40 protein-coding genes, 1 tRNA gene and 1 pseudogene are annotated in these 48,289 nt (G+C 70.7%); 8 read left to right on the plus strand and 34 right to left on the minus strand.

The window, feature by feature from the left end; all coding sequences use genetic code 11:
- Window positions 1–172: 172 nt before the first annotated feature.
- A complete protein-coding gene (gene menD, locus FWJ67_RS07915; RefSeq protein WP_369686589.1) occupies window positions 173–1,945 on the minus strand; it encodes a 2-succinyl-5-enolpyruvyl-6-hydroxy-3-cyclohexene-1-carboxylic-acid synthase in 1,773 nt (590 codons plus the stop codon).
- Window positions 1,946–2,013: 68 nt separating this feature from the next.
- On the minus strand, window positions 2,014–3,597 hold the full coding sequence (locus FWJ67_RS07920; protein WP_414482279.1) for an isochorismate synthase: 1,584 nt from the start codon (window positions 3,595–3,597) through the stop codon (window positions 2,014–2,016).
- A 270-nt stretch (window positions 3,598–3,867) separates the two neighbouring features.
- Here FWJ67_RS07920 and FWJ67_RS07925 point away from each other — a divergent pair, with 270 nt between their 5' ends.
- Window positions 3,868–4,875: a BamA/TamA family outer membrane protein gene (locus FWJ67_RS07925; protein WP_304174271.1), complete on the plus strand. Its 1,008-nt coding sequence runs from the start codon at window positions 3,868–3,870 to the stop codon at window positions 4,873–4,875.
- Here FWJ67_RS07925 and FWJ67_RS07930 read toward each other — a convergent pair.
- On the minus strand, window positions 4,872–5,969 hold the full coding sequence (locus FWJ67_RS07930; protein ID WP_414482280.1) for a serine hydrolase domain-containing protein: 1,098 nt from the start codon (window positions 5,967–5,969) through the stop codon (window positions 4,872–4,874). The genes FWJ67_RS07925 and FWJ67_RS07930 overlap by 4 nt on opposite strands.
- Window positions 5,970–6,004: 35 nt before the next feature.
- Window positions 6,005–7,249: an anhydro-N-acetylmuramic acid kinase gene (locus FWJ67_RS07935; protein WP_414482682.1), complete on the minus strand. Its 1,245-nt coding sequence runs from the start codon at window positions 7,247–7,249 to the stop codon at window positions 6,005–6,007.
- A 196-nt stretch (window positions 7,250–7,445) separates the two neighbouring features.
- Between FWJ67_RS07935 and FWJ67_RS07940 the strand changes: the two genes are divergently transcribed.
- The gene (locus FWJ67_RS07940; RefSeq protein WP_414482683.1) at window positions 7,446–8,957 is read left to right on the plus strand and encodes an MFS transporter; all 1,512 of its coding nucleotides are present in this window, start codon (window positions 7,446–7,448) and stop codon (window positions 8,955–8,957) included.
- Between the two features lie 30 nt (window positions 8,958–8,987).
- Here FWJ67_RS07940 and FWJ67_RS07945 read toward each other — a convergent pair whose 3' ends face one another.
- Together FWJ67_RS07945 and FWJ67_RS07950 are read right to left on the minus strand one after the other, a co-directional pair.
- Complete coding sequence (locus tag FWJ67_RS07945) at window positions 8,988–9,659, minus strand: YkoP family protein (RefSeq protein ID WP_414482684.1); 672 nt, start codon at window positions 9,657–9,659, stop codon at window positions 8,988–8,990.
- Between the two features lie 23 nt (window positions 9,660–9,682).
- Window positions 9,683–11,116, minus strand: coding sequence for an MFS transporter (locus tag FWJ67_RS07950; protein ID WP_414482283.1), 1,434 nt, complete (start codon window positions 11,114–11,116; stop codon window positions 9,683–9,685).
- Window positions 11,117–11,290: 174 nt separating this feature from the next.
- Between FWJ67_RS07950 and FWJ67_RS07955 the strand changes: the two genes are divergently transcribed.
- Window positions 11,291–12,061: a hypothetical protein gene (locus tag FWJ67_RS07955; RefSeq protein ID WP_414482685.1), complete on the plus strand. Its 771-nt coding sequence runs from the start codon at window positions 11,291–11,293 to the stop codon at window positions 12,059–12,061.
- Window positions 12,062–12,151: 90 nt separating this feature from the next.
- Here the strand turns inward: FWJ67_RS07955 and FWJ67_RS07960 are convergent, their stop codons facing one another.
- Together FWJ67_RS07960 and FWJ67_RS07965 are read right to left on the minus strand one after the other, a co-directional pair.
- Window positions 12,152–13,036: a MurR/RpiR family transcriptional regulator gene (locus FWJ67_RS07960; protein ID WP_414482381.1), complete on the minus strand. Its 885-nt coding sequence runs from the start codon at window positions 13,034–13,036 to the stop codon at window positions 12,152–12,154.
- Window positions 13,037–13,180: 144 nt separating this feature from the next.
- Window positions 13,181–14,380, minus strand: coding sequence for a GNAT family N-acetyltransferase (locus FWJ67_RS07965; protein WP_414482686.1), 1,200 nt, complete (start codon window positions 14,378–14,380; stop codon window positions 13,181–13,183).
- 82 nt (window positions 14,381–14,462) lie between these two features.
- Between FWJ67_RS07965 and FWJ67_RS07970 the strand changes: the two genes are divergently transcribed.
- Window positions 14,463–15,893 (plus strand): protein O-GlcNAcase, encoded by a 1,431-nt coding sequence (locus FWJ67_RS07970; RefSeq protein WP_414482687.1) that lies wholly within the window; start codon window positions 14,463–14,465, stop codon window positions 15,891–15,893.
- Window positions 15,894–15,930: 37 nt separating this feature from the next.
- On the opposite strand, the gene FWJ67_RS07975 is transcribed toward FWJ67_RS07970, so the two are convergent.
- From FWJ67_RS07975 to murQ, 6 genes are all read right to left on the minus strand, one after another.
- Entirely contained in the window at window positions 15,931–17,052 is a 1,122-nt protein-coding gene (locus tag FWJ67_RS07975) for a BadF/BadG/BcrA/BcrD ATPase family protein (RefSeq protein WP_414482688.1), read from the minus strand.
- A gap of 5 nt (window positions 17,053–17,057) precedes the next feature.
- Window positions 17,058–18,260, minus strand: coding sequence for an exo-beta-N-acetylmuramidase NamZ domain-containing protein (locus FWJ67_RS07980; protein WP_414482690.1), 1,203 nt, complete (start codon window positions 18,258–18,260; stop codon window positions 17,058–17,060).
- Window positions 18,261–18,355: 95 nt separating this feature from the next.
- Window positions 18,356–19,237 (minus strand): carbohydrate ABC transporter permease, encoded by an 882-nt coding sequence (locus FWJ67_RS07985; RefSeq protein ID WP_304174251.1) that lies wholly within the window; start codon window positions 19,235–19,237, stop codon window positions 18,356–18,358.
- Window positions 19,237–20,157 carry a carbohydrate ABC transporter permease gene (locus FWJ67_RS07990; protein ID WP_304174249.1) on the minus strand — a complete coding sequence of 307 codons (921 nt, stop codon included), beginning with the start codon at window positions 20,155–20,157 and terminating at the stop codon, window positions 19,237–19,239. The genes FWJ67_RS07985 and FWJ67_RS07990 overlap by 1 nt, the downstream gene beginning before the upstream one ends.
- A gap of 140 nt (window positions 20,158–20,297) precedes the next feature.
- Window positions 20,298–21,554: an ABC transporter substrate-binding protein gene (locus tag FWJ67_RS07995; RefSeq protein WP_304174247.1), complete on the minus strand. Its 1,257-nt coding sequence runs from the start codon at window positions 21,552–21,554 to the stop codon at window positions 20,298–20,300.
- Window positions 21,555–21,625: 71 nt separating this feature from the next.
- Entirely contained in the window at window positions 21,626–22,522 is an 897-nt protein-coding gene (murQ, locus tag FWJ67_RS08000) for an N-acetylmuramic acid 6-phosphate etherase (protein WP_304174245.1), read from the minus strand.
- A 214-nt stretch (window positions 22,523–22,736) separates the two neighbouring features.
- On the opposite strand from murQ, the gene kduD reads away from it, so the two are divergent.
- The gene (gene kduD / locus FWJ67_RS08005) at window positions 22,737–23,492 is read left to right on the plus strand and encodes a 2-dehydro-3-deoxy-D-gluconate 5-dehydrogenase KduD (RefSeq protein ID WP_304174243.1); all 756 of its coding nucleotides are present in this window, start codon (window positions 22,737–22,739) and stop codon (window positions 23,490–23,492) included.
- 67 nt (window positions 23,493–23,559) lie between these two features.
- Here the strand turns inward: kduD and FWJ67_RS08010 are convergent, their stop codons facing one another.
- The 6 genes from FWJ67_RS08010 to FWJ67_RS08035 form a co-directional block, all read right to left on the minus strand.
- Window positions 23,560–24,696, minus strand: a complete 1,137-nt coding sequence (locus tag FWJ67_RS08010; protein ID WP_304174241.1) for an ABC transporter permease — start codon at window positions 24,694–24,696, stop codon at window positions 23,560–23,562.
- A 27-nt stretch (window positions 24,697–24,723) separates the two neighbouring features.
- Entirely contained in the window at window positions 24,724–25,695 is a 972-nt protein-coding gene (locus FWJ67_RS08015; RefSeq protein WP_414482689.1) for an ABC transporter permease, read from the minus strand.
- Between the two features lie 91 nt (window positions 25,696–25,786).
- Window positions 25,787–27,580: an ABC transporter substrate-binding protein gene (locus tag FWJ67_RS08020; protein WP_304174237.1), complete on the minus strand. Its 1,794-nt coding sequence runs from the start codon at window positions 27,578–27,580 to the stop codon at window positions 25,787–25,789.
- 178 nt (window positions 27,581–27,758) lie between these two features.
- The gene (locus FWJ67_RS08025; RefSeq protein WP_304174235.1) at window positions 27,759–28,625 is read right to left on the minus strand and encodes a carbohydrate ABC transporter permease; all 867 of its coding nucleotides are present in this window, start codon (window positions 28,623–28,625) and stop codon (window positions 27,759–27,761) included.
- Window positions 28,622–29,569: a carbohydrate ABC transporter permease gene (locus FWJ67_RS08030; protein ID WP_304174233.1), complete on the minus strand. Its 948-nt coding sequence runs from the start codon at window positions 29,567–29,569 to the stop codon at window positions 28,622–28,624. The genes FWJ67_RS08025 and FWJ67_RS08030 overlap by 4 nt, the downstream gene beginning before the upstream one ends.
- Before the next feature lie 72 nt (window positions 29,570–29,641).
- On the minus strand, window positions 29,642–30,835 hold the full coding sequence (locus FWJ67_RS08035) for an extracellular solute-binding protein (protein WP_304174231.1): 1,194 nt from the start codon (window positions 30,833–30,835) through the stop codon (window positions 29,642–29,644).
- Window positions 30,836–31,066: 231 nt separating this feature from the next.
- On the opposite strand from FWJ67_RS08035, the gene FWJ67_RS08040 reads away from it, so the two are divergent.
- Window positions 31,067–31,141 (plus strand) — tRNA-Ile (locus FWJ67_RS08040).
- Window positions 31,142–31,358: 217 nt separating this feature from the next.
- Here FWJ67_RS08040 and rpoD read toward each other — a convergent pair.
- From rpoD to FWJ67_RS08110, 14 genes are all read right to left on the minus strand, one after another.
- Complete coding sequence (rpoD, locus tag FWJ67_RS08045) at window positions 31,359–32,471, minus strand: RNA polymerase sigma factor RpoD (RefSeq protein ID WP_304174229.1); 1,113 nt, start codon at window positions 32,469–32,471, stop codon at window positions 31,359–31,361.
- A gap of 68 nt (window positions 32,472–32,539) precedes the next feature.
- On the minus strand, window positions 32,540–34,426 hold the full coding sequence (gene dnaG / locus FWJ67_RS08050; RefSeq protein ID WP_304174227.1) for a DNA primase: 1,887 nt from the start codon (window positions 34,424–34,426) through the stop codon (window positions 32,540–32,542).
- A 77-nt stretch (window positions 34,427–34,503) separates the two neighbouring features.
- Window positions 34,504–37,140 (minus strand): pyruvate, phosphate dikinase, encoded by a 2,637-nt coding sequence (gene ppdK, locus FWJ67_RS08055; RefSeq protein WP_414482250.1) that lies wholly within the window; start codon window positions 37,138–37,140, stop codon window positions 34,504–34,506.
- Window positions 37,141–37,402: 262 nt separating this feature from the next.
- Window positions 37,403–39,493, minus strand: a complete 2,091-nt coding sequence (gene glyS, locus FWJ67_RS08060; RefSeq protein ID WP_304174223.1) for a glycine--tRNA ligase subunit beta — start codon at window positions 39,491–39,493, stop codon at window positions 37,403–37,405.
- A complete protein-coding gene (gene glyQ / locus FWJ67_RS08065; RefSeq protein WP_304174221.1) occupies window positions 39,493–40,428 on the minus strand; it encodes a glycine--tRNA ligase subunit alpha in 936 nt (311 codons plus the stop codon). Before glyQ ends, glyS begins: the two co-directional genes overlap by 1 nt.
- A gap of 341 nt (window positions 40,429–40,769) precedes the next feature.
- Window positions 40,770–41,180 (minus strand): DUF4342 domain-containing protein, encoded by a 411-nt coding sequence (locus FWJ67_RS08070; RefSeq protein WP_304174219.1) that lies wholly within the window; start codon window positions 41,178–41,180, stop codon window positions 40,770–40,772.
- Window positions 41,158–41,946, minus strand: coding sequence for a DNA repair protein RecO (gene recO / locus FWJ67_RS08075; protein ID WP_304174217.1), 789 nt, complete (start codon window positions 41,944–41,946; stop codon window positions 41,158–41,160). Before recO ends, FWJ67_RS08070 begins: the two co-directional genes overlap by 23 nt.
- 82 nt (window positions 41,947–42,028) lie before the next feature.
- Complete coding sequence (locus FWJ67_RS08080) at window positions 42,029–42,253, minus strand: DUF2905 domain-containing protein (RefSeq protein WP_304174215.1); 225 nt, start codon at window positions 42,251–42,253, stop codon at window positions 42,029–42,031.
- A 42-nt stretch (window positions 42,254–42,295) separates the two neighbouring features.
- Entirely contained in the window at window positions 42,296–43,372 is a 1,077-nt protein-coding gene (ruvB, locus tag FWJ67_RS08085; RefSeq protein WP_304174212.1) for a Holliday junction branch migration DNA helicase RuvB, read from the minus strand.
- Window positions 43,362–43,985: a Holliday junction branch migration protein RuvA gene (gene ruvA, locus FWJ67_RS08090; RefSeq protein ID WP_304174209.1), complete on the minus strand. Its 624-nt coding sequence runs from the start codon at window positions 43,983–43,985 to the stop codon at window positions 43,362–43,364. Before ruvA ends, ruvB begins: the two co-directional genes overlap by 11 nt.
- A complete protein-coding gene (gene ruvC / locus FWJ67_RS08095) occupies window positions 43,982–44,482 on the minus strand; it encodes a crossover junction endodeoxyribonuclease RuvC (protein ID WP_304174207.1) in 501 nt (166 codons plus the stop codon). Before ruvC ends, ruvA begins: the two co-directional genes overlap by 4 nt.
- A 100-nt stretch (window positions 44,483–44,582) precedes the next feature.
- Window positions 44,583–45,338, minus strand: a complete 756-nt coding sequence (locus FWJ67_RS08100) for a YebC/PmpR family DNA-binding transcriptional regulator (RefSeq protein ID WP_369686588.1) — start codon at window positions 45,336–45,338, stop codon at window positions 44,583–44,585.
- Window positions 45,339–45,429: 91 nt separating this feature from the next.
- Window positions 45,430–46,110: a PrsW family intramembrane metalloprotease gene (locus FWJ67_RS08105; protein WP_304174203.1), complete on the minus strand. Its 681-nt coding sequence runs from the start codon at window positions 46,108–46,110 to the stop codon at window positions 45,430–45,432.
- Window positions 46,111–46,152: 42 nt separating this feature from the next.
- Window positions 46,153–46,683, minus strand: coding sequence for a CDP-alcohol phosphatidyltransferase family protein (locus FWJ67_RS08110; protein WP_304174201.1), 531 nt, complete (start codon window positions 46,681–46,683; stop codon window positions 46,153–46,155).
- A 150-nt stretch (window positions 46,684–46,833) separates the two neighbouring features.
- Here FWJ67_RS08110 and FWJ67_RS08115 point away from each other — a divergent pair, with 150 nt between their 5' ends.
- Both FWJ67_RS08115 and FWJ67_RS08120 read left to right on the plus strand, forming a co-directional pair.
- Complete coding sequence (locus tag FWJ67_RS08115) at window positions 46,834–48,009, plus strand: quaternary amine ABC transporter ATP-binding protein (RefSeq protein WP_414482249.1); 1,176 nt, start codon at window positions 46,834–46,836, stop codon at window positions 48,007–48,009.
- Window positions 47,996–48,289, plus strand: a pseudogene (locus FWJ67_RS08120) (proline/glycine betaine ABC transporter permease ProW); the annotation flags it as partial. The gene FWJ67_RS08115 and the pseudogene FWJ67_RS08120, both read left to right, overlap by 14 nt.

Consider the following 48,289-nt stretch of genomic DNA (forward strand, 5'->3'; position numbering starts at 1 on the left):
AGGGGGCGCGGGCCTCCCGGCTTCCCACCTTGATCCCCCGCCCCGCCCGAGCCCGCCGGCCCCAGGGCCGGGGCGCTCCCCTCCAGGGGCCCGGCCACCTCCCAGTGGAGCCGGACACCCTTCCGGGTGAGGAACCGGTGGCGGAGGGGCACGGTCTGGGAGCCTCCGGCGCTCATGGCTCTTCCGCCACCACGGGGCGGACCGCCCGGGCCACCCGGTCCCAGAGGGCTCGGTGGAGGGCCGCGTTCTGGGCCCGGTCGCTCCGCACCTCCACCACCGTCAGGCCGTCGCCTGCCAGCCCCTGGGCCACGGCCTGCCGGAACCCCGCCCAATCCCGGGCCGCCACCCAGCGGCCGCCGTACATGGCCACTGCCGGAGCGAAGTCCAGGCCCGTGGGCGTCCCCCAGTAGGGCTCGAAAAGGGGTCCCAGCTCTGCCTGGGGCAGGAAGGAGAAGATGCCGCCGCCGTCGTTGTGGATCAGGACCACGGTGAGGCGCAGGCCGTGGAGCTTGGCGGCCAGGAGGCCGTTCAGGTCGTGGTAGAAGGAGAGGTCGCCCACCACCAGCGCCACCGGCCCCGGCCAGGCCGCGGCCGCCCCCAGGGCCGTCGAGACCAGGCCGTCGATGCCGCTCGCCCCCCGGTTGCCCAGCACCCGCACGCCCTTCCCGCCCCGGTAGAAGGTGTCCAGATCCCGGACGGGCATGCTGTTCCCCACCACCAGGAGCCCGTCGTCGGGCATCAGGGGCAAGAGCTCAGGGAAGACCCGGCCCTCGAAGAGGGTTCCCTCGCCCTCCCCCTCACCCGACTGGGCCAGGACCGCAGCGGTGGTCGCCTCCAGGCGGCGCCAGAGCTCCGCCCACCCAGGGTCGGCGGGGCTCCCGTCCTCGAGGGCTTGAGCCAAGGCCTCCACCAGCCGCCGGGGCTCGGCCCAGAGGACGTGGCTCGCCACCTGGGCCGGGTCCCGCCAGCCGGGCGCCTGGTCCACCACCCACTGGGGCGCTCCCAGGTGCCGTTCCAGGTAGAGGTTGAGGGCCTTGGAGACGGGGGCCGCGCCCAGCCGGAGGATCCCGCCCGGCGCCAGCCGCTTTGCCACCTCCGGCACCCGCAAGAAGGCGTCGTAGGTGGTGATCAGGGGCACTGATTCGAACCCCTCGGGCCGGGGCCGGCGGAGCTGGCTCAAGGGGTCGGCCAGGATGGGCCAGCCCAGGGCGCCTGCCAGCCGCAGGAGAGGCTTAAAGAGGGCCCCATCCTCTTGGGGGCCCACCACCACCACGCCCCGCTCCACCTGGCGAAGCTCCTGAGCCAGGGCGGCCACCGTTTCCTCATCTAGCACCGGCTGGCCCGTGCGTACCTGAACGGCCCCCGGGCCCGTACCCTCCCCGTCCCCTGCCCGCCCAGCGCCCTGGAGCCCACGCTCCACCCTGCCCCCGGCTTCCAGGAGCTCCCGCGGGATGAGCGGCTCCCGCAAGGGCAGGTTGAGGTGGACCGGCCCCGGGGGCCCCTCCCGGGCCAGGGCGGCGGCCCGGCACCCCGTCGCCAGGGCGTGGCGGAGGAGCCGCGGGGAGGCCTCGGGCAGCGGCAGATCCACCGCCCACTTGACGTGGGAGCCGTACAGGTTCACCTGGTCGATGGTCTGGGCCGCCCCAACGTCCCGGAGCTCCCGGGGCCGGTCGGCGGTGAGGAGGATCAGGGGCGCCCGGCTGTACCGGGCCTCCACCACCGCCGGGAGGAAGTTGGCCGCGGCCGTCCCGCTGGTGGCCAGCACCGCCACCGGCTCGGCCAGCACCTTGGCCATCCCCAAGGCGAAGAAGGCCGCGGAGCGCTCGTCCACGTGCTGCCAGAGGCGGAGGCCGCCGTGCCGGTGGGCCGCCAGCAGGACCGGCGTGGACCGGGAGCCGGGGCAGAAGACCAGGTGCCGGAGGCCGCCCCCCGCCAGGCCGTCCATGAGGGCGCCCAGGTACTGGGCCGTCGCGTCCGGGCTTCCCGCCGGGGGATGGGAAGGTTCCAGCTGGATCACCGGCTCGCCTCCTCCAGGGCGGCCAGCATGGGCCGCAGTTTCACCTGCCACTCCCGGTACTCCTCTTCGGGCTGGGAGGCGCCCATGATGCCGCAGCCGGCAAAAAGGGCGGCCTGCCCGCCCCGCAGGAGGCCGGAACGCAAGGCCACGGCGAACGCGCCGTTTCCCGCCCCATCCAGCCAGCCGATGGGGCCCGCATACCAGCCCCGGTCCCACCCCTCCAGGCGCCGGATCAGCGCCAAGGCCGCCTCCTTCGGCGAGCCCCCCACCGCCGGGGTGGGGTGCATCCGCGCCACCACGTCCAGCAGGGTGGCCCCTGGGGCCAGCCGCCCCCGCACCGGGGTGAAGAGGTGCTGGATGGTGGGCAGCTTCAGCAGCCGGGGCTCGGGCGCCACCTCCAGATGGACGGTGAGCGGCGCCAGGGCGGCCCGGACCGCCTCCACCACCACCTGGTGCTCCTCCCGGTTCTTGGGGCTGGCCAAGAGCTCCTCGCCCAGGCGCTCATCCGCCTCGGGCGTCCCGCCCCGGGGGGCCGAGCCGGCCAGGGCCATGCTCTCCACCCAGCCCTCGGAGACCTGGGCGATGTGCTCGGGTGTAGCGCCCAGAAAGACCGCCGGCCCCAGGTCCAGGGCGAAGAGGGTGGCCTGGGGGTGCTCCTCGCGCAAGGCGGCCAGGACCCGCTCGGCCGTCACCCGATCGGGCAGCCGGACCCCTTGGGGCCGGGCCAGGACCACCTTGGCCACCTGGCCCTCCCGGACGGCCCGGGCCGCCTGGGCGACGGCCTCCATCCAGGGCCCGGGGTCCTGAGGGAGGATCTGCATCTCGTGGGAGGGGGCGGGCGGGGCCGCCTGAGCCGGCGCCGCCCCGTCCCCCAAGAGCCCGTCCACCTGCCGGGCCAAGCCTTCGGCCAGGGGCTGGATCTCCGCCTGGGGCGCCACCCAGGTGTTCACCGAAAGCCAGAACCGCTCCCCCCACCCGGTCACCAGGAGCTGGGGCACCACCATCAAGGCGGGGGGAAAGCCTTCCCAGAGGGCCGGGTCCCAGGGGCCCAGGGGGCGCGGGGCGCTCCCCGCCCGTGCCCCCTCGTCCACTCCGGGCCGGGGCCCGGGGACCGCGGGGGGATCGAAGGCGAAGCCCCCGAAGAGAAGAGGCCCCGTGGCCGGGACCTGGGGGCCCGCCACCCAGGCCTGCTGGGCCACCTCCCGCCAGGCCGCGGCCACGGCACGGAAACGGCCGTCCCCCTCGCCGTCCACCCGCTGGACCACCCCGCCGCCCACCAGAGTCAGCCGGGTCTCGCCCTCAGGGCCCCACCGCTCCCGCCACAAGAAGCGGAACCCCAAGGGCCGGGCCCGCTGGAAGAGAACCAGAGGCTCCTGGGGCGGGAGGGGCGTCACCCAGCTGGCCAGCAGGGGCCGGCCCCTCCGGGCGGCCTCGTCCCCCGCCGCGGCCAGCCACCGGGCGAGCTCCTCCACCGACGACTCGCCGGGCGGGCCAGGCCGGCCCGAGGCGTCCGCTTCCAGGGCCCCCGCCCCCCGCCAGCAGGGCGGACCCGCCTGCCCCGACCTCTGCGGCTCGACCATTGAAGCCGCTCCTTTCCCGAATCACGGGTCACCAATCGCGCTCAAAGTTATAGACCGACGGGTCGGTCTGTCATCGACAGTATAGGGTGGGGCCCGGGAAGGGTCAACGGGGATGGGGTTGTCCGGACCTTGGCCAGCCAACGGGTGCACGCCCAGGGGTGAGCCGGAGCCCCCACCCGCGAGCCCACTGGGGCCAACCCCCGCCCCGTCCCACCAGGGAAGGGACGCCCGGCGGCGAAGGGACGGAACAGGTCATGGGAGGTGGGCATCATGGTTGGGACGGAGCGTCAGCGCCACAGGCGGCCGGCCAGGCGGCGGCCGAGGACGGGGCTGGCTTCGGGGTGGCTTCCCTGGGGGATGATCCTCCTCCTGGGGCTCCTGATCCTTGCGCTCTCAGGCCCCGCGGCCGCCCAGGGCCTTCCGGTGCGGCCCGTGCTCGATGCGGACAACGGGGTGGTGGGCCTGGAGCTCTACACCGGGGCGGGCCCCTGGGAGGTCTTCACCGGCGGCGGGTACGGCCTCTTCTCCGGCCGGGGCCACTACGGGGTGGGGGTCAGCCACACCGGTCCCGGCCAGCAGCTCACCCTCCTCTACCGGGACTGGCCGGGAAGCCTCGTGGAGGGCCGGGACGGCCAGACGGGGACGGGCCTCCGCTGGACCTGGTCCCCCGCCTGGGGTCCCACGGTGCATCTCAACGCCTTCCAGGGCGCCTTGTGGACCCATGACGACCGCCTCAATCCCGAGCGGGTCTGGTTGGTCACCGGCGAGGCGAGCTACGCCTTCCGCCTGGGGAACCAATGGCTCCTCACCCCCCGCCTCACCTCGGTCTACGGCCGGTCCTTGGAGACGGAGAGCCCCTTCACCAGCCACCTGCTCACGGCCCGGCTCCGGCGGGGCTGGACGGGCCTCCAGCTCGCGGCAGGCCACCTGTGGACCCACGAGCTGGCCGGCTTCCGCTGGGAGCTGGGCGGGGGTGGCAAGGTGCCCTTGCGGGGGTACGAGCCGGGGTTCAAGGCAGGCGAGTGGCTGGTGGGCGCGAGCCTGGAGCACCGGGTGCCCCTCCCCTGGGAGACGCCCCTGGCCCAGCTCCAGGTGGCCTTCTTCATCGACACCGCGGACGCGCTGGCGGCCCACGAGAGCCTCCGGGAGCTGGATCTGGCCACAGGGTACGGGCTGGGCTTGGTCATCGCCACGCCCCTGGGCGAGCTCCACGGGGACCTGGGCTGGAACCCCGAGGGCAAGATGGTCCCCTCCGTCTGGCTGAGCGCCGCCTTCTAGGCGAGCACCGCTGCGGCCACCCCGTTGTGGAAGAGGGGCCGGAGGCGGAGATGGGCCTGGTTCTCCCGGCTGGGGTGGACCCGGTTGGTGAGAAGGATGGCGTACAGCTCCCGGTCGGGGTCGATCCAGAGGGAGGTGCCGGTGAAGCCCGTGTGGCCGAAGCTGCGGGGGCTGAAGAGATCCCCGGCCGGCGAGAAGGGCCGCCCGCCCGAGAGCTGCCAGCCCAGCCCCCGCTCCTCCTCCATCCCCGGCGTGAGGCTCCGGGTGGCCAGGGCCATCACCGCCGGGCTCCAGAGGGCCTCCTCCCCCCGGAGGGCCTTCAGCACCTCCTGGGCGAAGCGGGCCAGATCCGCGGCGGTGCCGAAGAGGCCCGCATTCCCCGCCACCCCGCCCAGGGCCCGGGCGTTCTCATCGTGGACGATCCCCTCCAGAATCCGGCCCAGGTCCGGGGCGTGCTCGGTGGCCGCGGTCCGGGCCCGCACCGCTTCCGGCGGGCAGAAGCCCGTCGCCTGCATCCCCAACGGCTCAAAGATCAGCTCCCGGGCCAGCTGGTCCAGAGGCTGGCCCGTCACCACCGTCAGGATCCGGCCCAGCAGGATGTACCCCAGGCACGAGTAGACCACCCGGGTGCCGGGCCGGTGCTGCAGGGGGTAGGTGAGGAGGCGCCGGAACCGCTCCTCCGGCGTGCCGGGCACGGCCGCCAGGGGCTCCCAGGCCGCGAGGCCGGAGGTGTGGGTGAGGAGGTGCCGGAGGGTGACCTCGCCCTTCCAGGCCCCGCTCGCCCCCCGCTCCCCCGCGCCGTATCCGGGGAGGAAGGCGCAGGCCCGATCGTCCAGGCGGATCACCCCCTCATCCAGCAGCCGCCAGGCGATGGCCGCGGTGGCCACCACCTTGGTGAGGGAGGCCAGATCGAAGAGGGTCTCCACCTCCATGGGCCGCCGCTTGGGTTCCAGGGCGGCCCACCCGTAAGCCCGGGGGCCGTACACCTGCTCCCCCAGCCCCACCAGGGCCACCGCGCCCGGGATCTGCCCCTCCCCGACGAAGCGCTCCACCACACCAAAGGCCCGCTCCAGCCGCTTGGGATCCACCCGCACCTGTCTCGCCCCCCTTCCCTCGCCACCGCGGCCCGTCAGGCCAGCTTGCCCGGGGTCGGCGGCGGCCAAGCCACCTGGCCCAGGCGGGCGCGGTGCCGGGCCCCCGTCACCGACGGCAGGTTGGCCGGCCGGCCGTGGATCCCCTCGTCGGCCAGGATGGCCCACGTGATCGCCTCCCGCCCCTCGTCGGGCAGGCCGTGGTCCGCATGCCGTTCCACCACCGGCGCCGGCTGGCCGTGCTGGGCCGCCTCCCGGGCCAGCGCGGCGGTCAGCATGGCCACCAGGGTGCTGTTCCGCACCCCGCCCCCGCCCAGGATCACCCGGTGGATGGGCCCTCGGGGGAAGACGAAGCGCCCGTACGCCTGGGCGATGCTCTCGGCCGTCAGGGCCGTTGCGGTGGCCACCAGGTCGTCGTCGCCCAGGCCCCGGGCCCGGCCCTCCGCCACCAGCCGCTGGGCGTAGGGCATCCCGAAGTCCTCCCGGCCCGTGGTTTTGGGCGGGGCTTGGCGGAAGTAGGGGTGCTCAAGGAGCTCTTCCAGGAAGGCCTGATCCACCCGGCCCTGGGCCGCCCGCCGGCCGTCCCGGTCGAAGGTCTCCCGCCCGTCGGTCAGGAGGCTCACCACCCCGTCGATCACCATGTTGGCCGGCCCTGTGTCGAAGGCGGTCACCTGGTCCTGGGAGAGGCCGGCCCAGAGGGGCGTCACGTTGGCGATGCCCCCCAGGTTCTGGACGGCCCGCCCTTCCGTCGGGTGGCGGAAGAGGAGGTAGTCCACGTAGGGGCTCAAGGGCGCCCCCTGCCCACCCGCGGCGGCATCGGCGGCCCGCAACCGGCAGACCGTCACCGCACCCGTCGCCTCCGCCACCAAGGCGGGCTCCCCCAGCTCCAGCTGCCCCGCTTTCGGATCGTGGTAGAGGATGGGGCCCTGGAAGGCGACCAGGTCCACCTGGCCCCAGGCGAGGCCTTGGGTGGCCATCAGCTCCCGGGCGACCTCCCCCAAGAACCGGCCCACCTCCAGGTGCAGGGTGAGCAAGCGGCGGGCGGAGAACCGGTGGGGCGGGTAGAGGCGGAAGAGGGCCGCCCGCAGATCGGGCGGGAACGCCTTCTCCTTCACCTGGAGCACCCGGATCTGCCGCTCCAGCCCCAGGCCGCGGCTTTCCAAAAGACACGCGCTCACCCCGTCACAGGAGGTGCCCACCATCATGCCCAGGAGGCGCCGGGGCGGCTGGGCCCTGTCCCCGTGGCCGGCCCGCTCCGGCCTGCTGGCTCCCCGTGAAGTCATCCTGCCCACCTCCCACACGAGCAGGGCCGAAGGCCCCCGCCCCACTCTTCCCCGTGCTCACCAGGCCTCCTTCCCGGCTCGTCCCCCCGGGGCTCCCGTCCCGCGACCAGGAAAGAGCGGGTCCAGGGCGAAGGTGGTGGCCGTGCCCTCGGGAAGTTCACGGAGGATGCCGAGGGGTGCATCGGGGGGAGAACGGTTGGCGCACCACCAGCAGGCTGGGCACCCGCCCCAGGGGACCACCTCAAGCCGCGATGGCGCCCTGGCCCGGGAGCGGGTGCCCTGGCGGACCCGCCTCATCTACGGCTCGGGCGACCTCTTCGGGGGTGGCGCCTACAACATCATCAACTTCTACTACCTGATCTTCCTCACCGACGTGGCCCACGTCCGGCCGGCCCTGGCTGGGATCATCGTCCTGGCCAGCCGCATCTGGGACGCGGTCTCCGATCCCTTGATGGGCTCCATCACCGACCGCACCCGGAGCCGCTTCGGCCGCCGCCGGCCCTACTTCCTGGCCGGCTCCGTCCTGATCTTCCTCGCCTTCGCGCTCCACTGGTATGCGCCCGCCTTCGCGAGCGAGACGGCCCGGTTCGCCTATGCCCTCTTCTCGTACATCTTCTTTGCCACCGTCTTCACCTTGGTGATGGTCCCCTACTCGGCCCTGGCCGCCGAGATCACCCTGGACTACCACGAGCGGACCCGCCTCAACTCCGTCCGCCTCGCCTTCTCCTTGGGCGCGGGCGTGGCCGCGGCCCTGGTCCCCATGCCGATCGTCCGGGCCTTCCCCACGCCCCAGGAGGGGTACCTGGCCATGGGCATCATCTTCGGCCTCCTCTTTGCCGCGCCGTGGCCGGTCATCTTCCTCCACATCCGGGAGCGGCCCGAACTCCAAACCCCGCTGCCCTCCCAGGCGGCCGCCCAGCCGGCCTTCCGCCGGTGGACCCGGTTCTTCCTGGAGCCGCTCCAGGTTCGGGCCTTCCGGCTCCTGGTGGGCATGCATCTCACGGCCTACCTCACCATCGACGTCCTCTCGGCCCTCTTCGCCTACTACGCCACCTACTCCCTGGGCCGTCCGGGGATGCTCAACCTGCTCCTGGGCGCGGTGGTGATCAGCCAGATCCTCTTCCTGCCGGTCTATACCCGGCTCAGCCGGCGGCTCTCCAAGGGTGGCGCGTGGAGGGTGGGGGCCCTGGTCACCGGGGCGGGGACGGCGGCCCTTTATCTGGTGCCGCCCGAGGTGCCCGGCTGGCTCCTCTACGGCCTGGCCGCCTGGGTGGGGGCGGGCCTGAGCGGCGCGTGCATGCTCCCCTGGGCCATCTTCCCCGACGTGACCGACGTGGGCGAGCTCGCCTTCGGGGAGCGGCGGGAGGGGTCGTTCAGCGGGCTGATGACCTTCTTCCGGAAGGTGGCCTCGGCCGTGGCGCTCTTCATCGTCTCCCTCATCCTGGATCTTTCGGGCTACGTGGCGCCCGAATCGGCTGGGAGCGCCGCCCAGCTCCAGCCGGAGAGCTTCGTTCAGGCCACCCGGCTCCTCCTCAGCTTCCTGCCCGTGCTTCTCCTGGGCCTCGGGTCGGTGGCCGCGCGGCGCTTCCCCTTGAGCCCCGAGCGGCACCGGCAGCTCCTGGCCCACTTGGCCCACCGCCGGGTGCGGGGCTTGGACAGCCCCGAGGCCCGGCGGGTGCAGGCCGAGCTGGAACGGGCCCTGGTCTAGCCCGCCCGGGCGCTCACCCGCTCCCCGGCCTCAAGGCAGGGTCGGGCCCGCGCCGGCGGGGCTGCCGTACCGCTGGAGGAGGAGTTCCCGGCTCATGGCCACGTGCTTCACGTGGAGCAGGTCCCGCCGCTGCCGCACCCGGCTGAGGGTGCCGGGGTGCATGGTGGAGAGAAAGGCCCTCAGGTAGAAGCTGAGGAAGCTCCGCTTGAAGCCCGGGGGCAGGTCCCAGACGGTGAAGCCCAACCGCCGGGCGCCCCGGTGGATGAGGGTGATGCCGTGGACGGCCACCACCTGCCGGTACGGCTCCGTCTGGGCGATGAAGTCGGCCAGAACGTGGAGGGAGTCTTCGGCCAGGCGGGCCAGATAGGTGGCCAGCTGGACCGGCCCCCGGGTGACCGCGTGGGCCCCCAGGAGCGCGTCGGTGACAAAGTGGAGATCGCCGATGGGGTCGCCGGGCCGGAGCCAGGTCCCATCCTCCAGCCGGACGGGTGCCCCTCGGTAGCGGGCGGGGCGGATGCGGAAGATGGACGGCCGGCCGGCCACCACCGGCTCCAGGCCCATGAGGGTGCCGGTGTTGAAGCGTTCCCACCGCCGCCAGAGGGTGTAGATCACCCGGTTGAGGGGCGAGCGCTCGAGGCTCGCCGCGGCCGCCCGCCAGCTCTCGGGGTCTGCCCGGTAGGGCGTCGGGATGGTGGGCTCCACACGCCTGCCCCCTTTGCCTCTGCCTACGTCCTCTCTTGGCTCCCTTCGGCGCCCTCGGGAAGGCTCCTGCGCCACCGGCCGGCGCCGTCACCGCCGCGCTGCCCCTCCCCCGCGGGCCTCTCCCCTTCGGGGGCTGTTCCTTCGGGGATCGCCCCGGCGGCGCGGGCCTCCAGGCGCCGGGAGCCGTCCATCAGCCCGGCGGCCAGGAGCATGGCGCCCCCGGCGGAGAGGAAGACGGCCGGCAAGCCCGCAGCATCACCGATGAAGCCCGTCAGCACCGGGGCCGTCACCTTGCCCAGGGCCTGGAAAGAGGAAAGGATCCCCACCGCTGTCCCCCGGGCGCTCACGCCGATGCGCTCGGCCAGGTGGCTCACGCCCAGGATCTCGCCGGCGGAGTAGCTGATGGCCTGGAGGATCTGGACGGCCACCAGAGGCACCGGCGCCGCCAGGAACGGCAAGAGGGTCCAGCGGGCCACGCCCACCAGGTACCCGGCCAGCAGAGGGCGGGCCGTCCCCCACCGGTCGCCCGCCCGGCCGAAGAGGAGCATGCAGGGGATCTCGCCGAGGGCGGGCACCGCCTGGAGCAGGCCGAAGAAGCCATCGCTCACCTGGAGGCCCTCCCGCAGGTAGATGGGCAGGTAGACGCTCCCGGCTGTCTGGGCGAAGGTGAAGAGGCTGATGCCCAGGTAGAAGAGCTGGAGCTCCCGGTGGCGGAGGATCCGCCGGGGATCGGGGATGGTCTCCAGTACCCGGGCCGCGGCGTCCTCCGCCTCCTCGTGGCCGGGGGCGAGGGGGACGCCGGGAGGCCCCTCGGGGATCCCCGGCCCCCCCGCCCGGTGCCGGAGCCCCAGCACCAAGAAGAGGGTGACCACCGCGAAGAGCCCCGCCCCCAGCCGGTAGGCGCCCACGATGCCGCCCCAGGGAAGGACCCAGCCCAGGAGGAGGGTGGTGATGCTCCAGCCGATGGACCCGCTGATCCGGTAGACGGCGAAGGTCCGGCCCGCGGCGCCGGGCCGCCCCAGGGCGCTGACGGAGGTGTAGAGCATGGTGATGTAGGTGGCCATGAGGAGCCCGTTGAAGGTCACGGCCAGGGCCAGGGAGAGCCCGTCCCTCAGGTGGGGCAGCACCAGGAAGACGGGCACGGTGGCCCCGGTGGCCAGGATGAGGTACCGGCGCCGGGTGGCCCGCCGGTCGGAGAGGGTGCCCAGCACGCCCTGGGAGAGGAAGGCGGCCAGCCCCGCCAGCGCCTGGATCACCCCGACGGCGGCCAGGTTCATCCCCGTCTCAAACAAGTGGACCGAGAGGAGGGGCATGGTGAGGCCCCACCCCGCGTTGATCAGGAAGGTGGCGATCCAGTACACCCCAAACTCCCGCTCCCGGCCAGGCAAGGGGCGGGCGACCCGCCCCACCCAGGCGGTCAGACCACCCCCCAGCCCCCCACGCGCGCCTCTGACCACTCGGCCCCTTGCTCCTTCCCAAATCCGGTCAAGACTGAATTGATTTGGCAAGCCCCTTCTCTTAGAATGCAGGGAGATCGTGATGCTCCCCGGGCCACCCGCCCGGGAAGCCAAGGAGGGACTTCGGCCCTGAAACCCATCCACCTCCCGGCCCGGAAGAGCCCCGCGATCCTCGTGATCACGCTCCTGGCCGTCTGCCTCCTGGGCGCGGCCACCGCCCTTCCGGCCGCAGCCAGCGGAAAAGAGTTCGAGCCGACCTGGCCCCCGTCCAAGAAGACCCCGTCCGGCCCGCCCGCCTTCCAAGGCGGGGGCGGCTTCAGCCTCTCCCTGCTCTACCTGGACGTGGACGCGCTCAACGCGAAGATCCAACAGGCGATCAGTCAAGAGGGCTGGAACCTGCCCACCTTCACCCCGGGCCAGCCCCTGGTCCTCTGGGGTGGCGGCGGCGGCGCCGGCGGGGAGCGCGTCCGCTTCGGCGGCTTCGGCGGGGGCGGGGAGCTGCTGGAGAAGAGCAACAACGGCGCCTCCCGCTTCTCCCTGGGCTTCGGCGGGGTGACCCTCCACTACGTCATCCGCCCGGGCGTGGAGAGCGTGGCGCTTCCTCATGCGGGGAACCCCTACCCCAACGGGCGCGTCCGGTTCACCGTCGGGGGCCTGGTAGGCGGGGGCGGGTACGAGCTCACCCTCACCAGCTACAGTGATCCTACCGGTCCTACCGGTCGTGATTACGCCCACCACCGGACCGCCAGCCAGGCCTTCCTCCTGCTGGCCCCCGAGGCCGGGGTGGAGTTCGCGCTGACCCCCTTCACCCACCTGCGGGTGGCAGCCACCTACTTCTACGCCATCCCCGTGGGCGGCGAGAAGCTGGACACGTACATCCACCCCGACCCCGAGACGGTGCAGCGGCTGGGTGTCAGCGTGGGGCTCATCTTCGGGATCTTCTAGAGGTGCGCCCCGGCCGCCCCTCCCAGGGGAGGGGCGGCTGATCTCCGCCTGAAGCCCTCCTGCCCCCGACTCCCCCGCCCCCCGCCCTCCTCAGAAGCCCTTCCCCCGCCGGGGCTGGACCGCCTCCCGGCTCCGGTTCAGGTTGGCAAAGGACTCCTCCGGCCGCCGGACGGCCACCCCGATGAAGAGGATGTCGATGACGGCCAGCTGGCAGATCCGGGAGACGATGGCCCCACTCCGGAAGGGGGACTCCACCGCGCCCGTCACCAGGGTGATGTGGGCTCGCCGGGCCAGGGGCGAGCCCATCTGGGAGGTGATGGCCACGGTGGTGGCCCCCGCCCGGCCTGCGGTCTCGATGGCCTCCAGCACGTCCAGGGTGTTGCCCGAGTGGGAGATGCCGATGGCCACATCCCCCTCCTGCAACAGGCTGGCGAAGGCTGTGGCCTGGTGGGGGTCCACGTAGGCCCAGGCGGGCAGGCCGATGCGGGCGAACTTGTGCTGGGCGTCGAGGGCGACCATCCCCGAGGCGCCCACCCCGTAGAAGTGGATCTGCCGGGCCCCCAGGATCGCCTCCACCGCCTGGCGGAGACGCTCCTCATCCAGCAAGGGCACCGTCTCCTGGAGCCCCCGGATCTCCAGCTGGATCAGCTTCTCCTTGATGGTGGCCAGGTCGTCGTCCACCCGGATCTCGCCGTAAATGCGCCGTTCGGCCGCCGCCTTGGCTGAGCCCACCTCGCCGGCGAGCACCATCTTCAGCTCCTGGTACCCCCGGTAGCCCAGGCGCTGGGCCAGCTTGACCACCGTCGACTCGCTGGTCTGGGCCCGGGCGGCCATGGCGGTGACGGAGAGGCCCGTCACCTCTTCGGGGTGCTTGAGGATGATGTCGGCCACCCGGCGCTCCGACGGCCGGAGGCTGGCGTAGCTCGCCCGGATCCGGGCCAGGCAGCCCGGCGGTGCCGGGGCACGGCGTTCCATGGCGATCCCCCTCCCGGCCCCCAGAACCCTTCCTGGGGCCCTTTCCTGCAGAAAATTTTTTCGCTATGGCACAGAAACGTTCCTCTGAGACCCCGGCCCGTCCCGGAGGGGGCTCCCGCCCACCGAGCGAGTCACCCAGAAGCCTCAGATGTAATTGAGTCCCTTGGGCCACGGCAGGGGTAGGGGCAAGGCGGCCGCCAGGGGATGGTGGGGGGGCACTTCCGGCACGGGCTGGTCCCCCTGGCCGAAGAGGGCCCGGATCAAAGCGGCCTCCCCCTCCACCGTCCACACCTCCCCCGTCTCCGTCTCCAGGAGGTACCGGGAGCGGCCGTTGGCCGCCTCCACCCGGGCCTGGGCCCCCACCCACTCCCGGGGCAGGCGCTCCTCCAGGTAAGGGGCCAGTTCCCGCCAGAGGAGGGGCCAGTCGGTGACGGCCACCGTGCCCGGAAGGGGCTCCACCGGCCCGGACCCCACGGGGAAGCCGGCCGCCTCCAGGGCCGGGCCCAGAGGGTCGCCTTCCAGCAGGGGAAGGCAGGCCTGCTCCGTCCCCGTAGCCGCCAGGAGGGGTTGGAGGCTGGCAGCCAGGGCCTGCCGGCTCCCGAAGGCCTCCAGAACCAGAAGCTCGCCCGGGAAGGCCTCCCCCCGCCCCGTCACCCAACAGGCCACGGGGTTCTCCCCCACCGTTACCAGCCAGAGCTCCTGCCGGAGGTGGTAGATGGTGGCGTAGCCCGCGGCCTCGATGAGCTCCGGCCAGGCCTCCCACGGCCGGTGCCACCGGACGGGCTCCTGCTGGTGGAGGCGGGCCACGATGGGGAGCTCCTCGGGCAGCCGGGCCAGCCGGATTCCCAGCCCCGGGAGGGCTGAAGGCTTCGGCGTCCCGGCCGGCGGGCGCAGGCGGAGGTCCCGGTACCGGCCCGCCCGGTGGGCGCCTTGGCGGAGGTAGAGGCTCCGGTCGCCGGAGATGAAGAGGAGGGGCCGCCCCGCCTCCCGGCACCGCTCCCAGGCCATGGCCACCAGGCGGCCGGCCAGGCCCTGGCCCCGGTAGGGGGGCAGGGTGCAGACCGAGCCCAGGGCGGCCACCGGCAGGCGGACGCCGGGCAGGTGGAGCGTGCCCATCCAGAGTCCCGCGTGGGCCACGGGCCGGCCCTGATCAGCGTAGAGAAACAGGTTGGCGGCATTGGCAGGCGAAAAGAGTTGGGGGAACTGCTGGCCCATGGTGGGCGGCTTGCCCAGGGCCACGCAGAAGATCTGATTGACCAGGTCCACCACCTGGGGAAGCTCCTGGGGACGGACCGGTCGGGGCCCATCAAGACCGGGCCCGCAGTGCTGGGTGGATCCCTCCACGGGGGTGCCTCCTCCCGTCGGCTCGGGGGCGAAGGGTTCGCCCCCAGCCTGGACATTCGCTCTTCACCGAGGGGGGCTTTTGATGCCTGCGTTCGCCATTCGGGGTGTGATCGAGGGTTTCTACGGCCCGCCCTGGAGCCACGGACAACGCTTGGCCCTCATGGACTTCCTGGCGGGTCATGGCTACAACCTGTACGTCTACGCCCCCAAAGACGACCCCTACCACCGGGAGCGGTGGCGGGAGCCCTACCCGCCCAGCCAGCTCAACGAGCTCCGGGAACTGGCCGCCCGGGCCCGCTCGGTGGGCGTGGCTTTCTGTTTCGCCGTCAGCCCCGGCCTTTCCCTGCGCTACGCCGACGACACCGAACTGGACCGGCTCTGGGCCAAGCTGGAGCCCCTGGTCCAGGCAGGGGTGACCCACGTCGGCCTCTTCTTCGACGACATCCCGCCCCACCTGGTCCATCCCGAGGATCAAGCCCGGTTCCCCTCCCTGGCCGAGGCCCAGGCCCACGTGGTCCAACGCCTCCTGGAGCGGCTGGGCCCGCTCCAGCCCCAGACCGGGGAAGGGGCCCTGCCGGCGGTCCGGCTCCTCTTCTGCCCCACCCAGTACCACGGGGATCCCGACACCCCCTACCTCCGCCGGCTGGGCGAGCTTTTGCCCCAGGAGGTGGCCGTCTTCTGGACGGGCCCCCAGGTCTGCTCCCGGGAGCTGACGGTGGACCACACCCGGGCCGTCGCCCGGATCCTGGGCCGCCCCCCGCTCTTCTGGGACAACTACCCGGTCAACGACAGCATGATGGCCACCGAGCTCCACCTGGGCCCCTACACCGGCCGGGACCCCGGCCTCTGGCAGGCGGCCCAAGGGGTGGTGCTCAACCCCATGCCCCAGTACACCGCCTCCCGGTGGATCCTGGCCGCCGCCAGCACCTACCTCACCCGCCCCGAGACCTACGAGCCCCAGGCCGCCTGGGAGCGGACCTGGCGGGCGGTGGCGGAAAGCTTGGGACGGGACCGGGAGGCGGTCGCCCAAGCCCTCCTCCACTTCGCCCAGGCCAACCTGGAAAGCCCCCTCCACCCTGGCCCCCCGGAGGCCTACACCGAGCCCATCGAGGCCTTCCTCCAGGCCCCGCCCGAGGAGAAGCTCCTCCGAGCCCCGGAGCTGGAGGCCCTCTTCCAGCGGATCAGCCGGGAGCACGCCCTCCTCGGGGTGGTCCTCCCGGAGGAGACCCGCCGGGAGCTGGGGCCGTGGCTGGAGGAGTACGGCCGCTGGGCGGCCATCGGCCTCCAGGCCCTCCGGGTGCTGGAGGCGGTCCTCCAGGCGGTGTGGGCGCCCATGGTTGAAGGAGGCGGGGCCGCCTCGCCCACCGAGCGGCTGAGCGCCGCCCGCCGGGAGCGGGAGCGGCTCCGGGAGCTCCTCCAGGAGAGCCTCACCTTCCGGACCCGGGTGCTGGGGGATGGGATCCGGAACCTGGCCGTCCGCATCTTCCAGGTGAGTGGTCTCTTTGTCCGGTAGCAGGCTCCGCCCCAGGGCACGGCGGTCGGGGTGGGCGTCACCCTGGGCCGCCCGTGGGGCTCCCGTCACCTCCCCCGGCGGCCTTCTGGAGGGCCCGGAGCCGCTCCAGGGCCTGCTGGGGCACCTGGCCGTGGTAGGCCCGGAGGGCTAAGAAGGCCGCGCCCAGCACCGGCTCCTCCACCCGGCCCGCCAGCCTGGCCCGGGGGGCCTCCCGGGCCAGGGCCGCCTCCACCCGAGCCCACCACCCTGGCCCAAGCCGGAAGAGGCCGCCCGCGGTCACCGTGGGCACCCGCTCCAACCCGGCCAGAAACTCCGCCCGGGCCAGAACCGCCCGGACCAAGAGGGCCAGCTCCCCCGCGGCCCCGTCCAGGATCCCTTGGGCCACCGGGTCCCCCTCCTGGGCCGCCGCCACCACCTCCTGGGCGAGGCCGGCGATCCAGGCCCGGTCCCGCTCCCCCCGGTGGATGGGCCCCACCAGCTCTGCCGGGCGGGCCACACCCGCCACCCGGCAGAGCCGCTCGGTGAGGGCAGTCACCGGGCCCCGGCCATCCTGGGCCCGCAGGGCGGCCCGGATCGCCTCCCGGCCGATCCAGTAGCCGCTCCCCTCATCGCCCAAGAGGTACCCCCACCCGCCGGCCCGGACCTCTTCTTCCTGGGGCCCCACCGCCAGGGCCAGGGACCCGGTGCCCGCCAGGAGAAGGACCCCCGGCGCTCCCAAGGTGCCGGCCAGCAGCGCGGCCACCCCGTCGTGGACCAGGCGGATCTCGGCCCGGGGAAAGAGCTGGGCCAACGCCTGGCGCATCTGGCTGGCCTCCGGCTCCCGGGCGGCGCCCGCGAGGCCGATGGCCACCACCGCTACCCGGTCTGGAGGCCAAACCCCGTCCGGAGAGGGGCCCGCCGCCTCCACGGGTCGAGCCCCCGCCTCGCGGGAAGGCTTCCCGGCCAGCTCATCGGCGGCGAGCCTCTCCCCCTCGAGGGCCAACCCCGTCTTCTGGGCGGCTTCGGCGATGGCCCGGACGGCCGCCCCCACCCCCGCCGCCGTGGGGTTGGAGGTGCCACCCTCGCCCCGGCCGAGAAGACGGCCTTCCGGGTCCAGAAGCCAGAGGCGGGTCCGGCTGCCGCCCCCGTCCACCGCCACCAGCAGGGCCTCACGGGCCATGGGCCTCAACCTCCTTCCCCAGAACCGGGCCGGTAGAGCCAGAACCCCTCCACCTCCCGGCGGAAGGCGGCCGCCTCCTCGTCCCAGGCGTCGGCCAGCCGGTCCGGATCGCGGCCCCCTTCCAGGTGCCGCCGGAGGGTCTCGCCGCCGGCCAAGAGATCGATGAAGGGGCGCTCCTCCCCCACCCACGCCCACCGCTCGGGGGCTTGGCGGTAGAGGGCGTCCAGCAGGTGCAAACCCGTCCGCACGGGCCGGAAGGCCTCAGGATCCAGCACGTGGGGCTCCACCCCGGCGCAGAGGGTGCCGGCGTGCTTGGAGAAGGTGGGGGTGAAGAAGACGGGCCGGAAGGCCACCCCCGGCAGGCCCCGCCCGTTCAGCTCCCGGGCCAGCCGCACCCCGTCGATCCAGGGCGCCCCGATCCAGCGGAAGGGGTGGGTGGTCCCCCGTCCCTCGGAGAGGTTGGTCCCTTCCACCAGGCAGGTGCCCGGGTAGAGGAGAAGCGTCTCCGGGCTGGGCATGTTGGGCGAGGGGGCCGCCCAGGGCAGGCCCGTCTCCCAGTAGAGCCAGGCCCGGTCCCAACCCCGGACGGGGATCACCTCCAGCCTCCCCCGCCCCAACCCGGCGGTGGCCGCCTGCCAGGCGAGGATCTCCCCCAAGGTGAGCCCATGCCGGATGGCCATGGGATGGGCCCCCACCAGGGAGCGGAAGGCCGGATCCAGCACGTTCCCTTCCACGGCCACGCCCCCCACCGGGTTGGGCCGGTCCAAGAGGAGAAAGGGGATCCCCTGCTCACCGCACGCCTCCAGGGCCTGGGTCGCGGTGGCCACAAAGGTCCAGTAGCGGCAGCCCCCGTCGGGGAGGTCACAGAGGAAGAGCTCCACCCCATCCAGGCTCTCGGGCGTGGGCCGGCGGTGGGCCCCGTAGAGGCTGTAGACAGGTACCCCCCAGCGGGGCTCCCGGGCATCCTCCACGGGCACCCCCGCCTGGGCCTCACCCCGGAGCCCGTGCTCCGGGGCAAAGAGGGCCACCAGCTGGGCGCCCGCCTCCACCACCCGGTCCACCACCCACCGGGCCTGGCCGTCGAGGGCCGCGCCGTTGGTGAGGATGGCCACCCGGCGCCCCCGAAGCCGGTGGGCCTGCTCCTCCACCAGCACCTCCGCCCCCACCCGGACCCGGGGCTTGACGGCTCCCGTCCCCGATCGCCTCATGACCACCGGGCCACCTCCTCCCGTCCCGCCGCATCATCCCCCATGGTTGGGGGCTGGGGCCTTCCCCACGGGACCCCGGCGGCTTTCCGCCGGCTTCACCCCTTCACCGCCCCCGCGGTCAGCCCTTCGATGAACTGGCGGGACATGACCAAGTAGAGGAGGAGGAGGGGCAGGCTGGCGATGAGCATGCCAGCGAAGAGCAGGCCCCAGTCGGTCATGTACTGGCCGAAGAAGATGGTCATCCCCAGGGGGATGGTCTTCAGCTCATCCGATTGGATGAAGAGCAGGGGGAAGAAGAAGTCGTTCCACCACGGCACGAAGTTGACGATGGTGACCGTGGCCAGCCCCGGACGGACCAGGGGGAGCATCACCCGGGAGAAGGTCTGAAACTCCGAGCAGCCGTCGATCCGGGCCGCGTACTCCAGCTCCTTGGGCAGGGTGCGGAAGAAGCCCGTGAGCAGGAAGACGGACATGGGCATGCCGCTGGCCGCGTAGGTGAGGATGAGCGACCAGTGGGTGTCCAGGAGGTTCAGGTTCCGCATGAGGAGGAAGAGGGGCAAGACCCCCAGCCGGATGGGGATCATGATCCCTGCCAGGAAGAAGATGTAGAGGGCGTTGTTCAGCCGGAACCGGTACCGCCCCAGCGCGTACGCGGCGAGGGAGGAGCAGGTGAGGACGAGCACCGTCGAGGCCGCGGTGACCAGCACCGAGTTGCGGAAGTAGGTGCTGAAGTTGGCCCGGCGCCAGACGGTGATGAAGGGCTCCAGGCTCCACCGGGAGGGGAGCCCGAAGGGGTCCAGGAAGATCTCCCGGGTGGACTTGAACGCGGTGATCACCATCAAGAAGAGCGGATAGACGAAGATCAGGGCCAAGAGGGTGAGGCCCCCGTAGATGAGGACCTTCCCCACCGCCGCCCGCCACCGGCGAGGCGCCACCGTCGCCTTCCGTTCTGCTGCCAGATCGAGCCTCGTCGCCATCAGTACTCCACCTGCCGCTTCTGCATCTGCCGCACGCCCAGAATGGAAACCGCCCCGATGATGATCAGCATCAAGACGGCAATGGCCGATGCGATGCCGATCTGGCCCGGTTCACCGCCGGTGGTCGAATCGCCGAAGGCGGTCCGGTAGAAGAGGGTGCCGAGCAGGTCCGTCGAGTAGTAGGGGTTGCCGCTGGAGCCCTGCATGATGAAGACCAGCTCAAAGGCGTTGAAATCCCAGATGAAGGTGAGGATGGTCATCATCCCGATGACGGGGGCCAGAAGGGGCAAGGTCACGTGCCGGAAGGTCTGCCAGCCCGTGGCGCCGTCGACGGTGGCCGCCTCATGGAGCTCTTCGGGGATCCCCTGCAGGCCCGCCAGGAAGACCAGGATGGGGAAGCCCAGCCACCGCCAGGCGTTGACCAGGATGATGGTCCACAGGGCCGTCTCCGTCTGGCCCAGCCAGGGTTGGACCCAAGAGCCCAGCCCGATCAGCCGCAGGAACTGGTTGAAGGCCCCCCAGGTGGGGTTGAGCAGAAGGAGCCAGAGGAAGCCCACCACCACCATGGAGAGGGTGTAGGGGATGAAGTAGACCGTCTGGAAGAAGCCGAACCCCCGCCACTTCTTCCGGAAGAGGACGGCCAAGGCCAGCCCCAAGGTGGTCTGGATGGCGAAGGTGGTAACGAAGAAGAGGACGTTGTGGCTCAGCGCCCCCCAGAAGCGGGCCTGGTAGGGCGATCGGGTGAGGACGGTCTTGAAGTTCTCCAGGCCGGCGAAGGGGCCCCGGATGAGCCCATCCCAGTGGAAGAGGCTGTAGCCCAGGGATGAGGCCAGCGGGTAGACCATGAAGACGCCGTAAAGCACCAGCCCGGGCAACAGGAAGAAGATGTACGCGTGACGCTCCATCCAACGGCGGACCATCGCCCGTTCCCCCCAACCTGGCTGCTGGCGGCGAGGGGCCGGCAGCGGCCGGCCCCTCGCCCATCGGTCCGGTCGACGACCCTTGCAACGCACGCCTCAGGGAGCCCCTTGCCCAGAGGGCCGAGGCCGTGCCTCCGCCCTCACTGGAACGGCTCGTACCAGCTGGCCACCCCTTCCTGGATGTTGGCCGCCGCCTGGTCGACGCTCAGGAGGCCCGCGAAGACACCTTGGAGCTCATTCTGGAGCAGGGTGGAGCCGCTGGGCTGGCCATAGCGGAAGGCGGTCAGCATCAGGTAGGGCGTCCCCTGGCGCTCCATCAGCTCCACGATCTCGGCCAGCACCGGGTCCTCCGGCTGGGTGCCCGGCACCGCGGAGATCTGCTTCAGGGTATTGGTGAACATCTGCCCGTACTCCCGGGAGGCGAGGAACCGGATGAAGGCCAGCGCCGCCTCGGGGTGCTTGGTGTTGGCGTTGATCCCGTAGGAGCCGTCCACGTAGACGGAGATGTAGGCCGGATCCTCCGCCCGCTCGCCCGGGATGGGGAAGACGCCGATCTTCAGGTCCGGGTTCATCTGGGCGAAGGTCCCCAGCTCGTAGGAGCCCGCCAGCATCATCCCCGCCAGCTCCTGGGCGAAGAGGACCTGCATGTCGGTGTAACCCACGCCCATGTAGTTGTCGGGCAGGTAGGGGCGGAGCTCCAGCATCTTCTCCACCGCGCGCTTGAAGCGGGGATCCTCGAAGGTGGCCTCCCCCGCCACGACCTCCTCATAGTACTGGGAGCCGCCGTAGAAGGTGGGGCCCACCGCCCCAAAGAAGGTCTCCAGGGTCCAGCCTTCCTTGGCCCCGTTGGCGAAGGGGATGTACCCCGCCCGCTTGAGGGCCTCGGCCACCTCCAAGAGCTCCGACCACGTCTGGGGCTCCTTCAGGCCCAGCTCCTCGAAGATGCGGACGTTGTAGAGGACCTGGACGGTCTGCAGCGCGAAGGGCACACCATAGATCCGCCCGTCGGCCCGGTTGGTCGCCCCCGCCAGGTGGTCGGGGTTGAAGTCCTTCAGGGCCTCCACCTTGTCGTCCAGGGGCATCAGGTAGCCCGCCTGGGCCAAGGGCTCCATACCGCCGTAGGCCCGGAGGTGGATGATGTCGGGGCCCGAGCCGGCTTGGAGGGCGGTGGCCAGGATGGTGTTGTACTCGGTGTTCCGGTAGGGGACGAAGCGGACCCGGATGCCGGGATGCTCGGCTTCGAAGGCGGCGATGAACTGGTTGTACGCGTCCACGTCCTCGGTCCGCCAGCTCCAGAAGGTCAAGGTGACCTCTTCAGCGCCGGCCACCGCTGGGGCCAACAGCACCGCCAGGGCCAGAAAGAGAACCTGGGTGAGCCTCATAAGCCGCACGTGCACGCCTCTCCCTCCTTGCGTAAGCCAGCCGTCTGCTCGTCGGTCTGTCGCCTGCCGCGGCGCGGGCCGCCAGCTCAGCCGGGCCTCCCTTCCAAGGCCCGCTGGACGAACCCGCCCGCCTCTTCCAAGCGCTGCTCCGCCGCCTCCCGATCCAAGCCGCAGCGGAGCATGACGATGGCCACCTTCACCTGCTGGTGGGACGCCTCGAAGGCCTCCTGGCAGGCCTCCCGGGATGCGCCCGTCACCTCCTGCAGGATCCGGAGGGCCCGCTCCCGCAGCTTGGCGTTGGTCGGCCGGAAATCGACCATCAGGTTCTGGTACACCTTGCCCAGGCGGATCATGGCGCCAGTGGAGAGGATGTTGAGCACCATCTTCTCCGCGGTCCCTGCCTTGAGCCGGGTGGAGCCGGCCACCACCTCGGGCCCCACCACGGGGGCGATGGTCCAGTCGGCCAGCTCCTCCAAGGCGGAGGGCCGGTTGCAGGTGAGCCCCAGGGTGGCCACCCCCATGGCCCGGGCCTGGCGGACGGCCCCCAGCACGAAGGGGGTGCTGCCGCTGGCGCTGATCCCCACCACCAGATCCCCCGGCCGGGCCCGCTGGGCCACCTGGGCGGCCCCGTCGGCCTCGTCGTCCTCCGCCTCCTCCACCGCCTTGAGGAAGGCCTCGACGCCCCCGGCCAGGATCACCTCCACCCCTTCCTCCCCCACGCCGAAGGTGGGGTACCACTCCACCGCATCCAGAATCCCCAGCCGGCCGCTGGTCCCGGCGCCCACGTAGAGCACCCGGTGGCCCGAACCGAGGGCCTCGGCCATCATCTCGATGCCCCGGGCGATCCGGGGCAACTCCGCCTCGACCGCCTCCACCACCCGCCGGTCTTCGTGGTTCATCAACCGGGCGATCTCCAGCGGGCTCAGCTGGTCGATGTGGAGGCTTGCTGGGTTCCTCGATTCGGTGGTCAGGTGCTCCGCCATGGCTGGGACCTCCCGGCAACGCCGAAGTCTGGGCAGGGCGCCCACTGGTGGGGTTCGTTCTCGGACTAAATTTTCCTTCTCTAAATCAGCATGATAAGGAAATTAGGTTTCTACCGCGCCCCCTGGGGAAGAGGGAGCCTGGCGCTCCGTGTGGAAGGAGCCTCAGGGCCTTTCCGGGCCTGCAGGTATGGAGGCAGCTGAGAGGAGGAAGAGGATGCACCAACTCTTTGATCTCACAGGCCAGGTCGCCCTGGTCACCGGCGCGAGCCGGGGCATCGGCCAGGCCATCGCGGTGGGGCTGGCGGAGGCGGGGGCCACCATCGTCGGGGTGGCCCGCAGCGACCAGAGCGAGACGGCCCGCCAGGTTCAGGCGGCGGGTCAGCGGTTTGAAGGGATTGAGGCCGACCTGAGCCAGCCCAGCACCGCCGAGCAGGTCTTCGACGAGGCCCTCGCCCGCACAGGCCGGGTGGACATCCTGGTGAACAACGCCGGGATCATCCGCCGCAAGCCCGCCATCGACGTGACCGACGAGGAGTGGGATGAGGTCCTCCACCTGAACCTGACCCAGGTCTTCCGCCTCAGCCGCCGGGCCGCGCACCATTTCCGGGCGCGGGGCCGGGGGAAGATCATCATGATCGCCTCCTTGCTCTCCTTCCAGGGCGGCATCCTGGTCCCCGCCTACACGGCCAGCAAGAGCGGCCTCTTGGGCCTCACCCGGGCCCTGGCCAACGAGTGGGCGCCTTTGGGCATCAACGTCAACGCCATCGCGCCCGGCTACGTGGCCTCTGACCTGACCCAGCCCCTCCAGGACGACCCAGAGCGGAACCGGAGCATCCTGGAGCGGATCCCCGCCGGCCGCTGGGCCAAGCCTGAGGATCTCAAGGGGGCGGCCGTCTTTCTGGCCTCCGCCGCCTCGGACTACGTCCACGGCGCGGTGCTCCCCGTCGACGGCGGCTGGCTCGCCCGCTGAGGCCTGGGGCTGGCCCCGGGCCGGCCCTCTGCCCCCGGGGCGGGCTTGCGCCGGGCCCGCCTCCACCTCACTGGATCGCATAGGGATCGAAGGCGTCCCGGATGGCATCCCCCACAAAGTTGAAGGCGAGCACGGCGGCCACGATGAAGAGCCCCGGCGTCAGGAGCCACGGGTAGAGCTGGAGGGCTTGCAAGCTCTGGGCGTCCCTGAGCAAGAGCCCCCAGCTGGTCATGGGCTCTTTGATCCCCAAGCCCAGGAAGCTCATGGTCGACTCCCCCAGGATCATCCCAGGCAGGGCCAAGGTGGCGGAGACGATGAGGTACGAGGCGATGTTGGGCAGGATGTGGCGGAAGATGATCGCCCCGTCCGACGCCCCCAGGGCCCGGGCCGCGAGGACAAACTCCTTCTCCCGCAGGGCCAGGTACTGCCCCCGCACCACCCGGGCGAGGCCCGTCCAGCCGATCAGCGAGAGGACCGTCACCACCCCGAAGTAGACCCAGTGGGAGGGCCAGTGGGGCGGCAGGATCATGCTGAGGGCCAGCCACAGGGGGATGGTGGGAAAAGAGCGGAGGAGCTCGATGAGGCGCTGGATCAGGTTGTCGAGGCGGCCGCCGTAGTAGCCCGAGAGGCCCCCCATCACCACCCCCATGGCGGTGCTCACCACCACCCCCAGCACCCCCACCGTCAGGGTGACCCGCCCCCCCAGGAGGATCCGCCCCCACAGGTCCCGCCCGAACCGGTCCGTCCCCAGGAGGAAGAGCCGGCCATCGCTCCCCGGCTCCAGCCCCACCAGCCGAACCCGCATGGGGATCACCCCGAAGAGCCGGTAGGGCTCCCCCGGCGTGAAGAAACGCAGGGGGTAGATCCGGCTGGGATCCTCCTCATAGCGGAACTGGAAGGTGATGGGATCCCGGGTCGCCTTCAGGCCGTAGACGAAGGGGCGCCAGTGGAAGCGGCCCTCCTGGTCCACGAAGCGGATCCGGGTGGGCGGCGCGTGGCGGTACTCCCGGTGCATTAGGTCAAAGGGGTAGGGCGCCAGGAAGGGCCCCAAGAGGATGGCCCCGTAGAGAAGGCCCAAGACTGCCAGCCCCGCCAGCCCCAGCCGGTGCCGGAGAAACCGGCGCCAGATCCGCCATCCCGGCCCAACCGGGGCGCTGGTGGCCAAGGTTTCCGCCCGTGCTTCGAGGTTGATGGATCCTTCCACCATGCCGCCTCCCCCGCGCCTCGTGCGTCAGTCGTACCGGATGGTCGGGTCGACCCAGACCAGCAGGATGTCGGCGAGCAAGTTGCCCAGGAGCATGAGCAGGGCCGACATCATCAGGAAGGTCATCACCAGGTACTGGTCCTGGTTGATGAGCGCGTCGTAGAAGAAGGGCCCCATGGTGGGCAGGTTGAGGACGATGGCGGTGACGATGGTCCCCGAAAGGAGCTCGGGCAGCTGCATCCCCAGGAGGGAGACCAGGGGGTTGATGGCGTTCCGCACCGCGTGCTTCCAGATGACCACCCGCTCGGCCAGGCCCTTGCTCCGGGCCGTCATCACGTAGGGCATCTGGAGGACGTCCAGAAGGTTGGCCCGCATGAGCCGCAGGAGGCTGGCCGTCCCCGAGGTGCCGATGGCCACCACCGGCACCCAGAGGTGCTTCGCCAGGTCCACCACCTTGGCCCAGCTCCAGGGAGCGCCCACCATCTCCGGGGAGAAGAGGCCCCCCACCGAGGTGGCCCCCGCCTGGAGGAGCAGGTACATGAGGACCAGGGCCAGGAAGAAGTTGGGGATGGAGAGGCCGATGAAGCCCAGGAAGGTGAGGGCGTAATCCAAGAACGAGTACTTGCGGACCGCCGCGTAGATCCCGATGGGGATGGCCACCACCCAGCTGAAGAGGAGGCTCGCCCCCGAGACCACCACCGTCCATGCCAGCCGCTCCCAGATCAGGTCGGCGACGGGGCGCTTGTAGGCGAAGGAGTAGCCGAAGTCCCCCCGGGTGACGATCCCCTTCACCCAGATCAGGTACTGTTTCCAGGCGGGCTGGTCCAGGCCGAGCTGGGCCCGCATCTGGAGGGCCGTCTCGTAGGAGACCCGGGGGTTGGAAAAGTACTGGGAGCCGAAGTCGCCGGGCTGGGCCTGGATGACGGCGAAGGCGACGATGGAGATCAAGACCATGAAGCCTGGCATGGCCAAGAGGCGGCGGATCACGTACTGGCTCACGGGCTCCCCTCCTCCCTCCTGCCCCCACTGGGGCCCTTCCCGCCCGGGAAGGGGCGGTCCGGGGGCGGCCGCCGCCCCCGGACCGGGCCGCCTACTTCCGGTAGGCGGTGTAGGGCGTTCCGGCGAGCACGCCATCCTCCGTCTGGAAGTAGTTGCCCACGCTGTTCTGGACCGCCCGCAGGTTCATCCCCTTGGCGATGAAGATGACGGGGAGCTCCCGGGCGTAGATGGCCTGCCACTCATCGTAATAGGCCTTCCGCTCGGCCGGGTCCATGGCCGTCTGGCCCAGCTCAAAGAGCTCCCAGACCCGCCGCTCCCAGTCGACCATCGCCTCGAAGACAGGTTCCTGGGTGGTCCGGTCCATGGTGGAGCCGTGCCAGTAGTAGAGCGGCTGGCCCGGCTGCCAGATGGCCTTCCGCAGCTGAGGATCAGGCTGGTTGCCGAAGGCGTGAAGGATGGACTGGAACTCCCCGGCCACCGCCCGGTCGCCCACCAGGTTCCCCGCCAGAAGCTGCAGGTGGACCCGGATGCCCGCCTCCAGCAGCTCCTCCCGGAGGAGGGCGGCGATGTCGCTCATGGCCTGGTCGGTCACCGAGGCGGTCAGGGTGAACTCCAGATCCCGCCCCGAGGGCAGCTCCCGGATGCCGTCCCCGTCCACATCCAGGAGGCCCAGCTCATCGAGGATGGCCTGGGCCCGCGCGGGATCGTAGGGCCGGCGGATCTCAGCCACCTCGGGGTTGTAGAAGGCCCGGTTGGAGGGCAGGACAGGGGTTCCCGGCAGAATGGCCAGGGTGTTGTACACCTGGTCGATGATCCGCTCCCGGTCCAGGAGATGCTCCATGGCCGCCCGGAAACGCTGGTCCCGGAAAAGGGCCCGCAGCTCGGGATCGTCCACGTCCCAGTTGAAGGCCCAGTGAGGCGGCGAGGGCGTGGGCGTCACCGGGTTGCCCGCGAAGACCCGGAAGGGGGCGCCGGCCACCTCCTGGCTCTTCAGGCCCGGGAAGTCCGCCGCGTTGAGGGTGAGCACATCGATGGCGCCCGCCTGGAACTGGGCCAGCTGGACCTGGGGGTTCTGGACGATGAGGTAGACCAGCTCGTCCACGTAGGGCAAGGGGTTCCCCCAGGGGTCCACCTTCCAGTCGAAGTAGGGGTTCCGGGTGAGGACCACCCGCTGGTCGGGATCGTACCGGCTCAGCCGGAAGGGCCCCGTGCCCACGATCTGGTCCAGGGGCGTGTCGGTGGTCCACGCCCGGTTGAAGCTGCCCGGCTCCAGGTTGGGGTTGGCCCCTTCGGTCAGGTGGGCCAGCCGGTGCTCGGGCAGGATGAGGGCGTGGGCGAGCACCCGGAAGAAGGCCCCGTACGGCTGGGGAAGGATGGCCCGCACCGTCTGGTCATCCACCTTCTCCCAGCGGACCAGCTCGCCGCCGATGGTGTACCGGGCCCGCTCGTTCCCCTCCGCATAGGGGTTGAGGACCACGTGCTCCATGGTGAAGACCACATCGTCGGCGGTGAAGGGCTCGCCGTCGGACCAGCGGACGGGCCGGAGGTGGAAGGTGACGGTCCGGCCGTCCTCGGAGACCTCCCAAGAGGAAGCCAGGCCCGGCTCCAGCTCGAAGGTGACCGGGTTCTCCTCCACCAGGGGCGACAGCACCTGGCCCATGATCTCATACGTGACGTTGTCGATCACACCGTAGTAGTTGAAGGAGCGGGGCGACGAGAGCACCGACAAGGTCAGGGTTCCGCCGGGAACGCCCGGCGCCTCAAAGAGGATCGGGTCGACCACCTTGGGGTCGGCGGCGGTCTGGGCGCCAGCCGGTCCCCCCAGCACGAGGAGCACCCCGACCGCCAGCGCGGCCCAGCCCAGCCGCCTGGCCGCACGCGCCATCCTCTTTCCCTCCTTCGGCCGGATGGGATGGTGGCCCCGGGCATCCCGCCCCGGTGCCTTCCGGCCTGGTGTCGCACTCTTCGCGTCTATAGTTCTCTGAGAAAAACCACCTTCCTCTTGCTCAATTGTAGAGAAGGTTTGTTTTGCACAAGGGGCGGAGGGGCGGCGCAGGCCGGGCCTACTGCTTCACCGCCCCCCGGGTGAGCCCGGCGATGATCTGCCGCTGGAAGATGAGGAAGAGGATGACGATGGGCAGGGCCGAGATGGCGGCCGCGGCCATCTGGTGGACGTAATCCACCCCGAAGCGGCCCTGGTAGAGAGCGAGCCCCAAGGTAAGGGTGCGGGTCTGGGCGGAAGAGGTGAGGATCAGGGGCATCAGAAACTCGTTCCATGAGGAGAGGGCAGTGTTGATGAGGACCACCGCCAAGGCCGGGCGGGCCAAGGGCAGGAGGATCCGGAAGAGGATTTGAAAGTCGCCGGCACCGTCCACCCGGGCCGCCTCGTCCAAGGCCCGGGGCAGGCCGTCGAAGTACTGCTTCAGGAGGAAGATGCCGAAGCCCTCCACCAGCGACGGGAGCATGAGGGCCGTCAGGGTGTCATAGAGGCCCAAGCGCTGGATGAGGATGTAGATGGGGATCATGAGGACGTGGACGGGGATCATCATCCGGGCCAGGATCAGCCCCAGCACCAGCCCCGCCCCCCGGAAGGCTTTCCGGGAGAGAGCGTAGGCGACCATGGAGTCGAAGAGCAGGTTGGCCGCCAAGACCACCACCGTCACCAGCACCGAGTTGGCAAAGTAGCGATCGAACCGGTCGGCCACCCAGACATCCCGGTAGTTCTGGAAGGTGATGCGCTCGGGGATCAGGTCATCCAACTGGTTGACCAGCGCGCCCCCCGTCCGGACCGAGGTGGAGAGCATGAGGAGGAAGGGAAAGAGGGTGCTGGCGGCCACCAGGAGGAGCACCAGGTACAGGAGGCTCCGGCCCAGAAGCCCCGGCCCCCGGCGCCGGCGTCGTGCCGCCTCGGTCGTCACCATGGTCCTCATCCCCACACATCCTCCCCCTGGATCAGCCGGTACTGGATGAGCGAGAAGAGCAAGATGATGAAGAAGAGCACGTAGGCCAGCGCGGAGGCATACCCCATGTCGAACCGCTGGAAGCCCATAGTGTAGAGGTAGTAGACCACGGTGGTGGTCCGCCCCAGGGGCCGGCCTTGGGTCATGACGAAGATCTCGGAGAAGATCTGGAACGAGCGGATGGTGTTGATCACCAGGACAAAGACCAGGGTGGGCCGCAGGAGGGGCAGGGTGACCCGGAAGAACCGGCCCAGCGGTGAGGCCCCGTCCACCTCAGCCGCCTCATGAAGCTCCTCAGGGATGTTCTGCAGGCCCGCCAAGAAGAGGATGGTGTAGTACCCGAAACTGGCCCAGATGTCCATGGCCATGATGGCCGGCAGGGCCCAGCGGGTGCTGAGGAGCCAGTTGGTCCGCTCCACCCCCAACAGGGCCAGGAGCCCGTTCAAGGGCCCGTAGGGGGCGTAGATGTAGACGAAGATGGTGGAGATGACGATCATGGACGTGACCGACGGGAGGAAGTAGCTCGCCCGGAAGAAGGCCCGCAGCCGCAGCTGCTGGTTGAGGATGACCGCCAGGATCAAGGCGATGGTGGTGGTGACGGGGATGGTCCCCACCACGAAGAAGAGGGTGTTCTGCAAGGCCTGGAGGAAGCGGCGGTCGCCCAGGAGGCGGGCGTAGTTGGCCAGCCCCACCCACTGGGGCGGCTGCCCGGTGAGGGGATTGTACTGGGTGAAGCTCAGGTAAAGGGAGTACAGGATCGGGTAGAGGCTGAAGACCAGAAAGCTGATCACCCACGGGGAGAGCAGCACCGCCGTCGACGCCGCGTCCCGCTGCCGCCAGCCAAACAGCTCCCGCCCCCAAAGCCGTTCCTGGATGAGGGCCCCCAACCCCAGGGCCCGCGACCGCTCCTTCATCCCCTTGGTGCACTCCCCCGGCGGCAGGCCGGCCGGGCCCCTCGCCCGGCCGGCCCCATCGTCCCAAGTTCTCTACAGCAACGGCTCGATCATCGCTTCCGCGTAGGCCAAGGCCTCCTCGGGGCTGCGGAACTGGCCCAAGAGCAGGCCCTCCACCGCCTCGGTCACCGCGGTGGCGATCTCTTCCCAGGCCGGATGCATGGGCGGGTGGGTGGCGTTGGCCATGGCTTCGATGAAGATGGCGCTCTCCGGGAACGTCTGGAGCAGCTCAGCCTGGTCCGAGCGGCTGAAGGAGATGAGACTGGGCAGGCGGTTGGAGATCAGGTTCCCCCGCACCAAAGCCTTGGCCAGCTCGCCGGCCAGCTCCTGGTGCTTGGAGCCCGACCAGACCACCAGGTAGTCCGCGCCGGAGAAGACGACGCTCTCCTTGCCGGCCGGCGCCGGCAGGAGGAACATGCCGTACTCCAGACCCGGCGCGTCCTGCTCCAGGTTAAGGGTGCCGTCGAAGATCATGCCCACCTTGCCCAGGTAGAACGCCTGGCGGACCTCCTCCTGGGTACCCACTAGAGACGACTGGGCCAGCTCCTGGTAGAAGGCCAGGGCCTCGACGAAGGGCGGCTCGGTCACTTCCGCCCGGGTCCAGTCGTCGTTGAGGGTGCGGCCGCCGTTGGACCAGACGAAGGGGTAGAACTTCTGCCAGGTGGTGAAGCGGCCGCCGATCTTGATGGAGTAGCCGTAGATGTCAGGCCCCAGCGCGTCGATACGGCGGGAGGCTTCCAACAGCTCATCCCACGTGGTGGGCACCGCCTCGATACCCGCCCGGCGGAACAGCTCCTTGTTGTAGTAGACCACGTTGGCCGTCCCAAACCAGGGCAGCCCGTAGGTCTGGCCGCTCCGGGTGACGGCATCAAGCCCGGTGAGATCCTCGGCCAGCTCGCCCACGTCGATGGGTGCCAGGGCGCCCGCGCCCATGAACTGGGGCATCCAGGTGGAGCCCAGCTCCATCACGTCCGGGCCGTTGCGGGCCGCGATGGCCACGGTGATCTTATCCAACCCGTTCTCCCAGGTGAGCTGCTCGTGGATCACCTTCACACCCGGGTGGGCCGCCTCGAAGGCGTCCAGCGCCGGCCTGAGCCACTCCTCGCTCCAGAAGGTCCAGATGGTCAGTTCCTGGGCGCCGGCCGGCAGGGCCAAGCCTGCCGCCAGCACCATGGCCAGAAGCCAGGCCGCCGCCCAGGCATGTACTCCGTTCCCGCGACGAGTCATCCAAAAGCTCCTCCCCGGCTGCCGGGCCAGAGCCCCGGCCCAGATTCTCCTGGGGCAACTCTTCGAGCCGTGCAATGAATTCCCTTGTATATAAGAGATGACTAGGAGGAAACTTTCTTGTCCCCGCCGGATGTGCCCTTCCCGGTTGACCCGCTCCCCCCGGGGGAGGTATACTGGCGCCGGGCCGTGATCCCCCTTCGAGGGCGATCCGGCCCGGCCTCATTCCATCCTGCCCCTGTAGCTCAATGGTCAGAGCGGGCGCCTTATAAGCGCCTGATCCTGGTTCGATTCCAGGCAGGGGCACCAGTCTTCTTCTCTAACGGTTCGCACACCCAAGGCCGCGCCGGGCGCCCGAAGGCGGGCGGCATCCCAGGGCGTCCGCCCCGCCCCAAGCCGGACGCTTGGGGCGGTGGCCCCTGGGCGGGCTGGGCCCGCGCGCCAAGGCGGCGCGGCTTTGAAGGCCCACCCCAACCCTCACCCGGGCCGTGGCGCGGCCCGCTCCCTTGTACGCATCCGTGGGATCTTACTCGAGGAAGTCCTTCAGCTTCTTGCTGCGGCTCGGATGGCGCAGCTTCCGGAGGGCTTTGGCCTCAATCTGGCGGATCCGCTCCCGGGTGACCCCGAAGACCTGGCCCACCTCCTCCAGCGTCCGGGCCCGTCCGTCATCCAGGCCGAACCGGAGCCGGAGGACCTTCTCCTCCCGGGGCGTCAGGGTCTCCAAAACCCCTTCCAGCTGCTCCCGGAGCATGGTGAAGGAGGCGGCCTCGGCCGGCGCCGGCGCGTCCGAGTCCTCGATGAAGTCGCCCAGGTGGCTGTCCTCTTCCTCACCGATGGGCGTCTCCAGGGAGACGGGCTCCTGGGCCATCCGCTGGATCTCCCGGACCCGCTCGGGCGTCATGTCCATCCGCTCCGCGATCTCCTCCGCGGTCGGCTCCCGACCCAGCTCCTGGAGGAGGCTGCGCGAGACCCGCATCAGCTTGTTGATGGTCTCCACCATGTGGACCGGGATGCGGATGGTCCGCGCCTGGTCGGCGATGGCCCGGGTGATGGCCTGACGGATCCACCAGGTGGCGTAGGTGCTGAACTTGAACCCCTTCCGGTACTCGAACTTCTCGACGGCCTTGATGAGGCCCAAGTTCCCCTCCTGGATCAGGTCCAAGAGCGGCATCCCCCGGCCCACATACCGCTTGGCGATGCTCACCACCAGGCGCAGGTTGGCCTCGACCAGCTTCCGCCGGGCCTCCTCGTCGCCCTGCTCGATCCGCTTGGCGAGCTCCACCTCTTCTTCCGCCGTCAGGAGAGGGACCCGTCCAATCTCCTTCAAGTACATGCGGACCGGGTCATCCAGGCTCACGTTGTCGGGTACGGAGAGGTCGACGGCCTCCGCCGCCTCCTCTTCGGGCTCGTCGTGCTTCTCATCGGCCTGAGCCGGCTCGCTCTCCTCGGCCGCGTCGGGAATGACGCGGATGCCGTGCTCGGCGAACCGCTCGTAAATCTCATCAATCTGCTCCGGGGCCAAATCCACATGCTGGAGAGCGTCCATGATCTCCTCGTAATTGAGCGTGCCGTTCTCGCGCCCCCGCTTCATCAAGGCCTTGACGCTCTCCAGTTGGAGAATCTCATTCGTACCAGACACCGGGTCTCCCCCCTTTCCTGCCCGGCTCCCGGGACACCGCCGCCGCTGGGCGGGTCTGGGGCCGGTCCCTACTCGACCGCTCGTCGGCCCGCTCCTCGTCCGCCGCGGCTCGGGGTCAGTTGGGCACGCACCTTATGGTACCGCAAGAGCAACCCGTTTAGCCTCTCCAGTGCCCTGATCCCGTCTTCGTCGGCGGCTAACAATTCCCTTTCAATGCGGCGCAACTCCAATACGCGGCGGTAGCGGACCATGTGCCGGAGGAGGTCCTCCGTGGCCACCTCGGCCACCGCCGGGCTCCACACGCCCGGTCCCGGATCGGGAATGGGCATGCGGGCCAGCACCTGCTCTGCCGGCTCCCCCGCCTCCAGGGCCGCCTGGAACGCGGTGGCCCATGAAGCCAACCCCGGCCCCACAAACACAGGGTGCCCCAGCTCCCTTTCGAGGCGAGGCAGGAGCCCGGGATCGTCTTGGAGACGCCGGGCCAGCTCCCACTCAAGACGCTGCCACCGGCTCACGGCTTGGCGTTGCAACCGGGGAGACTTCGAGGGCCGTTCCCTAGAAGTATGACGCGCGCCTGCGGGATCATGCGTCCCGGCGCGCGGGAGGGCGCCTGGCCGTCGCCGGCCCGCCCCGGTGGGCGGCCGGGCCTGCTCAAGGTACCGCTCCAACTCCGCGGCGACCGCCGCTGCCGAAACCCCAATCTTGTTCGCCACCTGTTCGACATATCCTGCCCGGGCCACCAGATTTTCGACCTGGGCCAGGATGGGCAGGGCCCGGCTGACCGCCTCGGCCTTCCCCTCCACCGTGGTGGGCGGTTCCGTCCCCAGCGCCCGCCGGAGGAGGAACTGGGTGAGGGGCAACGCCTCTTCCAGCACCTGCTGGACGGCCGCGGGCCCGCCGCGGCGGGCCAGGCTGTCCGGATCCTCTCCCGGCGGCAGGGTGGCCACCCGGACGGCCACCCCTTCCCGGGCCAGGAGCTCCAGGCCCCGCACCGTGGCCCGGTCCCCCGCGGCGTCCCCATCGTAGGCGATCACCGCCCGATCGCAGTACCGCTTGAGCAGGGCGGCCTGCTCCTGGGTGAAGCTGGTCCCCAGGGAGGCGACGGCCTGGGTGATCCCCGCCTGGTGGAGGGCGATGACGTCCATGTAGCCCTCCACCACCACCGCCTCCTTGCCCAGCCGCTTCAGGTCCGGGCCGGCCAGATCCAGCCCGTAGAGAACCCGCCCTTTGTGAAAGAGAGGGCTTTCGGGGCTGTTCAGGTACTTGGGCCCCCGCCCGTCCCCCAGGAGGCGCCCCCCGAACCCCACCACCTGGCCCGACGGGTCCCGGATGGGGAAGATCAGCCGCTCCCGGAACCGCTCATACAGCCCCCAGCGCCCTTCGAGGATCAAGCCCAGGCGCCGGGCGTCTTCCTGCACCGTATTCCCTTCACGTCCCCGCTGCCCCGCCAAAGCCTGGAGGAGCCCGCCATCTCCGGGGGCGTACCCCAGGCCAAAGCGGTCTGCCGTCTCCCGGTCGATGCCCCGGCGCTCTAAGTAGGCCCGGGCCCGGGCCCCCGCGGGACCGTGCAGCTGGGCCCGGAAGTACTCCAGCGCCCGCTCGTTGAGCGCCACCAGCCGGGCCCGCAAGGCCGCCCGACGCCGGGCGGCTGCGGTGGGGGCCAACGCCTCCTCGGGCACTCCGGCCCGGCGCGCCAGGCGCCGGACCGCCTCGGGGAAGGTCAGCCCCTCGCGCAGCTGGACGAAACGAAAGACGTCCCCGCCAACACCGCACCCGAAACAGTGGAAAAACTGCCCTTCGGGATGCACGGAGAACGAGGGCGTCTTCTCTTGATGGAAGGGGCAGAGGCCGATCAGGTTCCGTCCTTGCCGCCGCAGCTCGACATACTCGGAGATAACCTCGACGATGTCGACCCGGCGGCGGATCTCCTCAATCGCCTCTTGGTTCCAGGCCACGGGAGATCCTCACCTCACGGCCGGCCCCTGCCTCCGGGGGAAGCCCCCCGGAGGCATGCCGTTTTGGACCTGGGGCGTCAGCTCTGCCCCTTCTCCTCGATCCGGGCCTGGGCGGCCGCCAGCCGGGCGACGGGCACCCGGTAGGGCGAGCAGCTCACGTAGTCCAGACCGGTCCGGTGGCAGAACTTGACCGAGTCGGGGTCGCCGCCGTGCTCGCCGCAGATGCCCACCTTCAGGTCGGGACGGGTCTTGCGGCCCCGCTCCACACCCAGCTGCACCAGCTGGCCCACGCCCTGCTGGTCCAGGGTCTGGAAGGGATCGAAGCGGAGGATGCCCTTCTCCCGGTAGTCGTTCAGGAAGGTGCCCGCATCGTCCCGGCTGAAGCCGTAGGTCATCTGGGTCAGGTCGTTGGTGCCGAAGGAGAAGAACTCGGCCTCCTTGGCGATCTCGTCGGCCACGACCGCAGCCCGCGGCACCTCGATCATGGTCCCGACCGAGAAGGGGATCTCCACCCCGGCCTTGGCCATGACGTCCTTGGCCACCTGCTCCACCCGGGCCTTGAGGAAGGCGAGCTCCTCGACGGTGCCCACCAGCGGGATCATGACCTCGGGGTGGACCTCGATGCCCTCCTTGGCCAGCTGGGCCGCCGCCTCGAAGATGGCCTGGGCCTGCATCTCGTAGATCTCAGGATAGGTGATGCCCAAGCGGCAGCCGCGGTGGCCGAGCATCGGGTTGAACTCCTTCAGGCTCTCCACCTTGGCCCGGATCTCCTCGACGCTCTTGCCCATCTCCTTGGCCACCTCTTCCTGGGCGGCCGCCTCATGGGGCAAGAACTCGTGGAGCGGCGGGTCCAGGAGCCGGATGGTGACCGGCAGCCCCTCCATGGTCTTGAGGATGGCGTAGAAGTCATCCCGCTGGTAGGGGAGGAGCTTGGCCAGCGCCTTCCGGCGGCCCTCCTCGTCGTCGGCCAGGATCATCTCCCGGACCGCCAGGATCCGGTTCTCACCGAAGAACATGTGCTCGGTACGGCAGAGGCCGATCCCCTCCGCGCCGAAGCGCCGGGCCGTCTCCGCATCCCGAGGCGTGTCGGCGTTGGTCCGCACCTTGAGGGTCCGGATCTCGTCGGCCCAGCTCATCAGCTCACCGAAGGCGCCCGAGAGCTCCGCCTGCTGGAGCTTCACCGCGCCGGCGTACACCTCACCGGTGCTCCCGTTGAGGCTGATCCAGTCGCCCTCCTTGAAGGTGCGGCCCTTAACCGTCATCTCCTTCTTCTCGAAGTCGATGCGGATCTCGCCGGCGCCGGCGACGCAGCACTTGCCCATGCCCCGGGCGACCACGGCCGCGTGGCTGGTCATGCCGCCCCGGGCCGTCAGGATGCCCTCGGCCGCGTCCATGCCGCCGATGTCCTCAGGCGACGTCTCGTTCCGGACCAGGATGACCTTCTCACCCCGAGCGGCCCACTCTTCGGCCTCATCGGCGGTGAAGACGATCCGGCCCACCGCCGCGCCCGGCGAGGCAGGCAGGCCCTTGGTGAGGACATCCAGCTCCTGGTTGGGATCGACCGTCGGGTGGAGGAGCTGCTCGATCTGCTCGGGATCGACCCGCATGATGGCCGTCTCCTTGTCGATGAGCCCCTCCTTCACCATGTCGACGGCGATGGTGACCGCCGCCAGCGCCGTCCGCTTGCCGGACCGGCACTGGAGCATGTAGAGTTCACCATCCTGGATGGTGAACTCGATGTCCATCATGTCCTTGTAGTGGTGCTCGAGGATCTTCCGGATCTCCTCAAGCTGCTCGTAGGCCTTCGGGTTGACTTCCTTCAGCTTGCTGATGGGCTCGGGCGTCCGGATCCCGGCGACCACGTCCTCGCCCTGGGCGTTCATCAGGTACTCGCCGTAGAAGACGTTCGCGCCCGTGGCCGGGTCGCGGGTGAAGGCCACCCCCGTGCCCGAGGTGGGACCCAGGTTCCCGAAGACCATGGTCTGAACGTTGACCGCCGTCCCCCAGTCGCCGGGGATCTTGTTCAGCTCCCGGTACCGGATGGCCCGGGGGTTGTTCCACGAGTCGAAGACGGCGGTGATGGCGCCGAAGAGCTGCTCCTCGGGATCGGTGGGGAAGGTCTTGCCCGTCCGCTCCTCGGTCAGCTGCTTGAAGCGCTGGACGAGCTCCTTCCAGTCCTCGGCCGTCAGATCGGTGTCCAGCTCGACGCCCTTGCGCGCCTTCACCTCGTCGATCAGCTTCTCGTACTCCTCACTCGGCACGCCCAGAACCACGTTGCCGTACATCTGGACGAAGCGCCGGTAGGAGTCGTAGGCGAAGCGCGGGTTGGCCTCCTTGGCCAGAGCCTCGACCGTCTCGTCGTTGAGGCCCAGGTTGAGGATGGTGTCCATCATCCCCGGCATGGAGACCCGGGCCCCGGACCGGACCGCCAGCAGGAGCGGCTTCTCCGTCTTGCCAAAGCCGCGGCCCGTCACCTCTTCCAGCCGGCGGATGGCGGCCCGCACCTCCTCGTCAAGGCCCTCGGGCCAACGGCCGCCGTTGGCGTAGTAGGCCGTGCAGACTTCGGTGGTGATGGTGAAGCCCGGAGGCACGGGGATGCCCAGGCTGGTCATCTCAGCCAGGTTGGCCCCCTTGCCGCCGAGAAGGTTCTTCATGTCGGCGCGTCCCTCAGTCTGGCCGCGCGCGAAGAAGTAGATGGACTTCCGTGTCGTCACGTTCAGGCCCCCATTCCACTAGGCGCTCAAGCCGCATGGCAAGCGGCGCCCCTCTCCGGCCTTCCGGCACAGGCGCCAGCTTTCAGAAGAAGGGTCCCCAAAGGGTTCGGTTCCCCTGCGTACAAGCCACTTCTTGGCTTCGCCGTCCTGGACCGGCCATCCTGCCATCCCAGGCCGTTCCTCCCAGGAATCGGGACATTCCGCCTACTCCCCGGGACCAGAATGATCCCACATCACGGGTGATCTCACATCAAGGCTCCCCTCAGCCCTCGACCACCTGCCGCCAGTCGCAGATCTGGCTGAAGAAGGCGGCCATCTCGCCCAGGAGGCTGAGCCGGTTGGCCCGCACCTCGGGCTCGGGCGCCATCACCAGCACCTCGTCGAAGAAGCGGTCCACCGCCGGCCGGAGCCCCGCCATGGCCTCCAGGGCCTCCCCGTAGCGCCGGGCCGCGAGGAGCGGCCCCGCCAGCTCCCGGGTCTGGGCGAACTGCTCCGCCAGGGCCCGCTCCGCCTCCTCCTGGAAGAGCTCGGCCCGGACCGGTCCGGCCGCCATCTGCCCCTTGGCCTGAGCCTGGGCCACCAGGTTGGCCACCCGCCCGAAGGCGGTCCGGGTGGCATCGAAGCGCGCGTCCCCCGCCCACGCCTGCAGAGCCTGGACCCGGTCCACCAGCTCCGGCACGCTCTGGAACCGGGCCGCCAGAGCCGCCTCCACCAGGTCATAGCGGAAGCCCCGGTCCAGGAGCCGGCCCCGCATCCGCTGCTGGAGGAAGTCGAGGATCTGGGCGGCGAGCTCGTCCCCCTTCTGGGCCGCCGGCGCCCCATACCCTTCCAGAGCCGCCCGGATGAGCTCGGGGACGGGGATCTCCAGGCGGCACCCCTCCAGGACGGCCAGAAGCCCCAGGGCGGCCCGCCGGACCCCGTACGGATCGTGGGAGCCGGTGGGGGTGAGGCCGGCCAAGAAGGCGCCTGCCAGGCTGTCGGCCCGGTCGGCGACGGCCAGCAGGGCCCCAACGCGGCTTTCGGGCAGGGCCTCGTCCTCGCCGCCCCGGGGCCGGTACTGCTCCTCCAGGGCGACGGCCACCGCCTCGGGCTCCCCCTGAGCCCGGGCATACTCCCGGCCCATCACCCCCTGCAGCTCGGGGAACTCGTTCACCATGGAGGTGACCAGGTCCGCCTTGCTCAGAAAGGCGGCCCGCTGCAGGTGGGCCCGCTCCTCGTCCGGCAGCTCCAACCGCTCAGCCAAGAGGCCCGTCAACGCCTCCAGGCGCCGGGTCTTCTCCAGAAAGCTGCCCAACCGCTCATGGACACTCATGCGGGCCAGCTCCGGCACCCGCTCGGCCACGGGCCGCTGGAGGTCCTCCTGGTAGAAGAAGGCCGCATCGGCCAGCCGGGCTTTCAGCACCCGCTCGTGCCCTTGGACGATGACCGCCGCCCGGTCGGGATCGCCGTTGGAGACGGCGACGAACCGGTTCTGCAAGCGCCCGTCGGGCCCCGCGATGGGGAAGTAGCGCTGGTGGGCCTCCATGGGGGTGATGAGGACGGGCGCGGGCAGCTCCAGGTACGCCTCGGGGAAGCGGCCCTCCAGCGCGGTGGGCCACTCCACCAGCCCCGCCACCTCATCGACCAGCTCGGGCCGGGCCAGCAACCGGCCGTCGCCCCGGGCGGCGATGGCCTCCGCCTGGCGGAGGACCGCCTCCCGCCGCTCCTGGGGATCGGCCAGCACATACCGCTCCCGGAGCCGCTCCAAGTAGGTCTGGGCGTCCACCTCGACGGGCCCAGGGCTCAAGAGCCGGTGGCCGTAGGTGACCTTCCCCGCCCGGACCCCGGCCACCTCCACGGGCACGGGCTGGCCGTCGTAGACGGCCACCAGCCACCGGACGGGCCGGGCGAAGCGGAAGCCGGTCTCGTCCCAGCGCATGCTCTTGGGGAAGCGGAGCCCCTCCACCAGCCCCCGCAGGAGGTCGGGGAGCACCTGGGCCGTCTCCAAGGCCGGCTCCTCCACCCGGGCGAAGACGTACTCCCCCTGCTCGGTGGTCTTGCGGATCAGATCCTCCACCCGGACCCCCCGGGAGCGGGCGAACCCTTCGGCCGCCTTGGTGGGCCGCCCCTGGGCATCGAAGGCGGCGGCCGCCGCCGGGCCCCGCACCTCCACCACCCGGGGCTCCTGCCGCTCGGCCAGCCCTCGCGCGATGAGGGCCAGACGGCGGGGGGTGCCGTAGACCTGGAGCTCCGCCACCCCGAGCCGGTGCTCCTGGAAACTCTTCGCCGCATCCTGCCGGAGGCTCTCCAGGGCGGGCTGGATGAACCGGGCCGGCAGCTCTTCACAGCCGATCTCGAAGAGGAGGTCCGCCATCAGCCGTTCACCTCCGCGCCGGGCACCCCGTGGTTGGTCCCGCCGTCCCTCCCGCCGGTGGCTGGAGGGCTTTTCAAGAGGGGGAATCCGAGAGCCTCCCGGTGCTCCAGGTACCGGTGGGCCGTCTTGCGGGCCAGGTCCCGGACCCGGGCGATCATGGCCGCCCGGTCCGTCACCCCCAGGGCGCCCCGGGCGTCCAGAAGGCCGAAGGTGTGGGAGCATTTGAGCACATAATCATAGGCCGGCTGGACCAGGCCCGCCTCCAACAGCCGCAGGGCCTCCCCCTCGTACTCGTCGAAGTGGCGCCGCAGAAGCTCGGTGTTGGCCAGCTCGAAGTTGAAGCGGGAGTAGTCCACCTCGTTGGCGTGGAAGAGCTCCCCGTAGCGGATGCCCCGGGTCCAGACCACGTCGAAGACGTTGTCCACCCCCTGCAGGTACATGGCGATCCGCTCCAGGCCGTAGGTGAGCTCGGCCGAGATGGGGTTCAGATCCACCCCGCCCACCTGCTGGAAGTAGGTGAACTGGGTCACCTCCATCCCATCCAGCCAGACCTCCCAGCCCAGGCCCCAGGCCCCCAGGGTGGGCTGCTCCCAGTCGTCCTCCACGAACCGGATGTCGTGGCGGGCCGGGTCGATGCCCAGGGCCTTCAGGCTCCGCAGGTAGAGCTCCTGCACATCCGCCGGCGCAGGCTTGAGGATCACCTGGTACTGGTAGTAGTGCTGGAGGCGGTTGGGGTTCTCGCCGTACCGGCCGTCGGTGGGCCGGCGGGAAGGCTGGACGTAGGCCGTGCGCCACGGCTCGGGCCCCAAGACCCGGAGGAAGGTGGCCGGCGCCATGGTCCCCGCGCCCACCTCCATGTCGTAGGGCTGTTGCACCACACAACCCTGCTCGGCCCAGAAGCGGTCCAGGGCCATGATCATCTCCTGCAGCTCCATGCCCACTCCCCCATGGCTGGCCCCCAAATGGCCAGGACCTGAGACGAAAAAAGAGACCTCCCACTCAGGGACGGAAGGTCTCTTCCGCGGTTCCACCCTGATTGACCCGCGCCGGGCGCGGGCCCCCTCATCCCGCGGGCTCCGAAGGGCCCTCACAGGCTCTTGCCCCGGCTTCCACCCTCCCGGGGTCGCTATGGTCCAAGAGTGCCCCTGTGATTGACTTCGTCATCGCCCCATCCGGCCCGGGGCCGGACTCCATTCCGCCCCGCCCCATCCTGGGCAGGTCTTCCACGGTAGGGAATTATACCATGCCGTGCCAGCTTCTGAAAGCCCCGCGTCGCCTACTCGGTCTCGACGGGCACCCAGCGGGGCGGCCCTTCCGGCTCCCGGCGCTCCACCTCGATGCTGCACTGGCCCACCAGGCAGAGCGCCGCGGCCAGGGCGGAGAGCTTGGGCAGGATGAGGGCCGACGCCACCCCGGCGGCCACGGGGAACTCCAAGATCACCCGACCCTCCCGGCGGATCCGGACCCGGGTGACCATCCCTTCCCGGACCAGCTCCTGCACCTTCTCCCACGCGGCCCGGCCGCTCGTCTCCCAGCGCCAGGACCGCCCTTCCTCCCGCTGGCGCTTCTCGTACCGGATCAAGGCCTCCACCACGTCGCCGCCCGCTTCGTCCAGGAGGGCCTTGGCCTCCGCGTAGCCCAGGCCCGTCCGCCGGCGGAGGATGTCAATCCGATCCAGCTCGTCCATGATTGGCCTCCTTCCAGGGAGCCGCCTCCAAGCTCTCCAGAAACGCCCGGGTCTTGAGGGGTCCCTCGATCCGCGCATCCAGCAAGTCCCGCAGGGCGCTCCGCACCTCCCGGGCCGTCTCGGCCGAGAAGCGGAGGACCCCGGCCCGCTCCGCGGGGAGGGAACGCATCCGCCGCAGGCTCTCCACCGCCCCGGGGGAGAGCCGCCGCACCGTCGGGGCGGTCCCACACTCGGGACAGATGAGGCCGCCCGCCTCGCCGTCGATCCCCCAGCCGTTCCCGGGGGACCAGGCCTTCCCGCACCGGAGGCAGCCGTCCAGCTCAGGCCGGTAGCCCAGCCGGTCCAAGAGGGCCAGCTCCAGGTAGCGGACCAGGCCGAAGGGGGGCGAGCCCGCCTCCATTTGGCGGAGCACCGCCAGCACCAGCCCGAAGACGAACTCGTCCGGCTCCCGCTCCACCATCATCCGGTCCACCAGCTCACAGGCGTAGCTGGCGTAGGCCATCAGGTCCAGGTCCTCCCGGAGGCGGCGCAAGGACTCCCGGATCTCGCCCTGGCTCAGGGTCTCCAGATCGCTCCGGCCCCGGACCAAGAGGTACGAGCCGTAGGTGAACAGCTGGGTGCTCCCCATGAGCCGGCTCCGGGTCCGGCGGACCCCCCGGGCGACGGCCCGCACCTTCCCCTCGGGCCGGGTGAGCAGGGTGATGATCCGATCCGCCTCGCCGAAGGGCTGGCTCCGGAGGACAATCCCTTCCGCGTGGTAGATCACCGGAGCTCCCCGCCCCTGGCTAACCTGGACCCCGTGACCAACCCGTATGCCATCCCGATCGCTCCCAAAGCCGTTCCCCCTGTCACCGCCGGAAGATAAGGTTGAGGAGGAGGGTGAGGAGGAGGCTGACGATCAACGAGGTGGCCAGGGGCATGTAGAAGGTGAAGGAGCCTCGGCGGACCAGGATGTCCCCCGGCAGGCGGCCGATGCCCGGGAGCCGGCCGGCCAGGAGGATGAGCCCCCCCACGACGATCAGGAGGACGCCGAAGAGGATCAGGGTCCGTCCCAAGCCGCTCAACTCAGGCACGTCGCTCCCCCCAACCAGTATAACCGCTCCCCCAGGGGCCGGTTATGAGAAGAGGGCCCCCTGCTCGCCCACCGCCCCACCCTCGCCCGCGGCCCCGCCCTTGGCCAGGGGCCGGCCCAGGTGCCGGTAGGCGGCGGGCGTCGCCACCCGCCCCCGGGGCGTTCGCTGGAGGAAGCCCTTCTGCATCAGGAAGGGCTCGTACACATCCTCCACCGTCTCCACATCCTCGCTGATGGCCGCCGCCAGGGTCTCCACCCCGACGGGACCGCCGTCGAAGAGGTCGATGATGGCCTCCAGCACCCGCCGGTCGTTCCGGTCCAAACCCGCCTCGTCCACATCCAGGAGGGTGAGGGCCCGTTCGGCCATGGCCAGGGTGATGCGCCCTTCGCCCCGCACCTGGGCCACATCCCGGACCCGCCGCAGGAGGCGCAGGGCCACCCGGGGCGTCCCCCGGGACCGCCGGGCCAGCTCGGCCAGGCCGTCGGGCTCCGCCTCCACCCCCAGGGCGACGGCCGCCCGCTCCAGGATCTGCTGGAGCTCCTCGGGGGTGTAGTACTCCAGGCGCCCCAGCACCCCGAACCGGTCCCGCAAGGGGGAGGTGAGCATCCCCTGGCGGGTGGTGGCGCCGATCAGGGTGAAGGGGGGCAGCTCCAGCCGCACCGACCGGGCGGCCGGCCCCTGGCCGATGACGATGTCCACCACCCCGTCCTCCATGGCGGGGTAGAGGACCTCCTCCACCGCCCGGTGGAGCCGGTGGATCTCGTCGATGAAGAGCACATCCCGGGGCTCCAGGTTGGTGAGGATGGCCACCAGGTCGCCCTGGCGCTCGATGGCGGGGCCGCTGGTCACCCGGATGTTGACCCCCAGCTCATTGGCCACGATGTGGGCCAAGGTGGTCTTCCCCAGCCCCGGCGGCCCCGAAAGCAGAACGTGGTCCAGGGCCTCGCCCCGCTGGCGGGCCGCCTCGATAAAGATGGCCAGGTTCTCCTTGACCCGGCGCTGGCCGACATAGGCGGCCAGGGTGCGGGGACGGAGGACGTGGTCCAACTCCACCTCCCCAGGGGCCGCCTCGGGCTCCAAGAGCCGACGGTCCCGGGACCCGTGGCTGTCACCGGCCATGGCGCTCGCTCCCCATCACCTTGAGGGCCCGTCGGAGAAGCTCGGCCAGTTCCGGCTCCCCTTCGGGCGCCTCCTTGGTCTCTTCCCGCCACCGGGCCAGGGCCTGCTCCACCGCGCTGGAGGCCTCCGCCTCGGTATAGCCCAAGCTCATCAAGGCCTGGACCACATCCCGGGCCACCCCCGGCACGGGGGCCCTCGCGGCTGGCTCGTCTTTGAAGGCCCCGGCCAGCTCCAGGAGGAGCCGCTGGGCGGTCTTCTTCCCCACCCCTGGAATGCGGGTGAAGCGGCTCATCTCGCCGGAACGGACCGCCTCCACCAGCTGGTCCCCCGGCAGGGCCGAGACGATCTGGAGGGCCACCTTGGGCCCGATCCCCGTCACCTGCAGCAGCCGGACAAAGTGGCGCCGGTCCTGCTCGTCCAAGAACCCGTAGAGCTGGAGGGTGTCCTCCCGGACATGGGTGTAGATGCTGAACGCCACCGGCTCGCCCGTTCGGGGCAGCCGGGCTTGGTCGCTGGCGGGGCAGAAGACCTGGTACCCCACCCCGCCCACGTCCACCACCAGCTCCCCTGCATCCACCACCGCGGCCAACCGACCTGACAACCACCGAATCACCGCCGGGCCTCCCTCGCCGTGTTCCAGCCCCGCCCCGAGTGGGCATGGCAGATGGCGACGGCCATCGCATCCGCCACGTCGTCGGGGGAGGGGTTGGTCTGCAAGCGGAGGAGACTCCGCACCATGTAGATCACCTGGCGCTTGGTGGCGCTCCCGTATCCGGTCACCGCCACCTTGACGTGCTGGGGGTTGTACTCGGCCACGGGGATCCCCGCCTCGGCCGCGGCCAGGAAGCAGACCCCCCGGGCCTGAGCCACCCGGATCCCGGTGGTGATGTTCCGGTTGAAGAAGAGCTCCTCCATCGCCACCACGTCGGGCCGCTCCGCGCGGAGCAGCGCCCCCACCTGGCGGTACAGGTCCAAAAGGCGCGCGCCCATCTCAACCCCGGGAGGGGTTTCAAAGACACCGGCCGGACCGGCCGCGAGGCGGCCCCCTTCGGCGACCACCAGGGCGTAGCCGGTCCGTCCCAGGCCTGGATCGATTCCCAAAATACGCAATGGAAAGCCTCCCCGCCGACCGGCACTTACTTCGACACCCTGCCACCCAGCCCTGCCCGTCCTCCGGGGGCAGGGCGTGAGGGCGCCGGCCGGCCAGGGGCTAGACCTCCAGCTTGGCCAGCAGTTCGTCGGAGAGCTCCAGGTTGGTGTAGACCTCCTGGACGTCGTCGTACTCTTCGAGGGCTTCGATGAGCTTCAGGACCTTCCGGGCTTGCTCTTCATCGAGCTCCATGGTGGTCTGGGGCCGGTAGGTGGGCTCGGCCGAGAGCACATGGAGCCCCTGCTCCTCCAGGGCCCGGCGGACCTTGTCCAGATCCTGCAGGGCCGTCAGGACGATGTACCGCTCCTCGTCGTCGGTCTCCACATCCTCCGCGCCCGCCTCGGCGGCCAGGAGCAGCATCTCGTCGGGATCGGGGGCCCCCTGCCGGTCAACCTCCACCTGACCCTTGGCGTCGAACATCCAGGCGACGGAGCCCACCTCGCCCAGGCTGCCGTCGTGACGGGAGAAGATATGGCGCAGGTCGCCCGCCGTCCGGTTCCGGTTGTCGGTCATCGCCTGAACCAGGACGGCCACGCCCCCAGGCGCGTACCCCTCGTAGGTCAACGTTTCATAATGGACGGGCTCCAGCTCGCCGGTGCCCCGCTTGATGGCCCGCTCGATGGCCTCGTTGGGCATGTTGGCGGCGCGGGCCTTCTCGATGGCCAGCCGCAGCGAGACGTTGGCGCTGGGATCGCCGCCCCCGTCCCGGGCGGCCACCATGATCTGGCGGGAGAGCTTGGTGAAGAGCCGACCCCGCCGGGCATCTTCCTTGCTCTTCTTGTGCTTGATGTTGGCCCACTTGGAGTGTCCTGCCACGCGCACCACCTGCCTTCCCGCCCATTCTAGCACAGGGGGCCAGAGGGCCGGAAGGCCAGCCCGGCGGCGCCCGGACGGGTCGTTTGGGCCCTCAGGCGCCGGCCAGCTGGTCGGTGGTCCGGAAAAGGAAGAAGACCAGGCCGAAGACGGTGGCCAGGAGCACCAGCGGCGTCATCAGGCCCGTGATGATCACCAGGTTGTACGCGGCGTGGAGCACCACCGCGGCCACGAAGAGGCCGACGCCCGCCCGGGAGCCGGGGCCCCGGAAGCGGCTCCAGGCGGTACCCAGCCCCGCCAGGCCGCTGAAGGCCGCATGAACCCAGGAGGTGACCAAGGAACGGAGGGGGCCGACGGACCAGCCCAAGGAGGCCCCGTAGAGCAGGTTTTCGGCGGTGGCGAAGCCCAAGCCGGCCACCCCGCCGTAGACCAGGCCGTCCACCACCTGGCTGAAGGCGAGGCTCCGGAAGGCCCCCTGCCATGCGGCGAGCCACTTCACCCCTTCTTCGATGAGGCCCACCGCCACCACGCCGGCGAGGAGGCCGGCACCCAAGACAGCCGCCTCCACCGCCTCCCAGCCGTTCCCGTTCCCGGCCAGGAGCGACCGCAAAGGAGCCTCCAGGGCCAGGGCCGGCAGGACGGCCAGAGCGCCCAAGAGGTAGGTTCGCACGATGATGGGCCACGGTTCGGGCTCCACCCGATCGCTGCGGCGCAGCATCCAGACCCAGCCCAAGGCCAGAAGCAAGGAGATCAAGGACCCCGCCAGAGCCGGCACCGGCCACCACCCCCGCCTCAGCCTGCCCCAGGCCGGGGGCCGCTAGGCTGGGCCGAAGGTGGAGGGCTTGCCAGCCCGAAGGGCGAGGACCAGGTAATAGAGGCCGGCCCCCACGGAGAGGACCACCCCGGCCACCAACAGGGGCACCCCGCCCCGCCAGCCCAGGAGGACCAGGGCGACGCCCCCGTACAGGGTGACGGTGGCCGCCTTGCCCGGCCAGCGGGCCGCCACTACCCGGTCCCGCCGGCGCCAAAACCAGGCAGCGGCCACCACCTGGACCGTCTCCTTCCCCAGCAGGAGCAGGGCGATCCACCAGGGGATCCAGCCCAGCCAGGCCAAGGCCACCAGCACGGCGATCAGGGTCACCTTGTCGGCCAGGGGGTCCAGAAGCATGCCCAGGCGGGAGATCTCGCCCCGCCGCCGGGCCACCCAGCCATCGGCCACGTCGGTGGCCGCCGAAAGGAGCAGAAGCCCCAGGGCCCAGCCCACCGACCCCGGCACCGGTTGGCCGATGAGCAGGACCAGCACAAGAGGGATGAGCAGCAGCCGGAGCATGGTCAGCGCGTTGGCCATGACATGGCTCCTTTCCCGCATGAGCTACCACCCGACGCCAGCAGATTCCTGCCCGGTGGGCCGCTCCCGGCGGCCGAAGGCGGCCGGTTCGGGGGAAGCCTTCCGAAGGGAGGATCCTTCAGGGGGGCGGTTCCCATCGCGCAGCTGACGGTGCGCCACCTGACCAAGATCTTTGGCCCCGAACCCCGGGCGGCGCTCAGACGCCTTGCTGAAGGAGCCGGGCGGCAGGACCTGCTCGCGACAGGCCATGTGGTGGGCGTGCACGATGTGACCCTTCGGGTGGAGCCGGGCGAATTCTTGGTCATCATGGGGCTTTCGGGGAGCGGGAAGTCCACCCTCCTCCGCTGCATCAACCGCCTCATCGAGCCGACGGCTGGCGAGGTGCTGCTGGACGGCGAGGCGATCACCGCCGCCAGCCCCACCCGCCTTCGCCACCTCCGGCGCCGGCTGGGCATGGTCTTTCAGCGGTTCGCTCTCCTCCCCCACCGGACCGTCCTGGAAAATGCCGCCTTCGGCCTGGAGATTCAGGGCGTGGGGGAGGCGGAGCGGCTCCGCCGGGCTCAGGAGGCCCTGGAGCAGGTGGGGCTGGCCGCCTGGCGAAACCACCGGCCCGACGAGCTGAGCGGAGGCATGCAGCAGCGGGTGGGCTTGGCCCGGGCCCTGGCCACCAACCCGGCGGTGCTCCTGATGGATGAACCGTTCAGCGCGCTGGACCCCCTCATCCGGGCGGAACTCCAGCACGAACTGCTGGACCTGCAGGAACGGCTCCAGAAGACGATCCTCTTCATCACCCACGACCTGGACGAGGCCCTCACCCTGGGGAACCGGGTGGCGATCATGATGGAAGGCCGGATCGTCCAGCTGGGCCGTCCTGAAGAGATCCTCCAGCGGCCAGCCAACGATTTCGTCCGCCAGTTTGTCCAGGCGGTCGACCGGTCCAAGGTCCTGACCGCCTCGGCCATCATGCAGCCGCCCGGCACCGTGGCCCGGGTGGACCACGGCCCCCGGAAGGCCCTCCGGGAGATGGAGCGGCTGGGCAGCTCCAGCATCTTCGTGGTGGGTCCAGGCCGCCGGCTGCATGGGCTTCTGACGGCCGAAGCCGCTGTGGAAGCAGCCCGGGAAGGGGCTGGGTCCCTGGCGGGAAGGCTGCAGGAGGCGGTGACCGTCGACCCCGACACGCCCCTGCGGGACCTGCTCCCCCTCGCCGCCCAAACTTCCGTCCCCTTGGCGGTCGTAGACGGCGAGGGCCGCCTTGTGGGCCTGATCCCCCGGGTGGCCATCCTGGCCGCCTTGGCGGAGGCGGGCGATACCCATGGCGTTGCCTGAACTGCCCCTCGACCGTTGGACGGAGCAGGCCGTCGGGTGGATCGGCGCCACCTTCGGAGGCTTCCTTGATGGGATCGGCCGCGCGGTCCAGACACTGATCAACGGCGTGACCGAGCTCTTGCTCCTCCTGCCCTGGCCCGTGATGCTCCTCCTGGCGGTGGCCGCCGCCTGGCGGGTCGCTGGCCGGGGCCTCGCCCTCTTCAGCGGGCTGGCCCTGCTGGTGGTGGTCTCCCTTCAGCTGTGGCAGGAGGCGATGGGCACGCTGGCCCTGGTCCTCACC

Source organism: Limnochorda sp., assembly GCF_047459355.1.
Taxonomy (GTDB): Bacteria; Bacillota; Limnochordia; order Limnochordales; family Limnochordaceae; genus Limnochorda.

Coding starts and splice junctions, on each gene's coding strand:
- menD (WP_369686589.1), bottom strand. CDS start 1,945: ATGGACGGCCTGGCGGGGGGCGGCCTCCGGCACCTGGTCTTCTGCCCC.
- FWJ67_RS07920 (WP_414482279.1), bottom strand. CDS start 3,597: ATGGTCGAGCCGCAGAGGTCGGGGCAGGCGGGTCCGCCCTGCTGGCGG.
- FWJ67_RS07925 (WP_304174271.1), top strand. CDS start 3,868: ATGGTTGGGACGGAGCGTCAGCGCCACAGGCGGCCGGCCAGGCGGCGG.
- FWJ67_RS07935 (WP_414482682.1), bottom strand. CDS start 7,249: ATGACTTCACGGGGAGCCAGCAGGCCGGAGCGGGCCGGCCACGGGGAC.
- FWJ67_RS07960 (WP_414482381.1), bottom strand. CDS start 13,036: ATGGAACGCCGTGCCCCGGCACCGCCGGGCTGCCTGGCCCGGATCCGG.
- FWJ67_RS07970 (WP_414482687.1), top strand. CDS start 14,463: ATGCCTGCGTTCGCCATTCGGGGTGTGATCGAGGGTTTCTACGGCCCG.
- FWJ67_RS07975 (WP_414482688.1), bottom strand. CDS start 17,052: ATGGCCCGTGAGGCCCTGCTGGTGGCGGTGGACGGGGGCGGCAGCCGG.
- FWJ67_RS07980 (WP_414482690.1), bottom strand. CDS start 18,260: ATGAGGCGATCGGGGACGGGAGCCGTCAAGCCCCGGGTCCGGGTGGGG.
- FWJ67_RS07985 (WP_304174251.1), bottom strand. CDS start 19,237: ATGGCGACGAGGCTCGATCTGGCAGCAGAACGGAAGGCGACGGTGGCG.
- FWJ67_RS07990 (WP_304174249.1), bottom strand. CDS start 20,157: ATGGTCCGCCGTTGGATGGAGCGTCACGCGTACATCTTCTTCCTGTTG.
- murQ (WP_304174245.1), bottom strand. CDS start 22,522: ATGGCGGAGCACCTGACCACCGAATCGAGGAACCCAGCAAGCCTCCAC.
- kduD (WP_304174243.1), top strand. CDS start 22,737: ATGCACCAACTCTTTGATCTCACAGGCCAGGTCGCCCTGGTCACCGGC.
- FWJ67_RS08020 (WP_304174237.1), bottom strand. CDS start 27,580: ATGGCGCGTGCGGCCAGGCGGCTGGGCTGGGCCGCGCTGGCGGTCGGG.
- FWJ67_RS08025 (WP_304174235.1), bottom strand. CDS start 28,625: ATGAGGACCATGGTGACGACCGAGGCGGCACGACGCCGGCGCCGGGGG.
- FWJ67_RS08030 (WP_304174233.1), bottom strand. CDS start 29,569: ATGAAGGAGCGGTCGCGGGCCCTGGGGTTGGGGGCCCTCATCCAGGAA.
- FWJ67_RS08035 (WP_304174231.1), bottom strand. CDS start 30,835: ATGACTCGTCGCGGGAACGGAGTACATGCCTGGGCGGCGGCCTGGCTT.
- glyS (WP_304174223.1), bottom strand. CDS start 39,493: ATGGCGGACCTCCTCTTCGAGATCGGCTGTGAAGAGCTGCCGGCCCGG.
- glyQ (WP_304174221.1), bottom strand. CDS start 40,428: ATGGAGCTGCAGGAGATGATCATGGCCCTGGACCGCTTCTGGGCCGAG.
- FWJ67_RS08070 (WP_304174219.1), bottom strand. CDS start 41,180: ATGGACGAGCTGGATCGGATTGACATCCTCCGCCGGCGGACGGGCCTG.
- ruvB (WP_304174212.1), bottom strand. CDS start 43,372: ATGGCCGGTGACAGCCACGGGTCCCGGGACCGTCGGCTCTTGGAGCCC.
- FWJ67_RS08110 (WP_304174201.1), bottom strand. CDS start 46,683: ATGGCCAACGCGCTGACCATGCTCCGGCTGCTGCTCATCCCTCTTGTG.